Origin of the sequence: Streptomyces sp. NPDC058371 (assembly GCF_042723265.1) — a bacterium.
Classification (GTDB): domain Bacteria; phylum Actinomycetota; class Actinomycetes; order Streptomycetales; family Streptomycetaceae; genus Streptomyces.
Window position 1 is genome coordinate 37438 of sequence record NZ_JBHXJC010000015.1, and the last position, 57553, is coordinate 94990.

Annotated in this window: 49 protein-coding genes; 9 read left to right on the forward strand and 40 right to left on the reverse strand. The window is 67.9% G+C overall.

What is annotated here, in order from left to right; all coding sequences use genetic code 11:
- Positions 1-119: 119 nt before the first annotated feature.
- The 22 genes from ACFWM2_RS32755 to ACFWM2_RS32860 form a co-directional block, all read right to left on the reverse strand.
- Positions 120-902, reverse strand: a complete 783-nt coding sequence (locus ACFWM2_RS32755; RefSeq protein WP_383287498.1) for a DUF3085 domain-containing protein — start codon at positions 900-902, stop codon at positions 120-122.
- Positions 903-1070: 168 nt separating this feature from the next.
- Complete coding sequence (locus tag ACFWM2_RS32760; RefSeq protein WP_383287500.1) at positions 1071-1211, reverse strand: hypothetical protein; 141 nt, start codon at positions 1209-1211, stop codon at positions 1071-1073.
- 456 nt (positions 1212-1667) lie between these two features.
- Positions 1668-2330: a hypothetical protein gene (locus ACFWM2_RS32765; protein ID WP_383287502.1), complete on the reverse strand. Its 663-nt coding sequence runs from the start codon at positions 2328-2330 to the stop codon at positions 1668-1670.
- 211 nt (positions 2331-2541) lie between these two features.
- Positions 2542-3171 carry a GNAT family N-acetyltransferase gene (locus tag ACFWM2_RS32770; protein ID WP_383287504.1) on the reverse strand — a complete coding sequence of 210 codons (630 nt, stop codon included), beginning with the start codon at positions 3169-3171 and terminating at the stop codon, positions 2542-2544.
- Between the two features lie 309 nt (positions 3172-3480).
- On the reverse strand, positions 3481-3942 hold the full coding sequence (locus ACFWM2_RS32775) for a hypothetical protein (protein WP_383287506.1): 462 nt from the start codon (positions 3940-3942) through the stop codon (positions 3481-3483).
- Between the two features lie 818 nt (positions 3943-4760).
- A complete protein-coding gene (locus tag ACFWM2_RS32780; protein WP_383287508.1) occupies positions 4761-5597 on the reverse strand; it encodes a hypothetical protein in 837 nt (278 codons plus the stop codon).
- Between the two features lie 32 nt (positions 5598-5629).
- Positions 5630-6313: a hypothetical protein gene (locus ACFWM2_RS32785; RefSeq protein WP_383287510.1), complete on the reverse strand. Its 684-nt coding sequence runs from the start codon at positions 6311-6313 to the stop codon at positions 5630-5632.
- Between the two features lie 462 nt (positions 6314-6775).
- The gene (locus ACFWM2_RS32790) at positions 6776-7426 is read right to left on the reverse strand and encodes a hypothetical protein (RefSeq protein WP_383287512.1); all 651 of its coding nucleotides are present in this window, start codon (positions 7424-7426) and stop codon (positions 6776-6778) included.
- A 213-nt stretch (positions 7427-7639) separates the two neighbouring features.
- Positions 7640-8218, reverse strand: a complete 579-nt coding sequence (locus tag ACFWM2_RS32795; protein ID WP_383287514.1) for a hypothetical protein — start codon at positions 8216-8218, stop codon at positions 7640-7642.
- 133 nt (positions 8219-8351) lie between these two features.
- Positions 8352-8588 (reverse strand): hypothetical protein, encoded by a 237-nt coding sequence (locus ACFWM2_RS32800; protein WP_383287516.1) that lies wholly within the window; start codon positions 8586-8588, stop codon positions 8352-8354.
- Between the two features lie 85 nt (positions 8589-8673).
- Entirely contained in the window at positions 8674-9336 is a 663-nt protein-coding gene (locus ACFWM2_RS32805) for a hypothetical protein (RefSeq protein WP_383287518.1), read from the reverse strand.
- A gap of 384 nt (positions 9337-9720) precedes the next feature.
- Positions 9721-10269, reverse strand: coding sequence for a hypothetical protein (locus tag ACFWM2_RS32810; protein WP_383287520.1), 549 nt, complete (start codon positions 10267-10269; stop codon positions 9721-9723).
- A 334-nt stretch (positions 10270-10603) separates the two neighbouring features.
- Complete coding sequence (locus tag ACFWM2_RS32815; RefSeq protein ID WP_383287522.1) at positions 10604-10921, reverse strand: hypothetical protein; 318 nt, start codon at positions 10919-10921, stop codon at positions 10604-10606.
- Positions 10922-11274: 353 nt separating this feature from the next.
- Positions 11275-11589 carry a hypothetical protein gene (locus ACFWM2_RS32820; RefSeq protein WP_383287524.1) on the reverse strand — a complete coding sequence of 105 codons (315 nt, stop codon included), beginning with the start codon at positions 11587-11589 and terminating at the stop codon, positions 11275-11277.
- Positions 11590-11840: 251 nt separating this feature from the next.
- Positions 11841-12740: a hypothetical protein gene (locus ACFWM2_RS32825; protein ID WP_383287526.1), complete on the reverse strand. Its 900-nt coding sequence runs from the start codon at positions 12738-12740 to the stop codon at positions 11841-11843.
- An 802-nt stretch (positions 12741-13542) separates the two neighbouring features.
- Positions 13543-13941 (reverse strand): hypothetical protein, encoded by a 399-nt coding sequence (locus ACFWM2_RS32830; protein ID WP_383287528.1) that lies wholly within the window; start codon positions 13939-13941, stop codon positions 13543-13545.
- A gap of 239 nt (positions 13942-14180) precedes the next feature.
- Positions 14181-14807, reverse strand: coding sequence for a hypothetical protein (locus ACFWM2_RS32835; RefSeq protein ID WP_383287530.1), 627 nt, complete (start codon positions 14805-14807; stop codon positions 14181-14183).
- 197 nt (positions 14808-15004) lie between these two features.
- Complete coding sequence (locus ACFWM2_RS32840; RefSeq protein ID WP_383287532.1) at positions 15005-15244, reverse strand: hypothetical protein; 240 nt, start codon at positions 15242-15244, stop codon at positions 15005-15007.
- A gap of 523 nt (positions 15245-15767) precedes the next feature.
- Positions 15768-16958: a DNA cytosine methyltransferase gene (locus tag ACFWM2_RS32845; protein WP_383287533.1), complete on the reverse strand. Its 1191-nt coding sequence runs from the start codon at positions 16956-16958 to the stop codon at positions 15768-15770.
- A gap of 1205 nt (positions 16959-18163) precedes the next feature.
- The gene (locus ACFWM2_RS32850) at positions 18164-18949 is read right to left on the reverse strand and encodes a hypothetical protein (RefSeq protein ID WP_383287535.1); all 786 of its coding nucleotides are present in this window, start codon (positions 18947-18949) and stop codon (positions 18164-18166) included.
- Positions 18950-19623: 674 nt separating this feature from the next.
- Positions 19624-20634 carry a DUF3427 domain-containing protein gene (locus ACFWM2_RS32855; RefSeq protein WP_383287537.1) on the reverse strand — a complete coding sequence of 337 codons (1011 nt, stop codon included), beginning with the start codon at positions 20632-20634 and terminating at the stop codon, positions 19624-19626.
- A gap of 390 nt (positions 20635-21024) precedes the next feature.
- Positions 21025-21315 carry a hypothetical protein gene (locus tag ACFWM2_RS32860; protein ID WP_383287539.1) on the reverse strand — a complete coding sequence of 97 codons (291 nt, stop codon included), beginning with the start codon at positions 21313-21315 and terminating at the stop codon, positions 21025-21027.
- Positions 21316-21875: 560 nt separating this feature from the next.
- Here ACFWM2_RS32860 and ACFWM2_RS32865 point away from each other — a divergent pair.
- On the forward strand, positions 21876-23876 hold the full coding sequence (locus tag ACFWM2_RS32865; RefSeq protein ID WP_383287541.1) for an NB-ARC domain-containing protein: 2001 nt from the start codon (positions 21876-21878) through the stop codon (positions 23874-23876).
- A gap of 661 nt (positions 23877-24537) precedes the next feature.
- The gene (locus ACFWM2_RS32870) at positions 24538-26250 is read left to right on the forward strand and encodes a pentapeptide repeat-containing protein (protein WP_383287543.1); all 1713 of its coding nucleotides are present in this window, start codon (positions 24538-24540) and stop codon (positions 26248-26250) included.
- A 268-nt stretch (positions 26251-26518) separates the two neighbouring features.
- Here ACFWM2_RS32870 and ACFWM2_RS32875 read toward each other — a convergent pair whose 3' ends face one another.
- Both ACFWM2_RS32875 and ACFWM2_RS32880 read right to left on the reverse strand, forming a co-directional pair.
- The gene (locus ACFWM2_RS32875) at positions 26519-29509 is read right to left on the reverse strand and encodes a hypothetical protein (RefSeq protein WP_383287545.1); all 2991 of its coding nucleotides are present in this window, start codon (positions 29507-29509) and stop codon (positions 26519-26521) included.
- 142 nt (positions 29510-29651) lie between these two features.
- On the reverse strand, positions 29652-30239 hold the full coding sequence (locus ACFWM2_RS32880) for a hypothetical protein (protein ID WP_383287547.1): 588 nt from the start codon (positions 30237-30239) through the stop codon (positions 29652-29654).
- 270 nt (positions 30240-30509) lie between these two features.
- On the opposite strand from ACFWM2_RS32880, the gene ACFWM2_RS32885 reads away from it, so the two are divergent.
- Both ACFWM2_RS32885 and ACFWM2_RS32890 read left to right on the forward strand, forming a co-directional pair.
- Positions 30510-31790, forward strand: a complete 1281-nt coding sequence (locus ACFWM2_RS32885) for an endonuclease domain-containing protein (RefSeq protein WP_383287549.1) — start codon at positions 30510-30512, stop codon at positions 31788-31790.
- A gap of 255 nt (positions 31791-32045) precedes the next feature.
- Positions 32046-32900 carry a GNAT family N-acetyltransferase gene (locus ACFWM2_RS32890; protein WP_383287551.1) on the forward strand — a complete coding sequence of 285 codons (855 nt, stop codon included), beginning with the start codon at positions 32046-32048 and terminating at the stop codon, positions 32898-32900.
- Here the strand turns inward: ACFWM2_RS32890 and ACFWM2_RS32895 are convergent.
- From ACFWM2_RS32895 to ACFWM2_RS32905, 3 genes are all read right to left on the reverse strand, one after another.
- Positions 32897-34246, reverse strand: a complete 1350-nt coding sequence (locus tag ACFWM2_RS32895) for a deoxyguanosinetriphosphate triphosphohydrolase family protein (protein WP_383287553.1) — start codon at positions 34244-34246, stop codon at positions 32897-32899. The two genes, ACFWM2_RS32890 and ACFWM2_RS32895, sit on opposite strands and share 4 nt — an antisense overlap.
- A gap of 351 nt (positions 34247-34597) precedes the next feature.
- Positions 34598-34798 carry a hypothetical protein gene (locus ACFWM2_RS32900; RefSeq protein WP_383287555.1) on the reverse strand — a complete coding sequence of 67 codons (201 nt, stop codon included), beginning with the start codon at positions 34796-34798 and terminating at the stop codon, positions 34598-34600.
- 386 nt (positions 34799-35184) lie between these two features.
- Positions 35185-35901 (reverse strand): hypothetical protein, encoded by a 717-nt coding sequence (locus tag ACFWM2_RS32905; protein WP_383287556.1) that lies wholly within the window; start codon positions 35899-35901, stop codon positions 35185-35187.
- Between the two features lie 600 nt (positions 35902-36501).
- On the opposite strand from ACFWM2_RS32905, the gene ACFWM2_RS32910 reads away from it, so the two are divergent.
- The 3 genes from ACFWM2_RS32910 (at position 36502) to ACFWM2_RS32920 (ending at position 40256) form a co-directional block, all read left to right on the forward strand.
- Positions 36502-37497, forward strand: a complete 996-nt coding sequence (locus ACFWM2_RS32910) for an L-histidine N(alpha)-methyltransferase (RefSeq protein ID WP_383287558.1) — start codon at positions 36502-36504, stop codon at positions 37495-37497.
- A gap of 125 nt (positions 37498-37622) precedes the next feature.
- The gene (locus ACFWM2_RS32915) at positions 37623-38879 is read left to right on the forward strand and encodes a hypothetical protein (RefSeq protein ID WP_383287560.1); all 1257 of its coding nucleotides are present in this window, start codon (positions 37623-37625) and stop codon (positions 38877-38879) included.
- Positions 38880-39212: 333 nt separating this feature from the next.
- Positions 39213-40256, forward strand: coding sequence for a GNAT family N-acetyltransferase (locus tag ACFWM2_RS32920; RefSeq protein WP_383287562.1), 1044 nt, complete (start codon positions 39213-39215; stop codon positions 40254-40256).
- A gap of 680 nt (positions 40257-40936) precedes the next feature.
- On the opposite strand, the gene ACFWM2_RS32925 is transcribed toward ACFWM2_RS32920, so the two are convergent.
- The 4 genes from ACFWM2_RS32925 to ACFWM2_RS32940 form a co-directional block, all read right to left on the reverse strand.
- Positions 40937-41953 carry an alpha/beta fold hydrolase gene (locus ACFWM2_RS32925; protein ID WP_383287564.1) on the reverse strand — a complete coding sequence of 339 codons (1017 nt, stop codon included), beginning with the start codon at positions 41951-41953 and terminating at the stop codon, positions 40937-40939.
- A gap of 4 nt (positions 41954-41957) precedes the next feature.
- Positions 41958-42497: a GNAT family N-acetyltransferase gene (locus ACFWM2_RS32930; RefSeq protein ID WP_383287566.1), complete on the reverse strand. Its 540-nt coding sequence runs from the start codon at positions 42495-42497 to the stop codon at positions 41958-41960.
- A 364-nt stretch (positions 42498-42861) separates the two neighbouring features.
- Positions 42862-43356, reverse strand: coding sequence for a hypothetical protein (locus tag ACFWM2_RS32935; RefSeq protein ID WP_383287568.1), 495 nt, complete (start codon positions 43354-43356; stop codon positions 42862-42864).
- A gap of 699 nt (positions 43357-44055) precedes the next feature.
- Complete coding sequence (locus ACFWM2_RS32940; protein WP_383287570.1) at positions 44056-45294, reverse strand: hypothetical protein; 1239 nt, start codon at positions 45292-45294, stop codon at positions 44056-44058.
- 521 nt (positions 45295-45815) lie between these two features.
- Between ACFWM2_RS32940 and ACFWM2_RS32945 the strand changes: the two genes are divergently transcribed.
- Positions 45816-46607 carry a helix-turn-helix domain-containing protein gene (locus tag ACFWM2_RS32945; RefSeq protein ID WP_383287572.1) on the forward strand — a complete coding sequence of 264 codons (792 nt, stop codon included), beginning with the start codon at positions 45816-45818 and terminating at the stop codon, positions 46605-46607.
- A gap of 1184 nt (positions 46608-47791) precedes the next feature.
- On the opposite strand, the gene ACFWM2_RS32950 is transcribed toward ACFWM2_RS32945, so the two are convergent.
- The 5 genes from ACFWM2_RS32950 to ACFWM2_RS32970 all read right to left on the reverse strand — a co-directional run bounded on the left by ACFWM2_RS32950 (position 47792) and on the right by ACFWM2_RS32970 (position 53552).
- Complete coding sequence (locus tag ACFWM2_RS32950; RefSeq protein WP_383287574.1) at positions 47792-48709, reverse strand: helix-turn-helix domain-containing protein; 918 nt, start codon at positions 48707-48709, stop codon at positions 47792-47794.
- Positions 48710-49120: 411 nt separating this feature from the next.
- Positions 49121-49456 carry a hypothetical protein gene (locus ACFWM2_RS32955; RefSeq protein ID WP_383287576.1) on the reverse strand — a complete coding sequence of 112 codons (336 nt, stop codon included), beginning with the start codon at positions 49454-49456 and terminating at the stop codon, positions 49121-49123.
- Between the two features lie 422 nt (positions 49457-49878).
- Positions 49879-51753 (reverse strand): helix-turn-helix domain-containing protein, encoded by a 1875-nt coding sequence (locus tag ACFWM2_RS32960; RefSeq protein ID WP_383287578.1) that lies wholly within the window; start codon positions 51751-51753, stop codon positions 49879-49881.
- 278 nt (positions 51754-52031) lie between these two features.
- On the reverse strand, positions 52032-52595 hold the full coding sequence (locus ACFWM2_RS32965) for a hypothetical protein (RefSeq protein ID WP_383287580.1): 564 nt from the start codon (positions 52593-52595) through the stop codon (positions 52032-52034).
- 87 nt (positions 52596-52682) lie between these two features.
- The gene (locus ACFWM2_RS32970; RefSeq protein WP_383287582.1) at positions 52683-53552 is read right to left on the reverse strand and encodes a hypothetical protein; all 870 of its coding nucleotides are present in this window, start codon (positions 53550-53552) and stop codon (positions 52683-52685) included.
- 617 nt (positions 53553-54169) lie between these two features.
- Here ACFWM2_RS32970 and ACFWM2_RS32975 point away from each other — a divergent pair.
- Complete coding sequence (locus tag ACFWM2_RS32975) at positions 54170-55408, forward strand: acyl-CoA dehydrogenase family protein (protein WP_383287584.1); 1239 nt, start codon at positions 54170-54172, stop codon at positions 55406-55408.
- An 87-nt stretch (positions 55409-55495) separates the two neighbouring features.
- Here ACFWM2_RS32975 and ACFWM2_RS32980 read toward each other — a convergent pair whose 3' ends face one another.
- The 4 genes from ACFWM2_RS32980 to ACFWM2_RS32995 are packed head-to-tail and all read right to left on the reverse strand — an operon-like array spanning position 55496 to position 57508.
- Positions 55496-56080, reverse strand: coding sequence for a GAF domain-containing protein (locus ACFWM2_RS32980; protein ID WP_383287586.1), 585 nt, complete (start codon positions 56078-56080; stop codon positions 55496-55498).
- 30 nt (positions 56081-56110) lie between these two features.
- Positions 56111-56719 (reverse strand): ATP/GTP-binding protein, encoded by a 609-nt coding sequence (locus ACFWM2_RS32985; protein WP_383287587.1) that lies wholly within the window; start codon positions 56717-56719, stop codon positions 56111-56113.
- Positions 56697-57077, reverse strand: a complete 381-nt coding sequence (locus tag ACFWM2_RS32990; protein ID WP_383287589.1) for a DUF742 domain-containing protein — start codon at positions 57075-57077, stop codon at positions 56697-56699. Before ACFWM2_RS32990 ends, ACFWM2_RS32985 begins: the two co-directional genes overlap by 23 nt.
- Positions 57078-57079: 2 nt before the next feature.
- Positions 57080-57508: a roadblock/LC7 domain-containing protein gene (locus ACFWM2_RS32995; RefSeq protein WP_383287590.1), complete on the reverse strand. Its 429-nt coding sequence runs from the start codon at positions 57506-57508 to the stop codon at positions 57080-57082.
- Between the last annotated feature and the right edge of the window lie 45 nt (positions 57509-57553).

Sequence of the window (57553 nt, forward strand, 5' to 3'; positions counted from 1 at the left end):
GGGGGGGGGGGGGGGGGGGGGGGGGGGGGGGGGGGTGGCGTCCGTGGGGGGAGGAACAGAAGATCCCCCCCATGCGCTGCCGGCTCCCCCCCCCTGGGGCCGTGGGGGGAGCGGTGCTGTTACTCGGTGATGTAGGTCAGCTTCATTGACTGGTCGTCGAAGGTGGCTTCCAGCAGGAAGCGGGTGGCGCCGTGGGCGGCGGCGTCACGGAGCATGTCGAGCAGGGTGGTGCCGTCCTCGTCGATGGGGGTGGTCAGGCCGATGGATTCGCGGAAGTCGTCGCCGCCGAGGACGGAGCGGGCGTCGGTTCCCGGTCCCCAGCCGTCGGCGTGGACGACGGCTGGCAGGCGGTTGTTGTCCTCGCCGGTGTCGGTGGGGTCCTGGCCGTTGCTCATGAGGTAGGTGCCGTCGTCCTTGGCCCACCACAGGCGGGGCACGGCTTCGGTTTCTCCGTAGCCGAGCTTGTGCTCGGTGGCGGCGGCTGCGTGCTCGGCTGCGGCAAGGACCATGTCGAGGTGGAAGACGAGCGTGCAGTTCTTCTCGCCGTAGGCGGTGTTGGCGATGACGACGTCCAGCAGGGGGTTGGTGCTGGTGTCGGGGATCGGCGGGATGGTCATGGTGCCGAGGAACTCGTTGAGCCAGTCGGGGCGCTGATCGGCGGGAAGGGCGAGGAGCTGCCGGAGCTGTTCGGGGTGGTTCATGGCGGCCTCGGCGTTGTCGGCGACTGCGGTGGTATCGCCGGTGTCCTTGGTCATGTCGCGGATGACCTCGTTGAACCAGGCGGGGCGCTGGTCGGCGGGCAGGCTGAGGAGGTGCCTCACCCGCTCGGGGTGGCTCAGGGAAGCGAAAGTGGGGTCTGGTGTGCTCGGGGTGTCGCCGGTGGCGGGAGTGTGGTTGGTCATGTCGGCCTCTGGCATCTGTCGAGCTGGATGGGGATGCGCGCGGGGCCGCCGAGGGGCGGGCGCGGCAGGGCCGATGGTGAGTGGACGGGGAGTTAGTCGGGCAAGCCGCAGTGTGGGTACGTGGACCGGCCCCCCTGGTGTGCGGGGGCGGGGCCGGGGTGTGGGGCTTCAGGACGCGGTGTCGGTGGGGAGGGTGCCGAGGGATGCTGCGAGGGCGAGGAGCGTGAGGGCGAGGAGTCCGGCCAGGATGGCGGCGGTTTTGATGCGGGTGGCGCGGCGCTGGGAGGGCTGGCGTGCGTGGGACATCATCGTTGGGCTCCGTTGTGTGAGCGGCTGGTGCCGGGCCGGGTGGAGGGGTGACTGTGCGGGAGTGGCCGGGTCGCGCGGTGCGGGAGGGGGGAGTCCCGTGTCCGGTGCGGCCCGGCCGGGCCGGGCGCTGATGGCGCACGGAGAGGTCCGTGCAGGGCGTTCACCGGCCGAACTGACGGTGCTGCACGAGGCAGTTAGCTGCGCAATCCAGGAAGCCCGGGTGCTGTCTCGGACCGGGGGTGGGGGGGGTGGCCGTGGGCGGCTCGTAGCTTCGCGCGGCCCGAGCAGCCGACGGCCCAGGTGCGGGGCCGTCGGCTGCTCGGGGAGTAGGCGCTACTCGCTGACGGGGCGTGGCTGCGGCCGGTCAGGGCGATGAGCGGGGCAACGCGGGCGGTGGCGCGGACCTCAGAGTCGCAGCGGCGGGGGTACGAGGGTGCCGGGGCCGGGGTCGGGGGTTCAGCCGGCGGTGGGGCGCTCCTGATGCGTGGCGTCGTCGGCAGCCTTTTTCCAGCCCTCTTGGATGGCGTCGGCCTGACGGAAGTAGTCGGTGGTGGCGATGCGGGTCCTGGTGTCGGAGTAGCTGGGGAGGCCGAATTCCTGCGGAGAGCTGTAGGTCGGGATGCGGTCGATGGTGAGCATGGCGACGACGGTCCCGGCGGGCACAGTGCGCCGAGTGCCGTCGATGAAGACGCAGTGGAGGCCCTCCTCTTCGAAGAGGTACTCACCGAAGGTGAAGGCGGGCAGCAGCAGATCGGCGTGGTCGTCTCCGTAGGCGGCGCGCCGGGAGGAATCAGTGGCCAGGAGGGTGTGCCAGGAGCGCAGTCCTTCGACCGCGACGGTGGTGAACAGTTCGGCGGTGTCGATCAGGGGGGTCAGCGAGGGGCCGACGATGCCGCGGTTGATGAATTGGATGGCGCCGAGGGTCGCCTGAGTGGGGTGCGTGTGCTGCCACCACAGAGCGCCGATCGTTTCCACGTGGCGGATCATGTCCGGCAGGGTGCAGATGGTCCCGGCCCGGCCCATCTGGTGTTCTCGCAGGTAGGTGTTGAGGGGGCTGTCCCACATCTCCTGGTCGGTCTCGGAGGTCTTCGTACGGTCGCGGTAGAGGGTGGAGCCCACGGGGTTGCCTTTCCGTCGGACGGCGGGGGGTGCGGTGCCGGGGTCGGCTCCGGCAGGGAGACGGTGGACGAAGCCGGTGTTAGTGCCGCAACACCGGGGTCTGGGCTGCTCAGGGAAGGCGGGGGTGCGGCGGGCGGTGGTGCGGGGGCGGGCGTGCGGACGGCCCCGCCTGCGGGGTGCAGGGCGGGGCCGGGGCGCGGTGTGGGTCGGGTCAGACGGGCAGGAATCCCGTGGCCGCGTGAAGGCCCTGCACCGTGGTGAAGGAGACGTCATCGGTGAGGGGCTTGACTGCGTGCCTCCAGCCCGGATTGGCCTGAGTGACCAGGCCGACGGGCGGCAGGATCATCGTCAGCCGGGAGGCGGTGGTGTAGCCGTGGCGGGTGAAGAAGTGCCTCTTGTCGTGCTCGTGGCGCAGCGTCAGTGCGACGAAACCCGCGTTGCGGAAGTCTTCCTCTGCACGGTGCAGGAGACGGCTTGCGATACCGCGGCCGCGGTAGTCAGGGTGGACGGCGATTGTGTCGATGCAGCTGACGCGCTCGATGAGCTGTGCCCGCATGTGGGGGTAGATGGCGGAGTTGTGGAAGATCCACAGAGGAGGGCCGCAGTGGATCGAGGCAACGGGTGTGCCGTCGGAGCTCTCGGCGAACAGGTAGTGGTGCAGGCCGTGGGAGAGCGGGCCGCCCTCGTGGCGGAGTGACGCGCGGAGGGCAGCGAAGAGGCCGGGCAGTTCCTCGGCAGGCGTGTGGAGGTCGACGAGCTGGGTCAGTTCGATGTGTGTGTCGGCCTCGCTTGCCCGGACCGGTCGGATGGTTATGTCGCGGGACGGCAGTGCGGTGTTCACGTTCGGATGCCTCTCAGCTGAGGTGCACCGACCCCCGGCAGGGGGTGGAGGGGGCGGGTGTGGGTGGGCTGTTGCCGGGCGCGCTGTCCCCGCTACGGAGCGGCGGGTGCGGGAGGCGGCGGGCCACACAGTCGCGGGGGCGGGGGTTACACCCGCAAGCGGCGGGCGGAGAGGCGGTGAGCGGTTGGAACCTGTCCCGGCGCGATCGCGCCGGACGGGGCGGGCGCCGAGTGGTGCGGGGTGGGCGTGCGGACCTGCGGACGGCCCCGCCTGCGGGGTGCAGGACGGGGCCGGGGCGCGGGGCCGGGGTCAGCGGCGGCGGGTGGCGCGGGTACCGGCGAGGTCGACCAGGGCGGTGGGCTCCGGAACGGCAGAGAAGCCGGAGGGGATGCCGGAGGGGTCGACGCTGAGGTAGACGATCCAGTGGTCGGGGCCGGTGACCTTGATGACGTCGCCGACGGAGACGGAGCGGACATCGGCGGGCCAGGTCTGCCCGTCGTCGTCGGCGCGCTGGTGGTTGCTGACGTCGAAGACGGCCCCGGCGGCGGCCTCGTGGCTGTGGATGCGGTCGCTGGCCTGGAAGACCAGGCGCAGGGGGCTGCCGTTGGGGCGGGTGGCGGCGGCGAGCGGGTGGTGGGGCTCGTAGCCGTCGAAGTTGTCGCGGTGGGTGTTCATGTAGACGGTGGCGGTGTACACGCCGGGGGCGGGGCCGCTGTGGAGGGTGTCGATGCAGGCGGTGACGGTGAGGGGGCGGGTCACGGCGGTCGTCACGGTTGAACTCCCATCGGGGGTGCGGCTGGTTGATGGGGTGAGGGTGTGACGGCGGCCGGTTAGGCGGGCAAGAGCGCGGCTGGCGCGGCAGGGAGCGGGCAGGGGCGGGTGTGCGGGCGGCCCCGCATCCCGGGACGGGTGTCCGGGGGTGCGGGGCCGTGGCGGGGGGGTCGGCGGGGTCAGGCGTAGCAGGGGCCTGCGAGTGTGGGGCCGTAGCTGTCACCGGGCTGTCCCGCTGCCTGGAGGCTGCCGCCGGGTGTCCGAGGACGATCCACTACCCCTTGAACCTATCCAGGTTGTGGTTCTCGCGGCACGCACATGTCTCCCGGCCCCACCCCGTCCGGTCGCACAGGTGAAGCCAGCGGTTCATGGACCGGCAGGTCGGGCACATCGCCTCCCCACTCTGCTGCGGGGGGTCCCAGCTGCGCACGGGGTAGTAGCCGGTGCAGTTGGGGCGGCACGGCTCTTCCTCGTGGCCGAGGAAGTTGCCGCCGCACGCACAAGATTCAGACCACTCGGCCACGACCATGGGTGGAGCAGGCGGCTTCATCTCGGTGAGGTTGTGCAGCATGCTCTGCCGGGTCTGGGAGTAGCTCACAGCTACGGGCTCCTTCTGCATGAGGGTTTGAGGCGGCCCGAGGAGGCGGGTGGTCGTGGTCACCGCCTGCCCGGGCCGATGCTTCGTACCTTGACCGGATGCGGGGCAACGGCCGCAACCGGACGGCACGCCGGACAGGTCGATGGCCCCCCGGAACTTCGGCACAGGAGACGAGCGTTCCGGGAGCCGAGGCCCGGCGACGCGGCGCGGGACGGGCGGATCACAGAGAGGCGGTGAACCGGTCGGTTACCTTGCGGCGGGTCCGGGCGGTCAGCGGGAACGTGCGGAAGTCCTCGGACGAACCGGAGCGGCGTACGTCCACGCGGCCGTTCGGGAAGGCTTCGATCCATCCCGCTTCGAACAGCCTGAAGTCGTAGCGGGTGGCGCCGATGAGCCGGGACCATTCGACGGCGCCGCCGTTCATCCGGCCGATCCGGGGGCCGATGGGAAACATGCCGTACTCCCGTGCAACAAGCTCGGCGAACTGTGCGGCCGTGGCTACCGCCGCGTGTGCGACGGCGGCCTTCATCCAACGTGCGAACTCCTCGGCGGTGCGCAGCATCAGGGCATCGGCTGGCCGTGGGTCGGTGCGCCGCAGGATGATGCCGACGAGACGTGTTCCCGCTTCGGCCGCCCGGGACCAGGGGTTGAGCGGATGTTCCTCCATGTCGGTCTGGTGCTCGTGACACACGGCCAGCAGCCGCATCACGTTCGCCATGGCCTCCGCTGCGTACGGGGGCATCCAGCTCGGCATCAACCGTGTCAGGTCGACCACCGTGGACATCATGAGGTCGATGCGGGGGAAGAGCGGCGACTCCTCGGCGAGTTCCAGCAGCCGGAGCACTGGCATGCGCCTCTCATCGATGAGGGAGCTGGGCTGACCCTCGGAGAGCGGCAGGACGGCCCGGCGCAGTGCACCGAGGGTTGACGGGGTCGGGGAGTGCCGGGCGCGGCGTACGGCGGCGCGGAAGGCCAGCAGGGATGTGCGTGGGTCGGCGGCCTGGCGGGGGGTGAGTTCCTCACCGTCGGGCAGGCTGTTGCGCTCGCAGATGTGCATGAGTGATTCCCTCGGTGGCGTCGGTGGTGGGGTCAGTTGGTGGTGAGGCCGGCGAGGTGGGGGGCCACCCGGGCGGCGGCCTGGTCGGCGCGGGCGTGGAGCTCGGCGTCGGCGAGGCGGCGTACCAGGAGCTGGGTGTGATGGTCGGTGACCTCGTAGCGGGGGTGGTCCAAGTTCAGGACGGTCTGCATGACGCTGTGGTCGCGGTCGCGCTGGTAGCGGTCGGGCCCCAGGGCGGTGAGTTCGACGACCGGCCCGAGCTCGGGGTGCTCGGTCTCGCGTGCAGTGAAGCCGTGGCGGGGCGTGTCGGTCCGGGTGCCGTAGCGCAGGCGGGTGAGGGCGTACGGCTTGAAGTAGCTGGCGATGGTGTCCGCCCGGGCGGGGCGCAGCTCCTTCGAGGTGCGGACCGGCTTGCCGAGGGCCTTCTCGACGTCGGCGTAGGTGTACGGGGCGGTGAGTGGGACGGCGGTGTAGCGGGTGGCGTAGGGGGCGAGGTGGGCTTCGGCCCAGGCGCGGGCGCCGTCGGGGTCGGCGAACGGGCCGTAGGAGCCGAGGTGGGCGGTGGGGTCGTCGTATCCGTCGTCGCTTTCGTCGTCGGCGGTGGCGATGATCAGCCAGGTGTGCGGGAGGTCGGTGCTGGTGACGAACTGGGCGTTGACGGTGGCTATCGGCTCGCCGTCGAGGTCGCGGACGGTGGTCAGGCGCAGGAAGGACATGGCGGGACTGCCTCTCGTGCTTGGGGGAAATGGTGGTTGTCGCGCGGGCCGTTGAGGGCGTGCCGGGCTGCGGCTGGTGGTGGCACTGTCGGGGCGCGGCCAGTTAGGACGGCAACCCGGGCCGAGATATGGAGCGTTGACGTCGCGCCTGGGCCGCGCTGACGGCCTGGATCCCGCGGCGAACAAGGCCGTCCCATCAATCAAGGCAGGGGGTGCGAACGCGGAACGGCCCGCCCCCGGCTGATTGCAGGGGCGGGACCGGACGGTGATGCGGGAAGGGACGGGCCCGGCAAGGCGCGCGGGGCGGGCGCGGGTCATCCGAGGAGACCGGCTCTCAGGCTTCCACCGGCGGGGTAGAAGTCGTGCCAGGTGTCTCCGGACCAGGCCTCGCGTCGGCCAGGACTGACCGGATCGTCATCGTCATCGTCATCGTTCTGGTGCACGGCGTCAGGGCGCCCGCGTTCAGCTCACGTGACCGGCTTCGGCGGGGGCGGTGGACTTGGGCATCAGGGCGGGGGCGCCGGTGGCCAGCAGGTGGAAGAAGCCGACGGCGAGCAGCCAGGCGGCGGGGCACGCGGCTCGGCTGTCGGGGACCACCGTGAGCATGGCGTTGACGTCGCCGATGCTGTCGGGGAGTTCGGTGAGCGTCGTGGCGTGTACGTGGTCGGCCGGTTGGAGGTGGCCCCGGAAGCTGCGGTCCTTCACCTGTGGGTGCAGCAACCAGGAGGGGGTGGCGAGGCTGGCGGACGCGGTGGTGCGTGCACCGGGACGGAGCGCGCGGGGGTCAAGGGTGCCGAGGTGCTGGAGGGCGGCGAGCCACCGGTGGCCGGGGATCGTGTAGGCGCGGATGGTGAGGTGGCCGTCGGGGGTGATGACGACGGTGCCCCTGGTGCGGGCCTGGCCGGTGTGGGGGGTGTCTTCGGTGAAGCGCAGGCCGCACACCGGCTCACTGCCCTGGTTGTGGTGGGGCTGGCTGGTCAGGCTGGGGGTAGAGGCGTGCACGGCAGTGTGCAGGGCCTTCCAGGTGCCGGTGGCGGTCAGTTCGTGGTCGAGAGCGGGGCGGGTGGTGAACAGGGCCGGGGCCGGGGCGGTGAGTGTGGCGGTGTGAGGCACGGGTGGTTCTCCCAGCAGTGGTCGGTTCGTGGTGCGGTGACCGTGCTGGGTACAGCAGCTACCCCCGCAACACCCCCCGGCGCCGGCGAGCGGCGCAGGCGGGCGCGCCGGGCGAACGGGCGGGCGAACGGCACCGAAGGCCCGCACCCCCCGGGCGGCGGGCGCAGGCCTCCACGTATCCGGCAAGACAGCGGATACAACGTGTGGGAAGTGTCAGCCCGGGAGGAGTTCGATTGCTGGCACCTCGTCCTCGCGGTAGGCCGGCCATTGACCGGTGAGCGGGTGGACGCGCACCGTGCCGTCGGAGAAGGGCCAGCTCTTGACCTCCACAGGCTTGGGCGGCGCGCCCTCCCGAATCCACACGGCGTGGGAGCCCACGGGCAGGCGGACGGCGAACGGCGGAGCGGTCAGCGGCATCCCGACCAGCTTCCGGCCTCGTTCGGTGATGTACGGGCGGGCGTTGGTCATCCAGTAGTCAGTGGGTCCCGTGATGCGGCTGTCACGGCTTTGGAAGATCACCAACCCGTCGCGGTGCAGCCCCTGGCCGTCGCGGTGGTTAAGCCCGTAGACCGCGCCTGTCTCCGGGTTCGCGCGCCGCAACTGCCGGAAGCGGTCGAGCGGGATGAGCGCGGCACGCCCCTTGGGGGTGAGGAACCGGCTGCCGGTCTCCTCGTCGGTTCGCGCCCATGCCTCCGGAATCGACTCCAGAACACGCGCGGGCACTACGGCATCCGGCAGCCGCCCGCCGGCTTCGACCGCGGCAAGCAGTGCGCTTCGCTGGCCGGACGTCATTCTCGTGATGGTGAAGCTGTAGAGCCGGTACGTTTCGGACATGGTTGCTTCCCCCTGAAGGGCAGACGCGGGACCGTCGCCACGATGGCCGGTGGTCTGGGCGCGGCGGACGCGGGGTGCGGGGCGGGCTGGATCAGAAGGGGAAATTTCCTACGTCCCAGCTGCCCGCAGTCGTGGGCGTGACCGTGCGGGCGGGCGCGGTGGTGGAGTCGTCGGGGTGGTGGCGTACGCCATCCTCGGCGTCCGGCTCCCATTCGCTGCGGCTGTAGACAACCCCGCCGACGACGAGCTCGTCTCCGACTTCCTGCAGGGTCAGTGCCTGGTACTCCGCCGGCGACACCACGGGGGCGGCGTGTTCAAAGTGGGGCACGGGAGCGCCTTTCGAGGCAGGGAGACAAGAAGACCGGGGCCCGGGAGGAACGAAGCGAAGGGGCCGCCCCCCGGGCTAGTGATCCCTACGGTGACGCGCGCGGAGCAAGGCACGCAAGCCCGCCCCGGGGGGCCGGTTGTAGGCGGGATCGGGTTGCGGGGTGGGCCGTTGGTCGCTGACGACGCTCCAGGCAGACGGTGAACTGGTCTCTGGCTTCCTGCTCTGCCCACTCGTACGTGATCAGGCCCCAGCACGAGCCGTCGGTGACTTCCTCCCATGTGGTGCGCTCACCGACGATCACATCCTCGTGCTCATCGATGACAGGCTTCCAGGCCACTGCCTTTTCGATGATGTAGCCGTAGACCTCGCCCCTCGCCCATGCCCGGTACTCCGCGATCTCGCTGCGGATGTACTCCGTCGGGTCGGTGACCTCGGCGATGCCCTCCGGCATCAGGTACCAAATGGTGCCGGGGCCGTCATGGGTTTGGTCCTCGATGGCCACGACACCATGGACGATGCGCGCCCATCGGATGAAGATCTCGACTGCGTTGTCCCGGTGCTTGATCTGGTTCCACCCCTCCTCAAGGGGACCGCCGCCGTCCTTGTCGACGTCGGCGTAGTAGTTGTCCGGCAGGGTGATCACGTGGGTGAGGTGATCGTAATTGGTGCGCGGGTTGTGGGCGTCAGTGTCCGGCTTCAACCGCAGCCGGTAGCGTCCGTCGTTGCTGGTCTCGATGATTTCGGTCACGGTCAGTCCCTCTCGGCGGGCGGGATGAGGTTGTGCTGGCGGGGCAGGGCGGGCAGTTCTTCGGCCCAAGTACCGCAGCGGGGAGTCGGTTTCCGGGCGCTGCGTGGTGGCTGCCCCCGGAAGACGGGGGCGCCGGTGGTGTGGGAGTCAGGCGAGGCGGGTGACGGTGATGTCGCCCGCGCGGCCGGGGTCTTTGATTCGGTGTCGGGGCCGCCGCCGCACGGACAAGAGGGGGCGTCTGTGCGGGGCGAGGATCGGATGGTGCGGCTGCCTGAGGCGGCGGGCGGGCGGGGAGCCTGAGGTGGTCCGGCCCTGGCCTGGCTCGGGCCCCGGGCGCGGCGCTTGGTCGCTGCGCCCGGGGACCGGTTGCTGGGCGGGGATGTCTCAGTCCTGGTTGCCCCCGTGGGCGCCGTGGTCTTCCTCGGCTCCAGGGTCGTCGCTGAACCAGGTGATGGACGCGTACGGCAGCTGGTCGCCGATGCGGCAGTCGACCGGGTCGGCGGGGACGGAGAGTGCGACAGGGATGACGAACTGGTCCGGCTGGCGGGCGTTCCAGGCGGCGACGCAGCCGCCGCAGGTGACCCGGCGCGGGTCGGCGACGGTGATGCCGGGTGTGCGGCAGAGGGTGTTGTCGTGTTCCTCGGCCGAGTCGGTACCCGTGCCGGGGGCGATCCAGGCCCAGGGGTTGAGTTCGTCGGGGAGGTGACGCTGCGGCTCGGCGAGGAGCACTGCGGCGGTGCGGGCGATGGCGGCGGCTTGTTCGAGGCGGTCGGCGAGGTCCTGCGGCGGACCGGACAAGGCGATGCCGTTGGAGCCGGTCCAGAAGGCGATGGCAAGCTCGCCGGCGGCGACGGTGGCGCCGTTGATGTCGTCCCCGGGGAAGAGGAGTTGGGCGCCGCTGGTGGTGTCGGCCCATTCGAGTCTGTCGGACATGCAGGGGTGCTCCTTCGGTGACGGTGCCCGGGTGGGCTGGAGCACCGTCACCGCTAGGCCGGTAAGCGCGGCAACCTGGCGGGCGATCGTTCCCGTGGATACCGGGGCGAGCCGCGCGCGGTACGGCGGGCGCTGTGCGGCTGGGCTGCCGGGCGGGACACCGTACGGCACAGCCCTCCGGCGGTGCGGGCGGCGGCCGGAGGGCACGCCAACGCCCCCCGACCACCGCGCAGTCAGCGGGAACTCGGGGGCGGACACGGGGATGACGAACACGAAGGCGCGCACCGTCGGGGTGTGCCTTGTACGAGCAGCAAAGGCCCGGTCAGTTGGCCGTTTAGCTGTTGTTCGTGCGGCGATCGCCCCGGTAGATGTCTCCCTCGATGTAGGTGATCATCGATCCGTCGGGGGCGCGCATCGTGTAGCAGATCGAGGACTCCGCCCAGCTCGTTGTCCAGCCGGCGATGCGCAGGGCGGCGTTGACGGTCTTGTCGCCTCCGGAACCTGCAAAGAAGGCGTCACCCACGGCGCCGTCCCAGTCCGGGCCGTACGGGTTGCGGTCGTGGCTGAGGATGCGGATGACGTCGTCGGCGGTGCGGGCCGACTGAAGCTCCTTGTGCTGTTCGGCGATCACCGTCCAGAAGGGGTCGCTCATGTCACATCTCCGTTTCCATGTGGTGGTCTCCGGGCCGATGCGCCCGTTCGCTCCAGCCCGGAAGGAAGGGGCCTGGGGGTAGGTGGCGGCCGCGGTGGTCCGGCCAGGCTGGGGGTGTGCTGTTGCGGCTGGATTGACGATGGCTGGCGGGCGGGCAAGCCGCGCAACCCTCTTTCTGGCGTGCCAGAGGCCGGTGAGGGCGGCGCCAACGATCGCGGCAACACGCGAACGCGGGCCCGACCAGGGGTCGGACCATCGCCCCCGCGCGGTGCGAGCGGGGGCGGGGGCGCACGGATCGGCCCCCGTGCCGCTGGGTGGCGGGACGGGGGCCGGGAGGGGATGGCTTGGGGTGGTCAGCGGTTCTTGTACTCGTGGTGGAGCTGGAGGTTCAGGGGGGTGCTGAGGCCGAGCCAGTCGGCGGCGGCCCGGGCAACGTTGTCGAGGGTGCCGGAGATGTGGAATCGCTCGTCTCCGTAGTCGTTGAAGGCGGTCACCTGCTCGGTGCGGGTGGAGCCGGTGATGTGGAATTGGGGTTCCTTGCCCTGGGCGGAGAGCCTGGAGTCGTGGGCCGGGGCCAGGGTGAACATGAGGATGCCGGTAAGGCGGGTGCGCTGGCGGTCGGTCCAGTCGGCGTGGACGGGAATGGAGTCGGGGGCGGTCGTGGTCATGGCTGGTCCCTGGTCTCGGTGGTGAGTGCCGGGCGGCGGGTTCACCGTCGCGGACCAGTGGGTTAGGGCTGCAAGGCGCGGTGGGTGCGGCCCCCGAGCCGGGGCGGGTCGGCGCGCAGGCGAGGCCAGGCGGGCAAGTCAGGGGGTGGTGACCTCGCCGACGGGCATGACGAGAAGTCGTTGAGAGATCCTGCGCCGTTCAATCGAAAGCCTTGACGATGGTCTCGGTGATGGCGTGCAGGCCGCTCCAGTCACAGGTGCCGCGGTCCTGCTGCCTTCGCGCTGTCTTGATCTTCTCCTCGAACGCCTTGTGCCGGACGGGGCCTGTTGCGATACCAGGCAACGAAGTGCACCGGCGCCGTGCCGCGCAGGTTCGCCTCCACACTGCGTCGGGTCTCATCCATCGTGATCGTGAGATCCGGCATCTGATGGTCTCCGAGCCACGCCTCCAGGAGGCGGAGCAACTGCCACGAGTCCTTGGGGTCGGCGGTGCTCAGGAACAGCTCGATCCCGCAATCGTCACCGTTGACGGTCCACTGCCCTAGGGGTCCTTCGGCACTGCCGGAGAAGGCTGCTTCGAGCGAACCGAAGGCGTGATCGTAGGTGTCGCTGTTTGCCTGGGCGCGACGGCTTCGAGCCCAGGAGGACTGTACGGCGCGCTCGGCAGCTTCGCAGAGGAAGGAGGGTGCCGAGGCAAGCGGCCACTCGTGGGCCGTGTCGTTCCAGGTGTCGGGGAGATTGACGAACGTGCTGGCCAGCTCCCGCGCGTTTTCCGCATGCACAGTGACGTGGCGGCAATTGCCGCCCTCGGCTGCAACCTTCACCGTAAGTGATGCCGTGGGCAGGTCCTCGGAGGCGGCAGGCCTTCCAGGGGAGAGTAGGAGGTGGGCGCAGTCGTCGAAGAGCCGACGGAGTCCATCCAGGAGCTGACGGTCGTGTACCTGGGTGTGCAGTTTGTTGAGCAGTCCGCGGTGGCCGCGGGGCAACTGCGTGTGCGGGTTGTGGTCCAGGATCCGGACGGCATGCGCCCATCCCTTGTGATCGTTACGGAGAACGGCGACCACACGGCCCAGGAGATACGGGTTGGTCTCCAAGGCGAGGGTCAGACCGCCGCCGGCGTCGAACGTGCAGTGCGCGGTGAAGGACGGCATGAGGGCCTCTCAAGTCGTTGGAGCAGGAGGGGGTCAGGCGCAAGATGGGGGGGTCCCCTGCGGCCTGTGGCCAGCGACGTCCTTGCGCTGCCCGATGCCTGCTGCGGGGAAGATGGCCCGAGGCAGGGTTAGCCGCACAAGGCTGGGCAGGAAGCGGGGGACGGCCGCACGGATCGGCGGACACGGCTCGGCTGGACGTCCGGGCGCGGTGCGGCGGGCAGAGGTTGCACGACCACAGCCCCCAACCCACGCGAAACGCGAGCTGGGGGCTGTGGAGTAACTCGGCCTTGGATGCCCAGGTGCTGGGATCGGTGCTCCGCCCGTCACCGATCAACGGCGGTGGCAGCGATGGGGACGATGGTGATTGCGGACGTCATGGGCTTCCTCGGGTGTCAGGAGGAGGGAGGTGTGGGCGAGCCGGGGAAGTGCGGTGCTCAGGCCTCCGGGGCCGGTGGTTCGCACCGTAGCCGGGACGTAGAGCAATGGCCGCAACCGTGCGCCGCGGCTGGCACGCGGTGGCCCAGGCCCCACACGGACGGCGGGGCTCGGGGCCGGGGCGGCGGGAGGGTTGGTCAGGCGGAGGGGCGGGGGGCGACGCGCCAGGTCTCCCCGTTGGTGGGGCGCACCCAGTCGTTGAGTTCGACGAGCGCGTCAGCGACGGCAGTCCCCGTGAAGTCGACACCGGGGATCACCGGCAGTGGAGATCATGGCTGGTGGTTCTCCTTTCGGGGCGGCGAGGGGCTCGCCGACTCTCCGGGGGTGCACCGGGGAGCCGGGGGCCAAAGGGATGGGGCGTAGCGCGTTAGATGTCGATCTCGCCGCGCTCCTGCCTGACGTCGAACAGGGCGTCCATCCTCAGCCCGTCGTCCTCGGTGTGGAAGGCGTGCAAACTCTCCTCTTCCCGCTGGCCGGGCGTGAGGGTTTCGGCGCGGGCGCGGGCTTTCGCGTACACGATGTCGGCGGCCGTACGGCCGACAAAGCCCGGGCTGGTGTACGCGAGGCGGGCGTGGACCAGGTTGAGGTGACGCTGGGCAACACGCAGCGCGGAGGCAGTCCCGGTGGTGGTGTAGATGATGACTTGGGTGGGGTTCTGCGCGTCGTCGACGGCGGCGGGCTGATAGTCGCCGACGGCGACGAGCCCGGAGGTGAGGTTCGCGGCCAGGGCGGTGAACGCTTGGACGCGAAGCGTGTACTTGAGCATGAAAAGACGGGCCCTTTCCGGGACTTGAGAGTCTGAGGGTGCGGCAATCAACCGCTACGCGGGCATCGTGGCGGCGTGCCGGGTTAGCCAGGCAACCGCAGAAGCGTGGGGCCTCAACGGGGCCCGCGTAACGCTGGGTTGGCTGGCTGCGAGCGGCGCACGGGGTGGCAGGGAGGCAGAACGCAACCGCCCCGGCCGTCCGTTCGGAGCGGACGGCCGGGGCGGGATGGGGCTAGGGGTCAGACGGGGTCCGCGATCGGGTCGGGGTAGGGCCAGAAGGGCATGTCTCTGGCTCCCTCGCAGGTCAGGACGTGGATGGTCTCGCCGTCCTCCAGGCGGCCGCCGCGGAACCCGGTGGGGCCCAGGGTGCCCTGCCACCAGGAGCGGGCCAGGGCGTACGCGGCCTCCTGGGAGGGGGCGCGGACCAGGAACCGATAGGTGCGCTCATCGCTGGTCTGCATCCACAGCCGGTAGACCCGGCGTGGGCCCGGCACACCCCGGTCTCCCCCGGCAGTGAACGCTGTCTTGATGGCATGGCGGCAATGGTTGGTGTGCAGGGAGGTGACGTCGTCGACGGTCCGGCGGTGGACGAGTCGCAACTCGTCCAAGTCGCCGACCGCGATCGTGCGGTGGGTGCGCTGCTCAACGCGAACGGGGCGAACCACGCCCGCGCGGTCCTCCCTCTGGTCTGGGACAACTAGCGCAGTGCAGTTGTGCGGGTCGTATCCGTGGACGGTGTAGCGGGTGGTCAGTCCGGTCCGGGGCTGGACGGTCGCGGCTGTGCCGATGCCGAACCGCGTGGTGGCGGTGACGGGCTGCTCGGCCCAGGAGCAACCGGGGTACATGTCCGGCGGAGGGGTCAGCACGTGGGCGGATTCCTTCCTTGAGGCGCAGCCGGCCTGGATGCCGGACGCGGGATCATGGTCAGGGGCTGGCAGGCAAGCCGGGCAACACCCGGAGGTGATCGCAGCACAGGGGCGCCAGGGCGATGTGAGGCACAGGAGGCGTATGGCGGCCCCGACACCGCATGCCTGAGGTGGGTGCCGGGGCCGAGAGGTCACGGTCAGTTGCTGATCTTGATGACCTCGCTCGCGTTTGTGCGGTTGTCGGTCACGGGGCGCCACTCTTCCCCGACTTCCAATGAGTTGTCGAGGTCGCTGGCGCACTGGCGGCACAGGCTGATCGTTTCGGCCTCGGCCTTCTCGACGGCCAGGGCGGCGATCTTGTTCGGATCTGTGTCGTCAGTGGTGACCGTGATGGTGATGTTCGCGATGCCGGTCAGCGGCACGTTGTATGTCGGCATGAACACTTCCTTCGGCTGGGGTCGTGGGGTGTCTGACGGGCCCGCTCGTTAGGCCCGCGGGCGGTAGAGCACCGGGCCCGGCGCCGCTGGGGTTTGGGGCCAGATGGGGCGCGGAGGTGGCGGTTCAGAAATCGTCGGCGCGGAAGGCGGTGACGGATGGGGCGCTGGCCGTCGAAGACTTGCCGTGGTGGAGCGCCGCATCTGAGTTGGGGGATGAACATCGCGGTCCCAGCCGGTCAGCTAGTCCGAGACATCGTGGTCGGCGGGTTGCTGCTTTCAGGGCAGGGCCGTCCGGGCGACGACGCAGTCGGCGTATTCGGCTTCGGCAGGGAGGGAATCGTGTGGGCGTTCCGGCTGACTACAGGCTGCGGTCGGGCAGGGTTAGGTCCGCCACCCCGGGCGGGGGGTCGCTGGGAGCCAGCCGGGGGGCGACGTTCCGCCCGGGGCGGCGGATGCGATGCCGCCGCCCCGGGCCGGTGGGCGGGGGCGCCGGGGGTTTGGTGGTCTGCCGCGGCGGGCCAGGTCAGTGGGGCAGGACGGCCATCACACGCTGGGCAAGCCAGAACGCAACGTTGACGGGGACGGCGTTGCCGACCTGGAGTCGTTGGTCGGGCTCCTTTCCGGCGAACTCGTGGTCGTCGGGGAAGCCCTGGCAGCGGGCCTTCTCCAGGATGGTCAGAGGCCGGTACTCGCACTCATCGACGCTGAGGTCTGCGGTGGGGCTTGCCAGGTAGTGGTGGCCGCCGCCCTGTGCGGACAATGTGCCGATCGGGTCGTCCAGGGAGCTGGCATCGCAGTGGTTGCGCAGGGTGACGATGAACGGCTTGCCACGGTACCGCTCCAGCCCGATGGCGACGCGGTCCCGGGTGGCCTGCTCGTAGGGGGTGCGCGTCACGCGCTGTTTGCCCTTGAAGTAGCCGTCACCGAACCGGTCCCCGCGCACCATGGGGTCGATTACGTCGCCGATCCCCCGGGTGATGGGCTCAAGGGGAGCTCCACAGCGCCGGTTCGGGCAAACGTAGTAGTACTGGCGGCTCCGGCGGCCGTACTCGCCTACCGGGAAGCCGGGGTTCTTCTTCCAGTGCTGGACGCCCTCGACGGGGCCGCAGGTCGGGCAGATCGCGTCGCAGGTCGGACGGAGGTCGGGAAGGCCGTTCGCGGCGCCGATGTCCTGTCGCAGGAAACACCACACCAGCCGGTCGCGTGATTGCGGCAGGGGCCGCATGCCCTCGACTTTGAGGTGTGCGGCGTTGACCGAGGCGAGGGTGGGGATGTAACCGAGGGCGTCCCACACGTGCAACCACGCCTTAAACAGTGGGGAGTTGCCGAAGGCCGGGACATTCTCGCCGACATAGGCCATCGGCCGGTGGACTTCGGCATAGCGGACCGGCTCCCACATGGTGATGCGGGTCTGGGGCCAGTCCGGCCCCGGCTTGGGACGTCCGTTCTCGTCGAGCTCAACGGGATTGCGCGGCGCCGTCCTTCCGCTGTTCGGCGAGGCCTCGGTGCAGATCGGGGAGGCAACTAGGACCTGCGCGGGCGGCACCGAGCGCATGTCGACGCTCTGAAGGTCGGCTTCCTTCACGAACAGACCGGGGAAGTTCCCCCTGGCCGTCGCTGCTGAAGCTGAATGGTGGTTGGCGGCGTACAGGGACAGAAACCCTGCCTTGGTGAAGGCCAGCATGTCGCCGCAGCCGCCAGTGAAGAAGTGCACCGAAGTTGGGCAGTCAATAAGGGGCGTCATCGCAGCATTCCCGTTCCAGAAGCAGGGAGTTGATGTGCGCGGCCAACGGAGGTGGCCGGGCGGTTACGGCAGACTCGGGCCTGGCACGGCAAGCCCCACAACCCCCCGAGCCGGTCGGCTGCCGGGAGCGCAACGCCAATCCGGGTGCGGCTAGACGCGACAGATCCCCTCGGGCCAAGCGGACCCGGCTCGCGGCGGCTGAGGCGCGCAGAATGCGGAAGACCCGCCCGGCCGAGTCCGGCGGGGCGGGTCTAGGAGTGCCTCGAAGCGGGGCCGGTCAGCGGACCCTCGGAGCGGCTGGCACCTTGGGCGCGGCCGGAGCCTTGGGGGCTGGGCCTGCGGGCTGACGTGTGCCCGGAGTGACTTGGCGGCCGGGCGTAGCCGGGATGATGTGCGGGGTGCAGGGGCGGGTGCTCGCGGTCTGCTTCGCAGTGGAGCCGCGCTTCGTGGGGCAGTGGGTCGGGGTGGAGTGGCCGGTGCCGGGGGCATCGCAAGGAGCAGCAGGACCGCGAGGAACAGCACGGTTGCGGCAAGAGTATGAACGGTCAGGAACGGGGCAGTGCGCGTGTGCATGGACGCGGGATTCCTTTCACAGGAGATCGGTGGAGTGCCTGGCCGCGCTGAAGGGTGTGGTTCTGCCTGGTAGCGCCCGGCGGTTGCGACAGTCACCCGGAGGTGGGTTAGCGATGCAATTCCTCTCCTCGCCGCGATCCCCCGGGCTCACAGCTGCGTCATTGCTCGTGGCTCCGGGTGTCGAAATGCCAGGGGCGGCCCTCTGCCGACCGGGCACGCCGCGGCACGGTGCGAGGGTGGGTGCCGACGCGAACTGGCCCGTCGGGCCGGCGAGGGCAGGGTCCAGGCAGTCCAAGTCCTCGTAGCCGGTCCAGCGCCCGATACGGATCGTGTCGTCGGCGTACGGCGCCCACGTACAGCAGGTCGGTCCGGTCGGCGCGTTCGGTGCCGATGGTTGCGGCCTCTCCGTCGGGATGTCGGGTACTTCGATGGCGCTCAGGATTCGATGGGGTGTCATCAGTGATCAGGACCGCACGGCTGACGCTGGTCGCGGCTAAGGCTCTCCGGGCAACTGGCTTCGCGCCGGGTCGGGCTGGGGAAACGACGCGGCCCGCCCCGGCCGTGGTGACGGCGCAGGGCGGACCTGGTGCGATGGCGGTAGCTCAGCGGGAGGTGCGGGCCTTCGATTGCTGGCGCTCGCGTCGGGCGGCGTCCTCCGCATTCCGTTGCCGCTGAAGTTCCCCGAATGACGCAGTCAGGTCCTTGCGGGGACGGTTGACGGTCATGCCGACGCGGGGCGGGCCATGTACGGCCAGGAGGTCGGAGGCGGCCTGGGACGAGTATCCGGCTGCCTCTAGGTCGTCCTGCGTGGGGAACACGTCCGCGTCTCGGTCCCGGGTCGGGTCGATCAGGACGTCCTCCTTGCCGCCCCGGGAAAAGACGTACTTAAAGTTGGCGGGCGGGTTCGGCTCAACAAGGCGGCGAAATCGGGAGACCTCCTTGGTGTACGCGTAGAAAGTCAGACCCTTGGGGGCGCCGCGCATGATCTGGAGCCACATCAAGGTGTAGGCGTCATCGAAGAAATCTCCAGCGTCATGAATCCTAATGTGCCCCAACTTGCCCTTTTCGGCGTCAGGTTGGTAGCGAGGGTGGCGCAGCTCGGCGGCCATTCGCTCGTGCCACAGGAGCGGGGTGTCCAGCACCATCCGCAGGTTGCGCAGGTGGCGGGCGCGAGCAGCCGGGAAGCGGATGTATCCGGAGTCGGCCCCGAGTGCGTAGCAGTGCTTCAAGCAGACCGAGGCGGAGGGACAGACGTTGACCGGTCGCACGGTGGTGGTTCCGTCCGGTGCTTCGTCTTCGAGGCGTACGGCTCCGGCGGGCAGAGTCCAGTTGAAGATGCCTTGCTTCTTCATTCGTTCGTTCTGTGAGAGAAGCCAGTCGGTGGCCATGATGAGGCACTCCACGAGTCCAGAGATTTCGGATGGGGTGGTGTGCGGTGCAGGAGGCAGTCGGTGAGACAGCCCGGCCGCGGGCCGCGGCGCTGTCTCGGTGCCATGCCAGCGCCCGACCCTTCGCGGACGCCGAACTGCGGGAGCAATGACCCGGCGTCGGCGGTGAAAAGGCGGTGGGGTGGGCTGCGCAACGATCCGGACCGGTCCCTGCTGAGTTGAGAGGGGTGTGCCACGCGGCGCAGTGGCCGGTCCAGCGCGCCCACACTGACCCGCCCGCCGGCTAGCCCTGCAAGTCCCGTGCGGATAAGAAGGGCACGGGATCCAGAGGCGGTCTGCGCTGCGCTGCTGCGGACATGCGTCAGGGCCGCCTGCGTCTGGCTTCTCAGCGCGGGCGGGCCCTGATGTGGACGCGGGATTCCACGTCTTTCGGCGTACTCGGGCTGAGCTCGCCCTTCCGGCTGGGGCTCCGAGGGCGAAGAGGGGTCGGTAGGGCGCCCAAACCGCGGCCGGGCCCGGGCTGAGTGCCTTGAGCCCGCGCGTCGGTGGGGCGCGAGGTTCGGCGGCCAGCGCCGGGGCGCGAGCTGGGCGCTTGCGGGTGGCCCGGTGCTCTGCCTGAAGGGCATTGCACCGGGCCACTGTCCGTCAGCGTGTAGGAGGCCGAGCTCGGCCTCCTACACGGAGGGCTTCGGGGAAGTCCACATCTCGTCGCGGAGTGGGTAGTGCAGGCGCCATGTGATGGCCATGGGTTTGCTGCCAGTGTGCTGTTCGTAGGTCGCGGGGCCCAGCAGGGTCCACGGCTGTGCCTTGCCGCTGAGGGTGTCCTTGTTGTCCCGCATGAAGAGCAGAACATGGCTGCCCTGCTTCGCGTGCTGCTGGTATCGCTGGCCGGTGGGTGAGGCGCTCGCTGTGGAGTTCTGTGACTCCCAGTGGAAGTGCGTCGAGCTCAGGGCGTAGTCCTTGTACCGGACGGTCGGTGAGAAGTCCCGCTCGCTCTTGTTCAGTGTGATCAGCAATGCGTCCGTCTTGTTCGCCGCGTCCCACAGGACACCTTGGGCAAAAAAGCCGGGCATCTGGCCGCCGAGTCGGGCCACGCCCATGGCGGCAAGGATCTCGGAGCGGTTGTACGCGTGGTGGACGCTTAGGGGAATGTGGGCGTGCGGGCCTGTCAGCGGTGTAGCCGTTCGTTCCGCGCTGCTCTGCATCACGTAGGTGAGGAGTTGGCGGAGTTCGCTGCGCACGGCGTGCTGCTGGCTGAGCGTCTCGAGGCCCTTGTCGTATGTGGTGAAGCCTCCAGCCTTGTCCCAGAGGGTGAAGAACAGCATCCGGGCAAAGGTCTTGTCCCGCTCGCCGAGGTTCCCGTAGGGGCAGGCGTCGTCCTGCACCAGTCGCGTGTACGCCTCGGATCGTTCGGCGTCGTCGGCGTGCAGGAAGCAGTGCATGCGCTTGAGCAGGTCCGGCTCCCCTTGCATGGGCGTCGTGGGGACAGGGACTAGCTCCGCGCGACGCAGGATGGCGGTCCAGGAGCTGCTCCCTCGGTAGAGGTCGGTGATGTTGCGGCCGGTCCGTTCGAGGAATTCGGCGAGCTGGGTGGTGCCGTGGGCCTTGGCTTCCTGAGCGAGGTGGTTCACGGTCGCCCTTGCCGGGGTGGCACCGACGGTTTTGTGGGCATCGGAGTGGGACATGGTTCGGTTCCCTTTCGCGGAGGAGGGGGTGAGTGCGCGCCACGGGAAGTCGGGTGCCGGTCGGCACGCCCTCGGCGCGTGGGATGCACACTGACCGGCCTGCGCCCAAGCCCCGCAAGCCAGTTCGTCCCCGCCCCCCAGCTCAGGTCTCACGTTCTCGCGCCGGCGGCTGTGGTGGCCTGGGGCCGGACGCCTGGCCCAGGCGGCACCGGAATTGGCCCCGACGCCTTCGGTCGGGTGACCGGGGCGCCGGGGCCGGGGTCGGGTGGTTCTAGGCGGGGTCAAGGAGGTAGTCCAGACCGTTGGACTCGGCTCGCGCGTATACCTGTTCAGCGCTCTGCCGCGCGCCACAGCGTCGGGCCCAGGCCAGCACATTGGGCCACGACTGGATCAGCCGCTGAAGGACGGTGCTCCGTCGGGGAACATCGTCCGGTATGCCAGGCGCACCTGGTGTTCTTCGGTGATCTCGGCATCACTCGGTCCGACGCCGACTACTGCGGCGGCCTCGCGAGCGACGGCGAACCGGCCTTGCAGGACGGCCAGAGGGGTGTGGGGTGGCCAGGTCGCCGATGGCCAGGCGGGCGCCCAGGTCTCGCCGTGTTCGGTAAGAGCTGCGGCGTAGGCGTTGAACTCCCGGAACAACAGTTCCCCCAGAGTGTCGCGCTCAGTCTGGTTGGACATGGTCACACCCCCGCGCGGGCGTCGGCCCACGTAGGCGCCATGGGGCGTCGGGCAGAGAGTAGGGATGGGGCAGTGTTGGACACGAAAGACCTCCAGGACAAGTCGGCGTTCAGGGAGTCACTGGGTCCGCTCCTCGGCGCCTGGCCGCTATCGCTTCAGGGCGATCCGCAGGCGCGGGCCCTGTGCGCAGACACGGTGCCTGTGAAGGTGCCAAGCGGCGCAAGCGTTCGGCGGTGGAACGCGTTCGGCCCGCCCGCGGGGCGTGGGCCTAGAGTGCGCGGCTGCGGAGTGGACTACCCGATCGGATAACGGGGCTGGGGCATGTGCCGCCGCATCTTCCGGCTGCCGCAGCGCAGTTGCCCGATCGCCTGGTGGCAGGCCTCACGCAGTTAGGAGAACCAACGAAATGCCAGGAACAGGGTGACGAATACAGCAGCGCGGTGTCTATGCGCTCTTGTGGCGTTCTGCTGGTGGTGGGTAGGTCAGGTCGCTAGTGTCACGCGCAGGAAGTCGCTGCCGGGGGTGGGCGCGTGCGGGTGCGTTTGTGGGTGGCGGGAATCGTGGCGCTCGCCAGCCTGGGTATTGCGCTGGCGATCCTGCTGGCGCTGGCGGGGAACGCCGCCACGGCTACCTCGAGCTGGCCCGGGCTGCTGGATGAGCTCCGGCAGCACCCGTGGGGGTCACTGTACGTCGTTGGGCCAATTGCCATCGTGGCAGCCGGTTACATGGCGTGGCTGCAGTTGCGGCCACCAGCGGGCTTGAACGATCCCCCGCCACCCCCGCCGGTGGCCGTCCCGGACTGGTTCGTGGACCGGACCCAGACCAGCGCCACCGCGGCGGAGGTGTGCCGTGGCGGACGCGCCGTGGGCATCACCACCTCCCTGTGGGGGGCAGGAGGATTTGGCAAGACCACGGTGGCCACCGCCGTATGTGCCCGTCGGCGCGTGCGGTGGCGGTTCAGTACCCGCATGTTCCCTCTCCCTCTTCAGTCCCGGGTCTATCCCGTCACCATCGGCCGGGACGTCCGCGGACGCGCGGCCGTGGCAGCCAAGGTCGCCGAAGTCACCCGATTCATCACCGGCGACACCACCGAGTTCGACGACCCCGATCTGGCGGGCGCCCATCTGGGCCGGCTCCTCGACAAGCGCCCCCGCACCCTGCTCGTCCTCGACGACGTGTGGGAAACCCAGCAACTCGACCCCTTTCTGAGAGGAGGCCGCAATTGCGTACGGCTGGTCACCACCCGCAACCCGGAGTTGCTGCCCGCCGACGCGCAGACCATCCAGGTCGACCAGATGTCCCGCGACCAGGCCAGAGCCGTGCTGACCTGGAACCTGCCACCGCTGCCTGGCGCCTTGGTGGACGCCCTGCTGAAGGCCACTGGGCGATGGGTCTTGCTGCTGCGCTTGACGAACCGCCTGATCGCCGACCAGTGCGCCGCCGGTGCCGATCCCCCGACCACCGCCGAGCGGATCCTTCATCGGCTGCTAGCCAACGGGCCCGCAGCCGTGGACGATCCCGCAGCCACCTGGGACCTGGACGATCCCCGCCTGCGCAACCAGGCTGTCAAGGCCTCGATCGAGGCCGCCACCACCCTGCTGCCGCCCGGAGGCCCGGATCGCTTCACTGAACTCGGCATCTTCGCCGAGGACGAATCCATCCCCGTCCCTGTGATCGCCCTGCTGTGGGGAGCGAGCGGCGGGCTGATCGAGGACCAGACGCGCACCCTGTGTCGGAACCTCGAGCGCCTGTCCCTGATCTCTCTCAATCAGGTGAACGGCGGCACCATCAGCCTCCACGACGTCATCCGCGAGTATCTCCGCGGCGATCTCGCCACGGCCGGCCTGGCCCGTATCAATGGCCTCCTAGTCGACGCGGTCGCCGCTACCCTGCCCACGGCCCAGCCCTTCGCCCCCACTCATCCCAGCCCAGAACACGCCTGGTGGCAACTCACCGACGGCTACCTCCTCGACCATCTCATCGGCCACCTCCTCGCCGCCGCGCGTATCTCCCTGGCCGAGGCCGTGGCGGGCGACCTGCGTTGGGTGGAAGTCCGCCTCACTCAGCGTGGACCCACCGCCCCCTGGAGCGACCTCACTCGCATCGATACCGCTCACACCCGTCCCCTGGCCCGCAGCCTCGCCCGGACCGCCCACCTGCTCACTCCCACCGAACCACCTCACGCCCTCACCGGCGTCTTGCACACCCGCCTCGACACACACCCCCACTGGCACCCACAGATCACAGCCCTCCACCACGCCCCCACCCGGCGCCCGTGCCTCGAAACCCGGTGGCCCCTGCCTGACGCCTCCTCTCCTGCACTCCAGCGGACTCTTACCGGCCACACCGGCCGGGTGGGGTCGGTGGCGATCGCACCAAACGGAACCTGGCTCGCCACCACCGATCATGAAGGGGCAGTGCGAATCTGGAATGCCGGAGAACGATGTATTGCGGCCATTGCACGATCTGAAGGGGCGCTGTACTCGTGCGCCTGGAGTGTCGCTCAGGAGCTTGCAGTTGGGGGTGAGCGAGGGCTGTATCTCTTCAAACTGCTCCCCTGACACGGGGCGAGACCTCAAACGTTGTCCCGTGGGACCACCACTGTCATAAGTACCGCATTCCGGCAGGTCTGTGAGTTTCGTCGGTTCCACACAGAGGGCTACCGAGCAAATGCGGCTCGCTACGTGACGGAATGTCGGTCGGAGTCGGTGGTCCGGGTCGGTGACGCCGGAGGACGGAGGTTCACCAGGAAGCTCCACACTCCAGCACAGGACTTCGCATGGTCTGGGCCGCGTTTCAGGAGGTCAGTGAATTCCGTCGGTTCCTCAGTTTCGCCGTGATCCGGTAGGCGGTCAGCTGCTCTACGTGTGTCCTGCGTCATCGAACCTTGAGCGCATGTCATCGAAGGGTGATGAAACGCGAGTTCATGCCAAAAAACCTTGAGCGACAGAGCGAGGTCGCTCGATCGGTAGAGCCCGAGAGGAACAACCTCTTCGGGAACCGCGTGTTTCCCTCTATCCGTCTGCTGCTGTAGCCCATGGGTAGGAGCCCGCCCTCTACTCTCCTCTACTCTCACGAGCAACATCGGAGTTCCAGGTTATGAGCATCCCGCCAACCTCAGCACCCTCTTGGCCGTACTGCGCACACGGCGCGAACCCTGCCACCGACCCCGTCGGCTGTCGCGGTATCCACATCCCCGGCCACACCGCGTGCCTCGCTCACGTGGCCGACCCCGACCGCACCGCCTACCTGACGGGCCTGTCCCCCGGCGCCGACATCGACCATCGCGGTACCTCCTTCACCGAACCGCTTCTCAACGCCCTTCTTGCCGCCCTGCGGGACCCCACCACCGGAAAACCCCATCTTGGCCCCGCCAAGTTCGGCGGGGCGCACTTCTCTGGCCCCGCCAAGTTCGGCGGGGCGCACTTCTCCGGCCCCGCCAAGTTCGGCAGGGCGCACTTCTCCGGCCCCGCCGAGTTCGACGGGGCGCACTTCTCCGGCACCACCGTGTTCGCCGGGGCTCACTTCTCGGGCGCCGCCCTGTTCGCCGGGGCGCACTTCTCCCGCGTTGCCAGATTCGACGGGGCGGAGTTCTCCTACGCCGCCTGGTTCGCCGGCGCGCAGTTCTCCGGCAACGCCTTGTTCGTCATGGTGCAGTTCTCCGGCCCCGCCAAGTTCAGCGTGGCGCGGTTCTCCGCCAACGCCGGATTCGTCAAGGCGCGGTTCTCCGCCAACGCGGTATTCGACAAGGCGCAGTTCTCCGGCGACGCCACGTTCTTCGGGGCGCAGTTCGGTGGCGCGTCATCGTTTGGGCCGGTGGTGTGTGCGGGGACCGTCGTTCTGGCGGGGGCGGTGTTCGCGCTGCCGGTGACGATGGAGATAGCAGCGCGGGAGGTGGCCTGTGAACGAACCCAGTGGGACTCAACAGCGACTATCCGCCTGCGCTATGCGGCACTGGATTTCAGTCACACAGTCCTGAACGCCCCCGTAGTGGTCACCGCCCACCCAACCCCCTTCAGCACCAGCAGCGGCGCGCCAGTCGACGAAAGCCTGCTAACAGGACCAGCAGAGGTACGAGTGGCCTCGGTGCAGGGTGTCGACGCCGCCCACCTGGTCCTGAAGGACACCGACCTGTCTGAGTGTCTGTTCTCCGGAACGTTCCACCTCGACCAACTCCGCCTCGAAGGACGCACCACCCTCACCCGTCCCCCCTCCGGCTGGCACCACCGTGGCATATGGCCGGTTCGCTGGAGCCGCCGGCGCACCCTTGCCGAGGAACATCACTGGCGTGCCCAGACCACTCGCCAGCCCATCCTCCCCGCAGGCGCCGTACCGGGGCCCCGGCAGTGGCGTCTGGGCCCACATCACCCCGACCCCGCTCTTACCCCCGACCCCGAGGATGTCGCCGCGCTCTACCGGCAGCTCCGCAAAGCCTTCGAGGACGGCAAGAACGAACCCGGCGCAGCCGACTTCTATTACGGCGAGTGCGAGATGCGCCGCCACGACCGCACCGGCACTCCGAAGGGCGAACGCCTCCTGCTGTGGGCGTACTGGTTGCTATCCGGCTACGGCCTGCGCGCCTTCCGCGCCACCGGCTGGCTACTCGCCGCCATGACCATAACCGTGCTGCTCCTGATGGGCTTTGGCCTGCCCACCCACGACCCCGACCCCGCCACGACCGGTACCCTTCACGGTCAAAGGATCAGCCTCGCTACCAGCACTCCTGATCCTGCCCTTCGCGGCGGATGGCCCCAGCGCATGACCTGGGCGCGCGCGGACAAGGCCACCCGTGTCGCTGTGAACTCGGTGGTCTTCCGATCATCCGAACAGAACCTCACAACTCGCGGGATCTATATCGAGATGGCCTCCCGCCTCCTCGAACCCACCCTTCTCGTCCTCGCCGCCCTCGCTGTACGCGGACGCATCAAACGCTGAACACTGCTCCGCACTTCAGGGCTTTCGCTCAAGGCTCGATGACATTCACTCAAGATTCGATGTCACAGGACACCGTGCATTTGTGGCCGCCCGCCGGCGTCCATCTGTTGCTCGAATACCCGGGCTGCCTCAATCGGTTGCCTAGCAGCGTGGGGCGCTTGCCCGCGCTCGTAGTTGCGGGACCGGCCGGTAACTGCCGCTCTGAGCTGGCGAGGTTGACTTGCACGTCGGCCGGTTCGTATGGAGACCTCAATGAACTCGGGCTGTCTCACTCGGAGAAGCGCAGCCGCTGCCGGAACCACCCGAGAGCCCGAAGGTCGTCGGCGAGCCAGTTGTAGGCGATGTTGGTCGCCGGCCGCGGGTCTCCGGTCGGCAGGGAGATCATGTGGTCGGAGGTGCGGTGGAAGACGGTTTGTGCGTTGCCTCCTTCCATCAGCCCGGTCTCGTCGCGCAGAGGCTGCGGTGCCTCCGCGAGGGTGAGGCTGACCTGGGGCACGGCATCGAGCGGGCTGTCGAGGTCGGGGGTAAGGGTGTAGTACAGGCAGCTGCCCTCGGGCCCATCCTCCCTCGTGATCACCTGCCCCTCGACCCGCACGGGCAGCACGCTGCGCAGGCCCAGTGCGGACCCAAAGCGGGGGAAGTTCTCGCTGACCAGGTCGCGGTAGCCGACGACTGCGTCCCTGAGTACCTCGGTGAGGATACTGACGGTCAGATCCGGAGAGTAGTCCTGCCATCGCTGGCGGTTGGCCGAACTGCGCCGGTCGGGCAAAAGGCGTTGCGGACCGAGGTGCTCGCCGTGCAGGCCAGTGAGGCGGTCGTCGATCCAGCGGATGTCGTGCGAGTCGACCTCGGCCCTGCCGGACGCCTGGCGGAACATCTGGGATGCGTTGACCCTGCTCATCATTTGAGCGACGGCTGCCCGCAGGTCAGCCAGCGGGATGACTGGTTCGGCCCACTGTTGGTGCCTGAACTTCATGATCTGCTGGGCCAGGGACCATATTCTCTCTCCCTCCAGCGGGGAACCTGGAGGCAGAGGAAGTCGTCGTTGGTGCAGCAGCCGAGCCAGCGGTTCAGACAGCCGGTCGCGCGCCCATCGCCACCGCTCCAGATGTCCGGATGGCAGTTCGAACGCCGTTCCTGACTGCCACCCTGCGGCCCGCGCGCCGTCCAGCGGAATGTCAGGCAGGGGGACCAGTTCCGGCTGCGTGGCTTCCCGGGCCTCGCACAGGATCATCCCCCCGTGGCCGCGTAGCCGCACACCCCACTGCACAAGCCGCCCGTGGTGATGGTGCGCCAGTTGGGGACCGCAGGCATCAAAGCCAGTCAGGAACGCCTGGACGGCCTCGCGTAGCTGTGCGCCGGCCTTCAGCGACGACTCGGTGCCCTCTTCCGGAGTGTCGCGGTACACGAAGGGACGGCGGGGCCGGGTGATCTCGTCCAGGATCCATGAAGCGGCGGCCGGGTTGGCCCGGGCCAGGCGCAGCATCCACTCCTCACCGGTCTCCTCCGGCACGGTGGAGACGGCAAAGGCGAGTGCGTATCTCCAGCTGGGGAAGGCGTGGGCGCCGGCGGCTTCCTCCAGGGCAACCATGTCGGAGCGTAGGGCCTGGGCGGCGAAGTATTGCTCGAAGAGGGGCAGCGTAAACCGGAGACCGGCCTCGTCGTCTACGACCAGGTCAGTGTCGGTCAGGGCCCACACCTGCGGATCGGTGGCGAACAACGCAGCTGGTACCGGCTCAAGGGAGGTAAGGATGCGGGTGGCCAACTGGGCAAGCCGGTCCCAGGTCTGATCGTTGGTCTGGGGCCGCCGCTCACGATCGATGATGTCCCGGGCGAGGCCGGAGAGCAGCTGCAGGGGCGAGGTGTCGATCTGTTTGCCGCCGGTGATGCGGGCAGCCATGGCGATGACGAGGAGCGGACTGGTCATCAGCTTGCGGGCTTCCGGCGTGCACGCCGCCGGCGGCACCTCCGCGCCCAGGACGCACCGCAACAGGTCGGCGCCGCGCTCCCGCGGCCACGCATCGGCGGTGAGGCATTCTTCCCGCGCCACTCTGACGCCCTCGCGGCTGGTCGCCAGCACCTGCACCCTCGGCCAGACCAGCACCAAGTGCCGAGCCTCGTCCAGGAGCTGGTCGGCCTGCCCAGGTGCGAGGCTGGAGAGATCGTCGATGACTACCCGGCACGGCCGGATCGGGGCACCCCCGATCGCCTCCGTCACCGTGGCCGACAAGGAACCGGTGACCTTGCGGGCCTCCAGCCACACGGGGATCTCGACCTCGTCGTCGAGCTCCGCAGCCTCAAGTCCCTCCTCCAGCCAGCGCCCGGCCCGCTCGCTCTTGCCTGCGCCCATGGGCCCCACCAGCACCCGCACTTCGCCCTCCGGCACCACCGCAGGCTCGGGGTGCTCGGCCATCCACTCCAACACGGCGTCCCGCCGGTCCGCCGGGACGGGGCTCAGTCGGACACGGCGACTGGCCTGCGCCTGCCGCCGGACAAGGTCGAGTCGCTGCTGGCGGAGCGCCGAATCTACGGCGCCGGTCGGTTTCAGTACGTGAAGGACTGCGATGGCGGCCACGGCAGCGTTGTGGGCGGCCAGCGGCTGGGAGCCCTCCGTGTCCCGCTTGCTCTTATCCGGGTCGGCCTTATCGCTGATCCCCCGGATGATCAGCGTTTGTAGGGTGCCGATGAGGTGGGCAGCCTGGGCGACGCCAGCCCCTTCCATTTCAATGGCGGCGGCGTCGTTGAAATTCTTGTGGATGTAGCGGGCGATCGGGGAGTCGGCGTCGGCGAGGACGACGTCCCCGACGGCGATCGGCTTGAAGTGGGTCCGGGAATCGGTGCGACCCAGGGCCTGACGGGCGGCCTGCTCCAGACGGTGGGAGGCGCGCCAGGCCTCGGGGCGTGCAAGGAGGCCCTCCGGCGTCTGCTTGCCTCCGTGAATGCCATACACCTTGGTTGCCACCACGACGTCACCAATGTTGATGTCGTCCTTCAGGCCGCCCGCCACACCCACGAAGAACAGGGCCTGCGGGGCGAGCCAAGAGTTAACGCGCTCGGTGAGGCTGGCTGCCGTGAGGGTGCCCTCACCGATCTCAGCGAGGGCGACGTACCAGGAGGTCCCGGGGAGTCGGCCGCATTCCATACGGGTGCCGGAAGGGTGTACGAGCCACTCTGTGTTGGTGAGGTGGGCCCGCACGGCCTCAGACTCCACAGGGAGGGCCGTGAGGATGACCACGGTGGGGCGAGAGGTGTCTGCCACGTGACCAGCCTCGACCGTTCTTCTCTTGCATGGGTGGAGAGTTCACCGTAAGGCAAACCGACTGCCGGAACGAGCAATTCCGCGAGGACTGTGGGTACTTGCCGGGACTGGTCCATTGGGTAGGGGGGAGGGTGATATGCCGCTATCGCCTGCCCGTACCGAGCGTTCCTGCGTACAGGAGGATCTGGACGGCGAGCCCGATGATCGCCAGTGCCTCGATCACGGACAGGGCCCTCAGCAGTGCCCCGCTACCCCCATGCACCCAGTACACGACGAGGGCGGCCAGCGGTACGGCGCAGAACGCCCCCTGATCGACCGCGAACTGGATGATTTTGCGAGAGCGGCGCCTCGCGTCGGAGCGGTGGGCGGTCTCCCACCTGAAGGCGGCCTCGGCCGTGTCGGAGCTTCCGATCACCACCGCGAGACGCGGTCCCAGCTCGGTTCGCACATAGTCGCCAATCGCTGAGATCTTCTCGTCGTTGACGAGGTAGGTCCACCCCAGCACCACGCAGACCGGCGGCAGCGCGAGCAGCATCTGCGGCTGCTTGGCCTGCGCGGCAGCCGCGATGACGGCTGCGACCGCCGCCAGCGTCACGTAAAGCAGGTTGTCGCGGAAGCCGATCCGGGCCTTCTGCTCGTCCTTGAGCGTCTGATACTCCGTGAGCAACAGCTGCCCGACCGTGATCTCCGGCCCTCTCCCACTCCCCTGCTCCTGCTGTCCCGATGACATGCTTCCCCCAGCCCTTCATCTTCGCCTGCTCTTGAGCATCCCAGAGTGGGACAGCAGGGGGGCGGACGAAGTGGACAGTGCCTACGGCACGGTGTGAGTGAAGGCGAGGTCCAGGGAACGAAGTTGGTGCCGTCACGGTGCAGTCGTCGCACCTGATTGTCTGGCGAAGAAGCCACGCCCAGGGCAGGGCTTCGAACAGTCGTACGGCAAGTCGTGCGGGAGTGCGGTTGCGCGTGGGGCATTGTCAGACCCCGCTGTCACCATCCCGCAATGGCCCAGATCAGCCCCAGACTCGCCCACGCCTACTTCAATGAGATCTCCGCGGGTTCCGCCGTTCCGCTGGACTTGGACGGCCTCCTGCACATGGTGGACCTGCGCCGTCGCAGCTATGTCGTCATCGGTGACATCGCGCTGCGGTGCTTCAAGAACAAGTCGAAGTGGACGTACGACGAACGCGATATTCGCCGTGGCGCCCAGGAGTACGCAGACTTCCGCCTGGACATCGACGACAGGGTGGAGGTGCAGCTCCCTGCCTATCGTGACCACAATGAGCATGCCCCGGAGGGCCGGGCCGACTGGCGGCGGGAGATCGCGTCCTGGCTGTTCTGGCAGGCCCGTCAGAAGCACCAGGAGGGGCGGCCCTATGAAGAGTGGGACGATAGCTGGAAGCGCATCGGCGTCGGCGGGCTGCCCGGCGAGCTGACCTGGGACGAATTCGTCGCGGCGCGCAGCGGTACCCGGCTGCGAAAGAGCATCGCCAATACCCGGCCGCTGGAGTTGATGACCTTTTCCGGAGGCAGCCTATCTCTGCCGAGGGGCTATGCCGAACTCCTGGACCGTTGGGAGCAGGTGGAGGAGGATCTAGTCGCCCGGGCCCGGACCTGCGAGGGCTGTGCCGCTCAAGGTCCGCGCTGGGGTAGCTGGCGTACGCAGAGCCGGTTCGGTTACGTGACCCTGTGCCCTCCGTGCTCGGGAGCCGCGTTCCAGCGGTACACCGGTCATCTGGGCGGCGTGTTGTACGACTCGCCCCGCGTGCGTGGAACCCGAGCTGACGATTACCTGTGCCGTTTGTGCGCTGAGATTCGAGCGGCGGCCTGGGATCATTGCCACGACCACGGGTTTCTTCGCGGGCCTCTATGCGGCAGCTGCAACACCTTCGAGGGCAAGAGCCATCCGCGGAATTTCCTCGAGGACAGGGAGGGCGCCGCGCTGCACCTGCTGGAGTGCCGCGGCTGCCTGGATCGCCGTACCCTGCCCCGCCGGTACCACGTGGCCATCGTCCAGAAGTATCTGGAGGGGACCGAGCACCACCGCCATCGCGGCCGCCGATGCAAGCGTCGGCCGTCGGTCCGGCACGTGGAACTCGCCCACGGGGCGCAGCGCTTTGAGCTGGAGTGCTGGAGGCACGGGGCGAGGTGGCCGAAGGACGTCACGGTGCCCGAGACCGCGTCGCTCGTACAGGACTTCGTCGATCAGGCGCTCGCCATCGCGCAGCCGGACGCCGTGGTGCCAGCTGCGCGTGCCGGTTCGGAAACGACGACTCCTGCGTGAACAGGCACGTCGCGGATTCGGCGCGGCCGGGTGAACACTTACGCTCCCCCTGGCCAGAGCAACTCCATGGCCTTGTTGCGGCGCGGGGCCGGCTGCCGCTTGGATCCCCAAGTTGCTTGCCAGAACGTGGTGTTGAGGTAGGCACAGGTGGGGGAGATTTGTGATGACAAGGGGAGGAACGCTGTGGGGAAGCGGAATGGTGCGCGCAAGGGCGCCCGTCGGTCGGGGAATCCGGCGCGGCGGGAGACAGAGGGAATGTACTCGGGCAATGTGCTGGGGGAGCGCATGTATGCCGCCGCTGGGCGGGCCGGGATACAACCGGGCATTGTCATCCCGGTCACTGCCGCGGAGTTGCCGAACGGCTTCGTGATCCGGAACGCGACACAAGCTGATGCCGCTCCGCTGGAGCCAGTGATCAGGATGGCCGACCCGGACAACCCTGAGGGCTCCTGGCGGCAGCTGCCTTCCGCGATCGGCCAGAGCCTCGATCCCGAGAAGCTCACGCACGTGCGGGTGGTGGAGGAGAGTTCGTCCGGCGCGCTGGTCGGCGGCATGATGGCACTGCCGGCTGTGTGGGCCTTCACCCACCCCATGCTTATAGGCTCGCCCAACGCGCACATTATCAGCGGCTTGGTCGCCAGCCTGGACTCCCTCGCGGTGGTCGACGCGTGGCGCGGGAAGGGCGTCGCGCGTGCCCTGGTCGCCGAAGCGGAGAGGCTTGTGGGCTCGCATTCGGCGGGGAAGCTGGGCGCAGCCGTCCTGTGCGCCACGCACGACCCGGAGCTGACCGACTTCTACGCCGGGCTCGGCTTCACCGCCTCCCCCGATGGCATCGGCATCCCCACGCCGGCTGGCTTCATCTGCCACGGCCCGATCAAGGGCTACCGCTTCTCGGTGAAGCCCCCTGCGCACCAGCGTCCGGATGGAGCCCCTGCCCACTCCCTACGGGAGGCAGCTGGTCATCCGTGGAGTCCTGCCCGTCCCCGCGCACTGAGCGGGTGGCCGGGGCCGCTCGCCTTGGTTGGGCACGGAATCGCGTGCAAGCGCAACGACCCGCCTCCGGCCCGGCCGCGCCGGCCTATAGCCGCGACTCCCGAGCAGGCACACTAATTGAACCAAACGTCGAAGATAGAGGCCTTCGAGACTTTGAGACCTGTCAGCCGCTCATAAAGGTCGACAGCCTGATCTTCAGTTAGTGCGCACAAGTAGTCACATATCGCGCGAGAGCGGCGCTCAATATTACTCGCATGAGGAGCCGCACCTCGGGACTCTGCATCGGAGATAGCATTCTCAATCTCTGTCAGTAGAACTGGCTTAGCCGCCTTCTCGTCTTGCAGGCATTCGAAGATACCCGCAATTATCCTTCTTTGTCCCGACTGGGCCACCTTGAGCGGCGACTTTTCGATCACATGGAGAAAGGTGAGATTCTTTAGGATCTCCACTTCATACTGGGCGGCAATGTCAACTTCCACATACGGTGGATGGCCATTCGCCGTGGGTCGGACGGCATTGGCTGCTTCGTCGATGAGATTCGACATCAGGGCGTAGAGTATTTTCCGATCTTCAATCGTATCCCCCCATGGCTCAATCGGAAATTCTCGAGAACAAAGGCGACTATATGCCGAATCGAGCTGATCTCGGTCATAATCCTTTCCCCGCCCCACCATGAAGTCGAGAAGGGCATTTCTGCTCGGCTCACTTTTGAATGCGTGCAGCGGAATCAAGTTAGCCCTGAAATAATCGGAGATATCGTGGGTTGCGTAGGACACATCGTCAGCCCAGTCCATCACGATCGCCGCTGAGCTCCTGATGTCCCCTTCAAAGCCACCACGAGCAAACTGGAAGACGTCACGCTCCCTTTCGTACACGCCCCACTTGGTTCCCCGGCTGCGGTCGTGCCAGGAGATGGCCCATTGTGACGGGAAATCCTCAAGGAATACTGGGTATTTTAGAATAGAGTTTAGGCTTGCGCGAGTGAGGTTGAGGCCTAGGCTTCCGCTCCGGACTGCGATTTTACTTACTATTCTAAAGGATTGAGCATTTCCTTCGAAGCCGCCATTTCCCGGACCCACTAGCCCGTCCAAGACGCCCTCAGCGATATGGCCGAATGGAGGATGGCCAAGGTCGTGCGCAAGTCCCGCCACTTCCACGATTTCCGGGAAATCCTTTGCGCTCACTTCGCAATTGAAGCCAGGAAGGCCCACGAGGCGTTCCGCCATGCGGCGGCCCAATTGGCCGACCTTCAGACTGTGAGTCAAGCGATTATGCAGGAGTTGCCGCTCTCGCACTGCGGCAACTTGCGTGATTCCATCGAGTCTGCGAAATGCAGACGAGTAAAGAAGTCGATCCCGGTCGCGCTGATATGGAGACCTATATTCAGCATGTTGCGACGTTTTATTCTCGGACTCGTCCGCGCGCTCGCCGGGAGGAAATTCGTCGTTGATCGACGCCTTCACGATGACCACCTGACATACAAGTTCTTCGTGACCGTCCTTACTCAATCGTGCCTCGTTTCGATCCACCCCGCATCTCAGCTTGCACGGGTGAGATGGCTCCCTATCCCAGCTCAACGGGAGGACCGCTTGTGTCTGCCTGATTGGACCTCAGGGGGCTCTGCGACCCCAGGGAGGCCTAGCTAGTTCGGAGAAGGCATGTGAGGCAGTGCCTGTTCTCCGTCCATGGCGGGTCCGGGCCGCCGCAACAAGAGGCTGGCGGTGGGTGTTCACTGCCCACACGCAGGTGCCCCCTGGGTGTGCATCCGTGTCGGTGCACAGCCAGGGGGCACGGGCCGGCGAGGCCTGCTGGCCTTAGGCGAGGTAGGTCTCGCGTCGGACCTCCTCCAAGTGCTCGTGATAGCGGTCTATTTGCGCAGTCTTTGTTTCCGGATTGAGTTCGAGGAGGCCTCCGCAAGTGCAGGCGAGGGCGCTTTCCGGCCCCTCGGGGGGTTCGAGGATGGGGCCGTGGCCGGGATGGAACTCGGTCTCCCGCCCGGTCAGGGTTGCGATCATGGAAGTGGGCATCAGAGGTGCTCGTTTCGTGAATAGGCGGTGGGTGTCGCCAGACGCGAGGGGGGTTTCCAGCGGGTGAGGGTTGGAGGTATCGGTCGGTGGCGGCCGGCCGAGTTCGATTTTGCATGACCAGCTGTGCGGGCATCCTGCTGCCTTGGCCGCGGCCAATCGAATCCTTGTCGGCCTGCCTTCCGCCACTGCGACCACCACGCCCTGAGTTCAGGCAGCAGCGCATATTTGCAGGCCACTAGGCAAGCGATGCAACTGGTGGTTCTAACCGGGCTGTTGCAACCCGAGGCGCTGCCATAAATCGTGAGCGCCAGCCACGGGATCCCGTACGCGAGCCCCGAATCATAGGGTCTCGCGTAGGGGTTGACAGTTACGGATCAAACGTCACCCTGTGCCTCCGGGTGGACGGGGCACGGCCCGAATCCTGCGCTCTGGCTGGCCGGGGGAACGTGCCGACGGCCGGAGAGAGTGCACGCTGTCTTCGGGGCCGCGTCGCAAATCTCCACGCAGGTGCAGTCCTGGATCTCATCCCAGGAGCCGCCGCTGTCGGTGACCTGCGGTGAGCACCGGTGGCGGTCGGCCATGAGGTCGAGGCGGGCCAGCGTCCATCCCCGCCCCTCGCGTCCCGCCTGGGTAGTGATGGTGGCGCACTTCGTGCAGCGCATCTCTTCGGCTACCTGCCAGTTGCCGCCGAGCGCGGAGTTGACGACCTCGAAGTGGTCCCGCGGGAGTGACTTGGGCTCGCCCACAGCGGCGGTCTCGGCGCCCCCGGTGAGGAACTCCAGGAGTTCCAGCGGCAGGGCAACCTCGAACCCTCGCTGGTGAACGCTGCGGATAGCAGCGCCCACGCCGTCGGTGACAGCCGAGCGGAGGTGTCCGTCCTCAGCCGTGGAATCACGCTCCTCGCGTTCCGGTTCCCTGGACCCGTCCCAGGGAGTCGGCAGGCATTCGATACCGCCGGCAGTAAGGCTCTCGTCCAAGCGCTCCCAGAGCATGCGCACCGGATGCTCCTCGGGTAGCGCGCAGATGGCCTCGGCCATCAACGCATGCAGCTCATCCGTGCCCAACTCGTCAAGGGCGGGCTCCGTGGTCACGTCATTCCTCCTGGGCGTATGCGTCTGTTGGCTTGGGGGTCGTGGGTGCTAGTCGGTGATGCGGTAGGGGTGGCCCACCTGCGGCTCGTCCCCGTCGGCGGTGACGTTTGTGCGGCCACCGGCACGCGACGGTTTCGATGTGGACTCCGGGATGCTCCTCGCAGCGAACCTGGTTGTTCGGACGGTCTCGATTCCTGACGGCAGATCAGGGATTGCGCTGGTTCGGCCTACCAGCGCCTACCGCCGCAACTTCGCGGTGCGTTCAGGGTGGCCCGCTTTGATGTGCCGCATTGCGGGTGTGGGAGGCGATGCGGAACAGGCGCAGACGGTAGAGCAGGTCGTCGATCTCCAATGCCCTCTGGGAACCTGCCCGCCATCCACTGCGGCTGCCGATTTTCAGCCGGGCACACGGGCGGCGCGGGGAGTTCGACTGCACCATCTCCCGCGACGCGGGAGCCCTGTTCAACACGCTGTAGCCGAGGGCGGGACGCGCCGCCGTGCCGCTGGGGCGCGTGCCTTGGATCCGCCATGGTCGAGCGTAATTGAGCACTCGGCGCGAGGGGCACCTGGCGCCCCACCCCGGCCTCGAGGGAGGCTCTCGTGAGCACCATCCGTCTCACCGGCGCGCAACCTGCCGGCATCGCCGCGGCGCGCTGCGACGTCCTCCTAGGCCTGCGCTCTACACCGAAGACGCTGCCTCCGCGGTGGTTGTACGACGCCCTGGGTAGCGACCCTTTTGAGCAGGTCACCGGCCCGCCTCAGTACCACCCCGCTCACATCGAGCGAGAGATCCTGCGCTCGCGTGCCGCCGATATCGCCGTTTCCACCGACGCGCGCACCCTCGTCGAACTGGGGCCTGGAGCACCCGAGAAGAGGCGGTACCTGCTCGATGCGCTACCGGGCCTGCACACCTACGTTGGGGCCAACATCGACGCCACGGCCCGCAGGCAAGCCGGGCCGGCGCGGACCCTTGAGCGTCCGGACCTCAGCGTCCACGCGCTGGTCGCCGGTCGCGCCAGTCCCCGCGCGCTATTCAGCGCCCCCGGCCGCCGCCTTGTGACGGTTCTGGGGGGCGTGTTCGGCGCCCTGTTGCCCGCCGAGCAGGCCACGTTCCTCGACTCCGTCCGCAACCTGCTCGCGGACGGCGACATGCTGCTGCTCGGTGTCGACCTGCTCACCGACCCAGCGGCGCACCTCGCAGGGTACGACGACCCCCACGGGACGACCGCCGCGCTCAACAAGCGAGTGGTCCACGCGTTGAATCGTGAGCTGGGCGCGGACTTCGACCCCGACACCTTCGAACACGCCGCCCTATGGAATGCCGCTCATGAGCGGGTCGAGATGCGGTTGCGCTCGTGCATCGAGCAGACGGTGAAGCTTCCTGCTCTTGACCTGGCTTTGATCCTCGCGACCGGCGAGGAGCTGCACACCGAGGTCGCTGCGAAATTCAGGCAGCCTGACCTGCTACGTCAACTGAGCCACAGCGGCCTGGAGTTGCAGAGGTGGTTCGCCACCCCAGCCCAGCGCTGCGGCCTCGCGCTCGTCGCCCCTCGGGTCCGTCCCTCCGCCGGTCACGTCACGACCTGTGTCCGCTGACGCACCGGTTCAACCCCGTATCCGTCAGTTTCCAACCGGTTTGGAGTGCACCCCGCATGGCCTTTCCTTCTGTGACTGTCGGTGACGCCGGCATCAGTAGAACCGCCTCGTCTGTCCTGCCTGGAGTGGCCGCGGTGGTCGCCCCGTACGGCTCGGGCAGGCACTACGCGCCGGAGTTCGCCAGCCGGGGATGGACGTGCATCGCGGTGACTCCTGCAGACGATGCGCTGCCTCCCCTGTATCGCGGCAGCCTTGACCCAGCCGGGTATCAGCAGGTCGTGGTCCACGGCGACAGCGTCGAAGAGACCGCGCGGGCCCTGCGGGGGCTGCGGGTGACGGCCGTTGTTGCCGGCACGGAGATCGGTGTGCCGCTCGCGGAGCAGTTGGCCCACCGTCTGGGGCTGGCTGGCAACGACCCCGCGACATCGCATCATCGTCGTGACAAGGGTGCCATGGCACGCGCGCTGGAGGTGGCCGGGCTCGCCGGACCGCGGAGCCTGAGCACCGACCGTCTCCCAGAGGCGCTGCTCTGGGCGAACTCGCTCGATGGCATCACCGATTTCGTGGTCAAGCCGGCCGACAGCGCCGGATCCGACGGGGTGTTCTTTTGCTCCAGCCCCGCGGAGATCCGGGCGGCCTGGGAACGCCTCCATCTGGTCCCGAACGCGATGGGCGGGAGCAACTCACACCTCGTCGTCCAAGAACGCCTCCACGGCTCCCAATACGTCGTCAACAGCGTCTCGGCGGCCGGAGCCGAGGGCAGGCCCCGGCACACGGTCACCGAGTTCTGGGCCGACCTCCGGACCGGCACGCATCTGTACGACCGCCTCGACCTGTTGCGTCCCCACGCCCTCGTGCCACGCCGTCTCGCCAACTACACGGTGCGGGTCCTTGATGCCCTGGGGATTTCAACAGGGCCAGCGCACACAGAGCTGATGTTCGTACCCGGACGCGGCCCCATCCTGATTGAGAGCGGCGCCCGCCCGGAGGGCTCCTACGACCCTGCGGCCATGCGCGAGGCCACCGGCAGCGACCACATTCGCGACGCCGTCCACGCGGCGGTCACGGGGACGCCCAGCCGCCTTGCAGCACGTCGATCCCAGGCCCACGTTTCCAAGGTTTCGCTCATCGCACCCCACGACGGCGTCCTCGATGAGGACCTGGTGCACTGCCTCCTAACGCTGCCGACGGTCCGGGGCTACGTCGGCGCACTTGTCCCGGGCATGGCCGTCCGCCGCACCGTCGACCTGCTGACCTCTCCCGGTCGCCTGGTCCTCGCCGCCGAGGACCCGTGCGCGATTGACGAGGACTACACCGCGATCCGCGCCATGGAAGCCTCTGGGCTATACGGCAAGGCAGCACGGTGTACCCGCACAGCCTGACCGACACCAAAAGCGGCGGGCACTGTCACTCCGCGAGCTATGCAGACGGCGACTCCGGCTACCTGCCTGAGATGCACTGGTCTGGTTCACGGACTACAACGGAGGCTGCGCGAACGACGGTTGCAAGGCCTGCAAGATCCCCAACGATTCCTGAGCGGGCCAGCTGTGGTGGCGTCGTCGAGCAGGTCGACCAACCCGGCCGGGGCCACCCACACGAAGCTCGTCAGCCGCTGGGCCTTCCGTCGCCACAGCCTGTAGCCAGCGGTCTCGAACCGCTTGCCCGCCGCCCTCGCGGCACCGATCCGGCATGAGCCCAGGAGACAGACGACCACGATGCTCCACACCACATGCGTACTCGACGGCCCTGCGGCCATGGACTTCCTCGACACCCAATGGCGGGAGCTGTATCAGCACGATCCTCTGGCAACGCCGTATCAATCGCCTAACTGGCTCGCGGCCTGGGCAGGGCACCTTCCGCACACCATCACGCCCGTGATCCTCGCTGTGCAGGCGCCCACGGGCCGGGCCCTGGCCGCTCTCGCGCTGGCGCGCGAGGACAACGGCCCGGGCCGCACGCGGTACTTCCCGCTCTCCGCTCCGCACGCCGAGTACGTGCGCCCGATCGGCCCCCATGCAGAGGACCCATCAGTCGTAGCGGCCCTCGCGTTCTGCCTTCTTCTGTTCGCCGAGGACGGCGGACAGGTCGAGATGACGGACGTGCCCATCGGCAGCGGTCTGGGTCAGTGCCTGACGCAGGCCACTGCCGATGGGGACTGGCAGCACCGCATCAACCCGTGTGCGGAGATCAGGCTCCCCCTCGATTTCGACGCGATGTCCCGCACGACCAGACGCAACCACGTCCGGCGAAAGCGCATCTGGAAGAGCCTTGACGTCGACCACCATGTCACCTACCAACAGACCCGGTGTGTGGACGAACTCCTGTCCGCGTACGACGTCCTGGTGCAACTCCACCAGAGCCGTTGGGAGGGGCACGCGCAGCTGCCCGGGGCTCTCATTGCGTCCGACGCCGACCAGTGGCGATCTGTACTGAGGCACTGCGGCGAGGCCGGCGCCACGATCGCCACCCTCGTGCTCGATGGAGAAACGATCGCGTCTCAGCTCTGCCTGACACGGGGGACCACGTGCTTCTCCGTCCTATCGGCCATGGACCCCCGCCAACAGCACCTAGCGCCTGGCCATGCCCTTCTCCGGTTCCTCGCCACGGCTCTGCCCGCGGAGGGCATCCGCACCCTCGACCTGGGCCGAACCGCTCCGGGCCAGCGGGCCTACAAGTCCCAGTACCAGCCACACTGGAGCAACACGGTATCCACGGTCACCACACCCCATGTTGTCGGGACGCACCGAAGATTTCAGTAGCGCACGAAAGATTGCAGTGAGGCGAACCTAAGTTGCCGTCAGGGCTGGTCAGGGGCCTGTCGGTTGGGTCGGACCGTCGGCTACTGAAATCTCTCGTGCGGCGACTATGACCCAGGCCACCGCACGAAAGATTTCAGTCCCCAGGTCAGGGGCCTGCCACCTGAAATCTTCGGTGCGTCCCGACACCATGTTGAACGGCACCGAACGGTTCAGTTGCGCCCGAAACAGCTCGGTCGACGGTTCGCCGGCGCGTTCGACTCAGGACCGCGGCCACGACGGACCAGGCCTCGGTGTCCCGGCATCGTGGTGCTGCGAAGTCGTGACCAGCAGAGACCATGGACCTGGAGCATCGGGGGCAACGGTGCTCCGTGACGCCGGGATGCTGCTTGAACGCAACGCAGCATGCCACGCATGCGTAGTGCAGTTGGGGGGACTTTCCGGCGTAGCGGCACACGGTACGGCCTACCTTGCGGCCGTCATTGGGTGGGGCACGGCATGGCGCCGAACAGTTCACGCGGCTAACAGGCGCAACAAGGGGCGGTCGCCCGGCAGTTCCTCGCCGAGTGTGGCATCCGGTCGTAGGTGAAGCTGGCCTCCGCCTTCGGAGCGAACGCGCGTGTCCCGGGATTGGAGATGCGCATCGGGTGGCTCAACCCCCTCCCCCACTGGGGAGCATGACACTAGTGGCTTGTTTCGATCAGTGTCTCCTGCCGCACGCGTGTCGGTGATCCCGAGCATCGGGTGGGCCACGTGTCGATCCACGGGAGCCGACCGCCGCGCCTGAGCGTGCTGCGCCTGGGGAACAGCAGGTGGGCGGCGGCCTTCAGGAGGCCGTCGGCGTCACGTGTCGGAGTCGAACGGTGATCGCGGGCTCGCTCGACCAGGTTCATCAGGAGAGAAGCAAGAAGGGCGGGTCGCTCAGCGAGGATCCGGTGGCTAGCTCCCTCGGCCACGTGGACACGGGCGTGGGCGAGTTCAGCGGCGAGTCGGCAGGTGTGCACGGGAGGGATGACGCGGTCCTGCGCGCCCGTCACCAGATGGACGGGCGTTGCTTGCAGTGCGGCGAGGCGGCCCGCGACGTCGAAGTCCAAGATCGCCCGGTACCAGGCTGCGGCTACATCGGTGGCTGGCCGCGGGATTGTCGAGGGGGCCAGAAGATCTCGTAGGTACTGGGTTGAGCGCGGAGCGCGGGTGCAGGCGTGGGCGATGGCCGTGCGCGCGCTGCCAACAGCACGGGTGAGTGGCGGGTGTCCCCCCAGGCGTAGATCGATCTGGCCGTTACTGGCGCTCACCAACAGCAGGCCCGCGATCCGCACGGGCGTGGTGCGCGCTCCCCTGGCCCCGTACTCCAAGGCGCCCAGTGCCCCCATGGAGTTCGCGGCCACGATGGCCGGGGTGTCAGTGCTGAAGGCGCTCAACACGGCCTCAAGGTCGTCGGCCAAGGCCCCGATTCCGGCTGGCGTGCGGCCCTGCGTCGAGGCGCCGTGGCCGCGTTGGTCGAAGGTGAGGATCCGCACCCGGTCGTCTGCCGGTAGGTGTCGGATCACGTCGTCCCAGACGGCGGAGGAAGCCGACCAGCCGTGCGCCAGGACCAGCGTCACATCGGGTGTGGCGTTCGGCTCCCGCCGGTAGACGGCAAGGCGCGTGCCGTCCGGCCGGTTGAGGTGGAGTGGACTTTTGGCCGAGTTGAAGTCCATCGGGCTACCTGACGGAGATCGTGAGGTCGACAGTCGAGCTGTGAGTGGCTTGGCGGGAGGAGCCGAGCGTCCTCAGGATCTTTAACATCCGCACGTTGTCCGAGCCGGTCATGACGACGATCGAGGAGCAGTCGAAGCCTCGGGCCTGTGCGCGGGCGTACTGCACCAGAGAGGTGCCCAGGCCTCGGCTCTGCCACGGGTCTTCGATCATGATGCCGAGCTCGACTGCACCGGTCTCGGTCGTACGGACTAGGTTCATGGTCGCGATGATCTTGTGTGGATCTTCCTCGGGATGGGTGACCCAGGTGAGGCTGCGGTCGGGGCGTGTCAAATGATCAAATTCGGAGAGCCGAAGCGATCGTCGAGCGGCCTGGTAGCGGGCGAAGCGCGTCTGGAGAGAACAGCGCTCGTGGAGCCCATTCACCGCGTCGAAGTCGTCGAGGGTTGCGGAGCGAGTGACTGTGCGGGTGGCAGCGTGAGCGTGGCTGGTCGTCGTGACGCCAGTTCGCGACGGCGCGATGGTGATCAGGGCAGGAGTGGGCACGGTAGTCCTAGCCTTGTAGGGGCAGCAGGGGCTCAAGACACGGTGCTGGAGTGCCGCGGCTGTAGGAGCCCGGGCGGGACCTACTGACCGGGGTCCGGCACCATCACTTGATGCGCCGTACCCCATGGCGGGATCCCGGCGAGTGGCACGGGCGGGCTGTCCGCCGCGGGATGTCGCGGGAGGTCGGTCGCCTCCGTGGGGAAGCGGCGGGCCGCGGCCTCACGCCTGCGGTTGAGCCCGCGGTCTCCTGGCCTGGCAGGGGCGGCACCGCCAGGCCGTGTTCACCGCGCTGCCCGACGCAGCCTATGCCGGACCGGCAGTACGGCCCGCGCCCCCGGTGCCTTCCTCCGCCTGGTACCTCGGCTCACCGCCACTCCCGGGACGGCTCTCCAGGAACAAGTGCCTGGGCCGCGGTGGCGAGATGGGAGTGCAGGAGGGCGGCGCCGTGCTCGGCCTCGGTGCGCGCCGCGTTCATGCCGCTGAGTACGAGCCCAGGGGCGCTGATCCTGTTCCACAGAACGACGAAGGCCGTGGGTTCCGGGGGCGGCACAGCGGGCAGTACTCCCCGTACCTTGCGGTGCGGGCCGATGGCTGCGGTGAGCTCGGCAACGCTCAGCGCGAGGAACCCGTTGCCCTCGGCGGTGACACGGTGCTCGAGGAGTTCTTTCCCCGTGCCGCCGGTCGGCGAGGCTTCCTGCTGGTGGCGCAGCGTGGGGGCTGCGGTCAGGGCTTTGACGGTGCGGGCTTCGTGCGCGGTCCGCTCGGCATCCTCCCGGCTTCCGGATTCCAGGAATTTTGCCGCGGCCTCGAGCAGGAACCCGAAGGTGCCTTGCAGCGGGTAGGTGAGGACATGGCGCACCGACTGTGTAGGGATGCTTCGCGGGACGACCGACCGGCCAGCGGATTCCAAGCGTTCAAGGGCGTGGGCCCAGGACGCATGGGTGAGGCTCGTATCACGGCAGCCCAGTAGGTGCCGGCTGGCTCGACACGGATGTCTGAGAGTGCCTCGGTCACGGCGTTCTGCATGGTGAGCCCTTCTGGGATGTGCGTTGGCCCCCTCCATCTTCTCCCCCAGGGGCCTCTCGCGGTGCCGTGGGGACAGGTTCCCGCCGTCGGGTTGCCGTGGGGAGATGCTTGGGGAAGCGCGAGGCCGATCCGGCCCTGGAGGCTGAATGCTGCCACTCCCTGGGCGGACCAGGCGAGGGGCCGACTAGGGCGGGGCTGCCGGCGCGGGCGGGGTCGGTCATTGCACAGCGGAGCTGCCGTCTCGCAGGCGCAGGCAGGGACTCGAAGAGATCGGCGGTGAAGCATGAGCGCGAACACATGGGCGGAGTTCCCTGTGCGGTGAGTTACGCGGATGCGACCGAGACCTATAGATGGCGGATCATGCTCACTCCGGCGCAGGTCAGAGACGTGCAGAGAAGGCTAGTTGGCGGACTTTGAGGGTGATAGTTGGCAGATCACGTCTTCACCGGATCCCAAGATGACTACATCGCCGCAGGGGGTGCAGTGGCCGTCCTTCGGGCCTTAAGATTTGCCGACTACCGCGCCTCGTCCGTCATCTATAGCTCTCGGTCGCAGCGGAAAGGCGCGCGGATTGCAGAGTTTCGGCTGCGCTGCGCAGACGGGCGATGCATTGGGGATAGTCGGTGCCAGAGGCCAATAGGTGACCGCTTCTACTCAGCGGTCCGACACGGCGCTCGGCCGAGTACTGATGAAGAGTTGCGTACGGGGTGACCTGGGGCTGAGCTGCCACTTTCGGCGGGAGCGGCCGGGTGGCACCGGGCCCTTGGAGGAAGCGCACCGCGGTCGCGCCGAGACGGCTCTCCTTGGTGCAAGACATCTGCCCGCGGGCGTGGCAGCCGGCCTGCGAGATGAGGTCGATCCCGGTCACTTGCTCAATCAGCATGCCGAGCAGGGGGTCCGTCAGGTGGGTCGTGACGCTGATAACCCGAGGCCCGGTCGAGGTGATCCGCATGCGGATCTGCGCGGGCCCTGAGCGGTGCCCCAAGGCCGTGAGCGCCCGGCTCGCTGTGTCCTCTATGGCAGGCGTGCAGACGTCGTCAGCGTCGACGACCACTTCCACCGGTAGCAGAGCAGGTTCGGCCTGCGGGTCGAAGGTGGAGTGGGAAACCGCTACAACTCGAGGGCCGGATGATGAGTCGGTGGTGTAGGCGGTGGCCTCGATCCCGTCCAGCAGCGGCTCGATAGCCGCTCCCGTGCCGGTCCAACTGGCGGCAGCTGCCGCCGAAAAGGCTTCCGCGAGCTCGGGTATGCCGGCTACCCGGCGCGCGCAGTACCGCGTGTGGGGAGAGGCGGGCTTGCACACCAGTGGGAAGCCGACCTGGTGCGCTGCTTCCAGGGCCTGGTCGTAGGAGTCCGCGTGGAGGGTCCCGCAGTTGTCCACGCCGGCCCCGGTGAGGAGTTGGGCGGTGAGGTGGCGCAAAATGCTCGCTTCGAAGGTCGCGATAGACGGCCCGGGCAATACGAGTTCCTGGCGGAGAAGCGCGGCCGCGCGGGCATGAGCGGGATGAAAGTTGAGGACGCCAGCGATGGGTCGGGTGACGGCGAGCTTTCGTGCCTCGTCGAGGACTTGGAGCGGGTCGAGGAGGTTCGCGGTCCAAGCTCCGGCCAGATGGGGGCGCTGCCAGGTCGGCGACTCCTGGTCGATGAGGAGCAGTGGTCCGCCCGCGGCGAGCCGTTGCATGGCGTACTCCCACTCCGCCTGCGGTCCGCTACCCAAGACGACAAGGTGCCCGGCGGGGCCGTCTTCCCGGTGGGACGCGTGGGTGTTCACGGGCGGTGCTCCAGAATGTAGTAAGTGGTGTACTCGCGCTCCGGCAATGCCACGGATTGATCACTCTCGCCCGGCGGCCGGGGCGGTGCAATGGCTCCTCGCTCAGGTTCCCCGACTGCGGGCGAAATGACGTTCGTTGTGTCGCCTAGCGGGACGTGAACTGAATTTCCGATTGCTGCGGGCGGGACGCGGTCCACACGATGGGAGAGGACGGCATTACTGCTGGTCACATGGGGGGTTCGCAAAACGAAGGTTCACGGGGTGAGACCCGCGGCCACGAACCGATGCCCAGGTCCCCCGCCAGCCGCCGAGTTATGCCACCTCGGTCGAATAGCCTCTGACCTTACGTTTTGCCGCTCGGCTGCGGTCAACTTCGGGCGTGCCAAGTGTGCTTGGGGTGCACCGGCAGGACCTCTTCCTGGAAGAGGTGGTTCCTCCACAAAATTCGGTCCTCACGGTAGAGATGTGCTTGGCGGAACCCGTGAGGCGGGATCAAGCCCCGCAAGCGCCTACCAGGAGGTATGTCAGTGATCGACACCGAGCTTGTCGAAGCCGCCGGCACGGTGGACGACGGCATGACCGCCCACGCCCGGGTCTATCTCGTACTTCAGACCCTGAACAGCATGGGCCCCGGGTTGCACCCGCTGCGGCGCATCATCGACGAGTCCGGTGTCACCAAGTCGACCGTCCACCGCATTCTGCGCGCGGGGGTGGAGGCCAAGCACCTGATCTACCGCGCACCCGGCCGCTACGGCGTCTCCACCGACGTGGCCAACCACCGCCCCGACGCGAGTGTTCACCTCAATCTGCCCCACGACAGTGCCCTGGACCGCGAGACCACGGTGTTGCAGCGGCAGACCGCCCAGGTGGCAATGGCGTTCAGCGCTGTGCTGATCGACGACACTCCGGGCCGTCTGATGCTCGATCACACCTACGGCCGCCGCAGCGACTTCCAGGCGGCGTTCAACCACGCGGATGTCGACACCAAGGTGGCCCTGCGCTATGCACCCCTCACTGCGGACGCCGCCGGCCTGGCCATTCTCTCCCACCTCGACGGCGCTCCCCAGAGCCACCTCATGCGGGAGATCCGTTCGGAGGGTTACGTGCTCACCCAGTCGCCGCTGCAGGACTGGCGGATGCTCGGTGTCCCACTGTGGAGGGGCTCGACCGTGTACGGCTCACTCGTGGTGATGGGGCTGCGCCCGCAGATGGAACGCAACCGTCGTGAGTATGCCGCGGCCGCCCTTGCCTGTGCTGCACGGCTGAGCGCCCGCTGTGAGTTGGGGAGCGGGGCCATGCGGATGGCGAGCTAACCAGTTCGCCAAGTCATCCGCAGTGCGACCGAGACCTATTGATGGCGGATTATGCTCACTCCGGCGCAGGTCACAGACCTGCAGAGAAGATGTTGGCGGACCACGTCTCTACCGGACCCCGAACATGAGTACACGCCGCAATAGGGTGCGGTGGCCGGGCTTCGGGCCTCAAGGTTCGCCAACTACCGCGCCCCGTCCCCGGGCCGTACTCGCCCTGGAGCTATGGGAGAGACACGCCCACCTGCACTGGGCATGCGCCTTGTCCTTCGCTGTGGGTCTGGATGATCGGGCGTGGCTGGAGCTGACGCGGCGCCCAGTGGAAGGCTCCACTCGTCGCAGCGCCGGACCATGGTGCTCGGCGGGCCGCCCAGCACCCACCGTCCACGGGTGCGCGGGCTATCTTGACGAGCCTTCTTCCGCTTTGTGAAGGCGCTGGGCCTCAGGCTTGCTCCGCATCGCATCGCCGAGATCGCACGGAACGCGTATTCCGCGTGGTAGGCCAGTACTCGCGGCAGCGTTGGGCGGAAGGGATGGGCGAGGCTCTCGTCCGCCATGCCGGCATCGTCAACGCCGCTTTTGACGAGTGGGACGGAGCAAGTCTCTGCGACGAAGCCTGGGCGTTGCGTCCGGGGTGACTCTCTTCGGGGGGCGGAAGTACTTGCTCGCGCATCAGGGTCCCCGGACATCAATGCCTCGAAGGCTGTCTCGTCTCCTGTGTCACCGACCGGGGCAGACGCTGGCCAGGCGCTCGGGCGATCCTCATCCTCCGGATTGAGAGAGACGGGCTGCGCTCGGACTCGGTCATCAAGGATGACTGGGCGGCCAACAGCCTGAGAGCCCGGAAAAATCGACGCCAGAGGCGTTTGTGCTTGCATCGTGCCGGACACGGCAAGGTGACCTGCCGGGACACCGGCGCGACCCAGTGCCTCCACAGCGGCTCCAGCCGCCCGCGGCGCTGCTGGGTGATGGCAGAGCAGCTTGCCACGGACCAACCGGCCGTCGTGGGCGCGGTTTCCGGATGCCGCCAGCAATGTTCCAGCACATGGCCTTCGGCGCTCGCACGGAGCAGACGTCGCGGGCTCGTGCGACATCGCGCAGTGTGGACCCCTCGCTCCTGCGGAGGGACTGCCGGCACAGGCGGGCGGGGGCCGCCGTGCTCCTGCAGCGCGCTTCAAAGCATGGGGTCAGGCCGCGTGCTGGTCGTGTGACCGGCACGGTTCGGGCATCGACGTTTCATCGGGGTCCACGAGCACCAGCGTGAGACGCGTGAGTCCGAGGGCTTTCAGGGACCGCAGGGTTTCCTCGACCAGCCTGCAGCCTTGGAGGCCAATATGCGTATCAGGGTGACGAAGTTCGCGAACCGCGCCTTCGTGGTGGACCAGGTCAGCGCCGGAGCCCAGAACCCAGTTGGGCATGTCGGTCAGGAAGGCGTCGCGCAGGGTGGGGTGCAGGTAGACGTCGCGGCGGATGGCCTGGAGCCCCGTGTCGTCGCCGTGGCGCTCAAGGCTGGAGGCCAGCTGCGCGAGCATGGCCAACTGCCACTTCAGGTGGTCCACGAACACGGCCGGGGCGTCCGGGTGAAACAGGCCGAAACGCAGAAAGTTGGTGGAGGGCATTGCGGTGGGATGGTCTCTCACATCGCGGAACAGATCGCGGTAGGCCTTGTTGGACATCTTTACGTCCCACCGTTGGTCGATGACGAAGGTGGGGAGCGAGAGCGCGTCCATCATGACGCCGTAGTCACCGAGGAAAGCCGAGGTGGCCGGGTCTTCGGCTTCGGTGCGGCGGAACATGGCGCGCACGTCCGGCTGCGGGGCCCGACTGACGGCGTACAGGAACAGCCGGGTGGTCTGGAATTGGGACATCTCCAGGGCTTCGGCGAGGAGGTACAGCTTCTCATCGGTCCACTCCTTGAGCGTGCCCCGCTCCCAGTTCCCGTAGGTGCGAGCATTGATGTCGAGCCGTTCGGCAACGTCTTCCTGGCTCAGTTGAAGGTAGTCGCGCCGCCCCTTGACGAATAGCTGCAGGCGCTTGGAGCGTATCTCTGCAGCCAAGGCTTCCCCGGTGTCCAGGTCGGCCCCTGTATACAATCTCGTGTCCACTGCGGTCCCCCTTTGGCCTTGCGGCGCGATACGCGGCCGCCCTTGCAGCCGCAGTTGGGGCGTATGCCGTGCCGTGCGGCTGTGAACAGCCCCCGCCCATCGCGCGCGTGGGCGCTGCCCCGACGCCTGATCCACCATTGCAAATCAACCCTTCGCAGTACTTGGTCAGCCTCTACGCTGCTCTGGCGAGGCTCGGCCGAGACGGCTTTGCCCGTCACCCTTGAGGTCCAGCACGTCATACTCTCGACGGGGTTGTAGCTGCCAGGCGCGTCTCAGCCTTCCGGTTCGCGGTGCGGACGATGCGCATTTGATCTCTGGGTGCGAGTCGTTTTCGGGTGCCGCCCCTTGGCAGGGGCGGCGGTGGTGATGTCTGTGGGTTCCGGTGGCCGCGGTTCGATCACAGCCACCGGGTTACTCCAGCGGCGTTGATCGCCACAGGAGGACTTGCGCCCCCTCCGGGCCGGACCGCGGGTGGTGAACGTGCCCACCGGGGCGCAGCCAGAGGGCACCCGGGCCGTGTTTCGTTCCGTCTTCATCGGTGATCAGGCCGGCGAGGACGACGGCATATTCCTCCTCGGAGCTTTGATGCAGGCACTCCTGGGACGTCTTCGGTGGCCAGACGGCCAGGATGACCTTGCCCCGCGCTCCCTCCAGTAGGGGGAACACGCTTAGGACATTCGGGTCCACGCTCTTCATCGCCTTGGCGATGTTGGCGAACGAAATGTCCGCGGGCTGTTGCAGGGTCAAGGCATTCCTCCGTGAGTCAATCTGACGGGATGGCATACGCGTGCAGCTGGCTGACGTGCCGAGACGCCGCGCCAACGGACCCAATCCGGACGCTTGTTCCTTTCCGGGCTGGGTGAGCCTCACGGTAGAGGGAATGGCCGGTTCGGACCATTGCAAAAGTGCACTGTCAGCAGGGCGCAACTTCCCAAAGTGCACTGCCGGTTGGCGCTTTGTCCCCTGCAGTGCACTTCGGCATTGCGGCGACTTACACATGTGCACAGTCCAACGCCGCGGTGCACCCCCAGAGGGGCGGTAGCGAGACCGCAGGCTCCAGAGAACGGCGTTGCTCCCGGCTGCTGTATGCCGGCGGACATACGAAGACCGGCCCGCGCGGATGGTCACCGCGGGGGCCGGTCTGTTGTGGTGCTGTGCCGCACAGGGGCTTACGGAGCGGCGGCCACGTGCTTCAGCTCCGGGCTGCCGGTGAGCAGGTACGACGCGATGTAGATGTCGGCGATGCTGACCACGTCGGTGTCCTTGACACTGATCGTCTTCGTGGTGGGATCCATGCCGAGCAGGACTTCAGCCGCGCTCTTGTGGCTGCGCACCGTTGCGGTCGACAGTCCAAGAGCCTGTGCGGTCTCCCCGATAGAGAGGTTCTTCTCCAGCCACACACGCACGGTCCCCAGTAGGTCCCGTGGATCGGATTCCAGGGCCCGCAGACGCTGCTCGGCCCATTCCTTGACCTCGACGGACCTGGCTGCGATGAGGTCAGCCAGCTCGGGAGCCTGGACATCCGTGAAGCCGCCCTGCGGTGCGGGCAGAGCCAGAATGTTCAGGGCCAGCAGGACCAGGACGCGATCGTTGAGTCTGGTCAGGTCGAGGGCGAGCAGGTTGGCCGCCCTATCCAGCCTGTGGTGGAGGGTATTGCGGTGGATCCCCAGCCCCCTGGCCGCCTCAGCCCCCTTGAAGGACAGCCCGGTAGGCAGGGAATGCAGGACCTGCTCATGTTCGGGTGCTGCAAGAAGCGGCGCGAGCAACGCCTGCGCCCAGGCCCGCGCTTCGTTTCGGGGCAGGAGCGGAGCGAATTTCGGTTCGGTGCCAACGCTGATCCGCTCGGGAGAGCGCGCCGCATTGCGGACGGCCTCCGCGGCTTCCGCGTATCCGGCGCCGCTGTCGGCGAGTGCGTACGGCGTGCTCTCGCCCATCAACAGCCCCTTGTGGCTGCTGATCATCTGACGGAGGTCAGGTTCGACCCTCTCGTCCTCCCGGGTCGGCGTCATGATGATGATCTGCTTCTCCTTGCCCGGGCACGGCGACACCAGCGACTTCCCCTGAAGGGTCCGCTCGCACCGGCGCAGGAACTGCTCGCGGTCCTGGGTTCCGGTGTCGACGATCCGCACGATCAGCCGGGGAGTGTCCATCAGCTGCGGGGCGACCGTGTTGGCCACCACCTGCCCAACGACGACCTGCCCGGTGAGCAGAAGCTGGGTGGCCGCCTGCCTGGCGGACCGGGGTGCCAGGACGGCAGCCTGATGGTCCTGGCGAGCCTGCTCGCAGCCGCCCAGCAGCTTTACGGCGTGCCGGATCATCGACACCGCAGCGTCGTCGAACGGCCGGTGGGAGCCGACGACCAGCACCGCCTCATCGTCCGTGCCGTGGATCTGCACGCGCCGTGAGTGCTCGACCATGTCGGCATCTGGAGTCGCAAAGATCACGGCACGCGCAAGGTTGGCCCTGCTGTCGGGAGCGGCGGCGATGATTCCGCGCTCGACGGAGTGGACGACCACGTCGGCGTCGAGGGCTTCGGCCAGCCAGTCCGCGATGCTGCCGATCGCCTTGGGGTTGGCGAACTGCGAGGGCAGCGAGCTCAGTAGCCCGTCGAGCCGCTCGACCTGCCGCTCAGCGAACCGGGCACGCTGTTGCTGCAGGTAGCCGTTGACCTCCGCCCACTCGGTGCCGGCAGCCGTGCTCAGGAGGGGCAGCTCCAGCTGTCCAGCCAGCACGCGAACGGTTTCGGGGATATGCGGCAGGCGGCCGGATGATTGGAAGACGAGGCCCGCCGCCCGGCGCTGCTTGAGGTATCGCACGAGCTGAGCCAGAACGGTGGCGCCGTGGGTGTCCAGCTCACTGACCAGTGTGACCAGGGCCAGCGATCCCGCTGCTGGGGAGACGCTTGGGTTGACTGCGGCCTGCGCCAGTGGGACAACGGAGACTTCCATCACCCGGGTACCACCGTGCGTACGGGCATGTGCGGGGTCCAGGAACCGCAGCCGGAGCTCCGGTCGTTCGGTGATCAAATCTTCGAGGGTAGGCATCTCCCCCTCCGTTCTTTTGGTCCGTCAAGCACAGCTCGTGCGACCCGTCTGTGCTAGGTCGCTGTCGGCGCGGGGACCGCAGATTTCCCCCCAGCTTCACCCTGAGTTACCCCCGCCTCACCCGGATCCTGTGTCACGACGGTGGGGGTGTCAACGAAAGTCGGCCAGCGCACAGCGTTTCTGGCTGGAAGGCGCGCATGGAGACAGCGCTTGGGGGCGGCGTGTGCGGCCGACAGGCTCGGCCTGCTCCGGGCTTCTTGGGCTGGTCGCAGGCCCTGTTACTCCTCGCGCCAGGCCTTGTATTCCTGGCGCACGTACGCCCTCACGGCCTCTTTGTAGTCCCAGCCCGGTTGGGCGGGCGGCACATAGGGTGCATGGACCTCACCCTCCACATCCATGTACTCCAGGTCGCGCTTCAGCAGCTCGAATGCCGCCCGGGCTGCTTCCTCTTTCGCCTGGTCGACATCCTGGTCGAGGCTCCCTCCCAGGAAGCCGCTCAACGCGAGTTCGTGGGCCTTGCGGTCCAAGTAGGCGGCCGTCCGCAAGAGGTGTATCCGGTGCTCGCTGCGGCGACCGAGGCGGCTGGCATCGGGTTTCGCCGGCCCGTCGGGCAGGGCCATGAGCGCGAGTTCCTCGTCGAGCAGCTCGGGGGCGCCGGTGTAGGCAGTGCGGTAGTCCGGCGCCGACGGGAAGCGCAGGGACTCGTACGCCTTCCATGTCATCCCGCAGGCGCGGCAGGTGAAGGCATCGATGTCCTGCCCGCCGCTGCTGTTTTCGATCAGGGAGGCGTCGAGGTCGGTGCTTTGGCAGTCAGGGCAGAGGATTGAGGGGTAGCTGAGCATCAGTTCCTCCCGCTGGCCCGCGCAGCGGGCTGTCGCTTGCGTCCCGCCCGGACAGGCGGCGCATCCGGTTGCAGTGCGGCGATCAGGTCAGTAGGGGGGTTCCTCGGTGGTCCCAGGGGACCGGCGGTTGGCGCCCTCGGTGACCCAACTGGGGACGGTTTTGCGGCTCACGCCGGACAGGGCAGACAGACGAACCGGGCCCGACTGCTGCGTGTCGGCGGCCTCGTGCATGAGGCGGCGCAGGATCCTCTCGGTGGCAGCGAGCCCGGCCAGTTGCAGGTGGCGATGTGCGCCGACGAGTGAGACGCGCTGCTCCGCACTCAGGTCGGCCCAGGGTGCGGCCTCCCTCTCACCGATGGCGAGCAGACGAGCAGTGATGGTGGGCCAGTCGTAGATGTGCGGACTCTGATCAGTCCAGACGGCCACGCGGCGCAGGTGGGCGCGACGCTCCTGATCGGGAGCGGCCAATCCCCTCTCAGCAGCCTCCGCCTGACTGGCCGGCAGGTCCTGGTCCGGCAGCGGCTCGGCGTCGGCTCGCTCCACTCGCACTGCGGCCGGCACCTCCTCGGCGCGCAGGGTGACCGGTTCGGTCACGTCCCACCACTTCAGGTGCAGCTGCTGTCCGATCGGGGCGAGGCTCTCGTGGCAGCCCGGGCAGTACCGCCACAACGCCGCAGCCTCCTCCGGCGTCGCGGGCAGCTTCAGCGGCGGCTTGGCATGGCACAAAGCCGGGATGGCCCAGGTGACGTTGTAGGCGGGGTGCTTGCCCTCGAACCCGCAGGCGTCCAGGTCCGGGTGCGGCACCACCCGCAGGATGGCGGCTCGGCGCTCGACGGCCAGGGCGGCGCCCACAGAAGTCTTTCGTGCCACCACGGCGCCCTGGCGACCGAGCTCCTGCGAGAGGAGCAGGGTCGGGGCAGCGTTCTCGCTCTCGTGCACCATCACGGCGAGGTCCACCGGTATCTCCTCCTGACAGCCGGATAGATGGGAAGTACTTCCCACCCGGATTGGGAAGTACTTCCCACAGGCGTTAGGGAGAGTATTCCGGTACAGCGCGCAGCAGGGAAGTCGTCGGCGTCAACGCCTGCTCCGTGCACGGAACTTCACTCGCACTCGCAGACGGCCCATGAATGGTGCCCAGCGCGCTACCGGCGTACCCGTGCCCCGGGGACGATGGCTGAACTGCGCTTGTGGGGGTCATCACCTTCCGGCGCATGGTTTTTATCCGGCCAGCGGCCAGGCGGCCAGCGGCAGTGCCTTCGCGCTAGTCGCCCGCCGGGCGACTGCCTGGTGGGCGACCGTGCATGGGTACCGGTGGCAACGAGTCTCCGCTCGCGCCTCACTCACCCCGGCACTCGCTTGGTTCGGTCAAGTGTTCTACCACATCGCACAGTTGAGCGCCGATCACAAGACGCAGAGTTTGAGTCAAAGAAGGCGTGCGATCTTGGCTGGGATGGATCGATAAGACGACAATCACGCAGACGGTCTGCTTGAAGGCGGAGAACGCCACTGCCCGAAGAACGTCTCCTCCGCATCTGAATGCAGGGAGGTGGAGGCAGCAGCGAGGAGGGGTTGTGCAGCGGTACTTCACCACGAGATGGCACGAGGATCTGAGACAGCGCGTCCGCGAGTTCGCCGAGCGCGAAGTGCGGCCCCGAATACCGGAGATGGAGGCCTCCCGGACGGTCGCGCACGAGATTTCCCGGCTCATCGCCCGGCAGGGCTGGATCGGCGCCACCATCGACTGGGACGCGTACGGCGGCATGGGCGCCGGACATCTGGCCAAGACGATCATCATTGAGGAGCTGTCGCGGGTCTGCGCCGCCATGGGCGCCATGGTGCAAGCGTCCCAGCTCGGTACAGCCAAGATCATCCACTATGGCAACGATGTCCAGAAGGATCACTGGCTGCCGCGTATCGCTGCCGGCGACTGCCTGCCGACGATCGCGACCACGGAGGAGGAGTCAGGCGGGCATGTCCTCGGCATGGCCAGTGTCGCCGTGCGTGACGGCGACGACTACATCCTCAACGGCCACAAAGTCTTCGTGGGCAACAGTCACGTCGGCGACCTGCATGGCGTGATCGTCCGCACTGGGAAGGGATCCAAGGGACTGTCCGCGTTCCTCGTCGAGGCCGACCGCCCCGGCCTGTCGCTCGTCGAGCAGCAGCCGGCCATGGGTCTGCATGGGTTCAGCTTCGGCAAGCTGGTCTTCAACAACTGCCGGGTGCCGGCGGAGAATCGGCTCGGCGCGGAGGGTGAAGGGCTCGATGTCGCCTACTCGTCCAGCGTCCTCTACGGCCGCCCCAACCTGACCGCGGTGTCCCTAGGCATCCACCAGGCCGTCGTCGAGGAGACGGCCGCCCTGTGCATCGAGCGTGAGCGGTACGGGCGGCCGCTTGGCGATCTGAACAGCGTCAAGATCAAGCTGGGCCGGATGCAGCACCGTTTGATGACTGCCCGGCTCGCCGCCTACCACGCCGTGCATCTCCTGGACCAGGGCGAGCCGTGCGATGCGGAGCTCATGAACGCCAAGTACTTCAACGTTGAGTCGGCGATCGAGTCAGCCCGCGACAGCATGGAAACCCACGCTGCCTCAGGCCTGTTCACGGATCGCCCGGTGGAGCGGTATCTGCGCGATGCCCATCACATCTACGCCCCCGCGGGCACCTCAGACATCCAGCTCCTGCGTCTGGGCGAGGTGGCGCTCGGCACCAGCAAGGGTGAATGGTCCGAGCGGCTGGCCGACCTAGTGCGGCTCGGTTCCACTGACCACCTGGAAGAAGGTGGCCGAGTGAAGGTCGCCGTGGCGTGAGACGCAGGGAGCCACGGACACAGCGTCGTGCCCGCGGCTCCCGCCTTGGATCGCTCCCGCCGAGAACGGCGGATGCCCGCAAACGTCTCAGATCCCGCCCTGGCGCTCTATTTCGTGCAGCCGGGCGACCATCTCCTGCGCCTGCGCCTTGATGATCTCCAGGCCCTGGCGGCCCCACGGGCGAGTGTCTGTGTCGATCACACAGATCGTGCCCAGCGCCATTCCGGAGTTCCAGTCGATCAGCGGCGCACCCAGGTAGGAGCGGATGCTCATCTCGTCCACCACGGGGTTACCTGCGAACCTCGGGTAGTCACAGACGTCTTCCAGCACCAGCGCCTTCTTGCGCACCACGACGTGCGGGCACCAGCCGTGGTCCTTGGACATGATCCGGCTGCTGCTGGCTTCCTGGGGTGGCAGTTCCACGCCCGGCTGTCCGGTGGCGTAGAGGCCGGCGAAGTACTGGCGGCTCTCGTCGATGAAGTTGACCATCGCGTAGGGCGTTTCGAGGATGCGGGCCAGGTTGCGGGCGAACGCATCGAATTCGGGGAGGGGGAGGCTCCCCACACCGAGTGAACGCAGTCGGGCCGCGCGGGCCGGGGCATCCGGGTCCTCGGGCGTCACCAGCATCTGGCTGGTCGGGTCGTAGTGCTGGTAGGGCACAGGCGCGGACATGCAGTCTCCATTCGACGGCGCGGGCGTGCGTCAGTGCAGCGGGGTGGGCTCGGCGGGCGACAAGCCGGGAGCGGGGGAAAGCAGGTGCTCCACCAGCGCAACCAGCACCTTGGTACTCGCATTGCACTGTCGGGCGTCACACATCACGACCGGGACTTCGGGCTTGAGGCAGATGGCGGCACGTATTTCGTCAGGCTCGTAGCGATAGGCGCCGTCGAACTCGTTCACCGCGACGATGAAGCCGATGCCGCGCCGTTCGAAGAAGTCGACCGCCGAGAAGCACTGGTCGAGCCTGCGGGTGTCGGCCAGCACCACAGCGCCCAGCGCCCCGTTGGACAGCTCGTCCCACATGAACCAGAACCGTTCCTGCCCGGGGGTGCCGAACAGATAGAGAACGTGGTCCTTGCTGAGCGTGATCCGGCCGAAGTCCATCGCGACGGTGGTCGTCGTCTTGTCCTCGATGCCCACCAGGCTGTCGGTGCCGGCGCCGACCTGGGTCAGCAGTTCCTCGGTGCTCAGCGGAGCAATTTCGCTGACAGCTCCGACGAACGTCGTCTTGCCCACCCCGAAGCCTCCGGCGATGAGGATCTTCAAGGCAGTCGGAAAGGGGTCAAGGTCAGAGCCGCTTGCGGAGTCCATGCAGCACCGCCTCCAGGAGGTTTCGGTTGGTCGGGGAGGCCGCCTCGATCGGGCGGGGAGCGCGGGTAGTGAGCGCCTTGTGGTCGACGAGGTCGGAGAGCAGGACTTTGGTGATGACCGCCGGCAACCGCAGATGGGCTGCGACTTCGGCCACCGAAATGGGGCGGCCCCCGCACAGAGCGAGAACCTGGTCGTAGTCGGGACCGAGATACGTCGTCGGCCGCGTACCGGTTGCCATCACCAAGGTGAGGAGATCGAAGTGTGCTGTGGGACGCGTACGGCCGTTGCTGACGGCGTAGGGCCGGACCAATCGCCCGGCCTCATCGTCGAGCCACGCTCCGTCCTGCGCCTCCGACATCCTCACTGCCCCGCATGGGGCGGGACGGGCTCGTGATTCCTGGGAGCCGTGGAGAAGACCCCGATCGCGCGGACCTGCTTGACCAGCCTGGCCATCTCGTAGCCGAGCACGGCCGCCTCGGCCTCGTGGGAGGCGAGGACAGCCAGGCAGGTCCCGGAGCCCGCGGCGGACACGAAGAGGAGGGCGGTGTCCAGCTCCACGACCACCTGGCGAACGTCAGCCCCGTCGGCGAAGCTGGCGCCAGCACTGCGGGCGAGTGAATACAGGCCGGACGCCAGGGCGGCCAAGTGGTCGGCTTGCTCTGGTTTTAGGCCCTCAACGGACTTGGGCAGACCGTCGGACGAAAGCAGAAGGGCGCTCTGGGTATGCGGAACCTTCTCCACGAGCCCTTTCAGGAGCCAGTCAATGTGCTGGGGCGTAGGCGTGCCCATGGTGGCGTCTCTCTCCTCGTGGTGGATGGCAGGATCTCCGGCAGC

Excerpts from the sequence above, each read along its gene's own strand:
- ACFWM2_RS32755 (WP_383287498.1), bottom strand. The coding sequence starts at position 902 with ATGACCAACCACACTCCCGCCACCGGCGACACCCCGAGCACACCAGAC.
- ACFWM2_RS32760 (WP_383287500.1), bottom strand. The coding sequence starts at position 1,211 with ATGATGTCCCACGCACGCCAGCCCTCCCAGCGCCGCGCCACCCGCATC.
- ACFWM2_RS32780 (WP_383287508.1), bottom strand. The coding sequence starts at position 5,597 with ATGCACATCTGCGAGCGCAACAGCCTGCCCGACGGTGAGGAACTCACC.
- ACFWM2_RS32785 (WP_383287510.1), bottom strand. The coding sequence starts at position 6,313 with ATGTCCTTCCTGCGCCTGACCACCGTCCGCGACCTCGACGGCGAGCCG.
- ACFWM2_RS32795 (WP_383287514.1), bottom strand. The coding sequence starts at position 8,218 with ATGACGTCCGGCCAGCGAAGCGCACTGCTTGCCGCGGTCGAAGCCGGC.
- ACFWM2_RS32810 (WP_383287520.1), bottom strand. The coding sequence starts at position 10,269 with ATGTCCGACAGACTCGAATGGGCCGACACCACCAGCGGCGCCCAACTC.
- ACFWM2_RS32815 (WP_383287522.1), bottom strand. The coding sequence starts at position 10,921 with ATGAGCGACCCCTTCTGGACGGTGATCGCCGAACAGCACAAGGAGCTT.
- ACFWM2_RS32820 (WP_383287524.1), bottom strand. The coding sequence starts at position 11,589 with ATGACCACGACCGCCCCCGACTCCATTCCCGTCCACGCCGACTGGACC.
- ACFWM2_RS32825 (WP_383287526.1), bottom strand. The coding sequence starts at position 12,740 with ATGCCGTCCTTCACCGCGCACTGCACGTTCGACGCCGGCGGCGGTCTG.
- ACFWM2_RS32830 (WP_383287528.1), bottom strand. The coding sequence starts at position 13,941 with ATGCTCAAGTACACGCTTCGCGTCCAAGCGTTCACCGCCCTGGCCGCG.
- ACFWM2_RS32840 (WP_383287532.1), bottom strand. The coding sequence starts at position 15,244 with ATGCCGACATACAACGTGCCGCTGACCGGCATCGCGAACATCACCATC.
- ACFWM2_RS32850 (WP_383287535.1), bottom strand. The coding sequence starts at position 18,949 with ATGGCCACCGACTGGCTTCTCTCACAGAACGAACGAATGAAGAAGCAA.
- ACFWM2_RS32855 (WP_383287537.1), bottom strand. The coding sequence starts at position 20,634 with ATGTCCCACTCCGATGCCCACAAAACCGTCGGTGCCACCCCGGCAAGG.
- ACFWM2_RS32860 (WP_383287539.1), bottom strand. The coding sequence starts at position 21,315 with ATGTCCAACCAGACTGAGCGCGACACTCTGGGGGAACTGTTGTTCCGG.
- ACFWM2_RS32880 (WP_383287547.1), bottom strand. The coding sequence starts at position 30,239 with ATGTCATCGGGACAGCAGGAGCAGGGGAGTGGGAGAGGGCCGGAGATC.
- ACFWM2_RS32885 (WP_383287549.1), top strand. The coding sequence starts at position 30,510 with ATGGCCCAGATCAGCCCCAGACTCGCCCACGCCTACTTCAATGAGATC.
- ACFWM2_RS32890 (WP_383287551.1), top strand. The coding sequence starts at position 32,046 with ATGTACTCGGGCAATGTGCTGGGGGAGCGCATGTATGCCGCCGCTGGG.
- ACFWM2_RS32900 (WP_383287555.1), bottom strand. The coding sequence starts at position 34,798 with ATGATCGCAACCCTGACCGGGCGGGAGACCGAGTTCCATCCCGGCCAC.
- ACFWM2_RS32920 (WP_383287562.1), top strand. The coding sequence starts at position 39,213 with ATGCTCCACACCACATGCGTACTCGACGGCCCTGCGGCCATGGACTTC.
- ACFWM2_RS32925 (WP_383287564.1), bottom strand. The coding sequence starts at position 41,953 with ATGGACTTCAACTCGGCCAAAAGTCCACTCCACCTCAACCGGCCGGAC.
- ACFWM2_RS32945 (WP_383287572.1), top strand. The coding sequence starts at position 45,816 with ATGTCAGTGATCGACACCGAGCTTGTCGAAGCCGCCGGCACGGTGGAC.
- ACFWM2_RS32960 (WP_383287578.1), bottom strand. The coding sequence starts at position 51,753 with ATGCCTACCCTCGAAGATTTGATCACCGAACGACCGGAGCTCCGGCTG.
- ACFWM2_RS32965 (WP_383287580.1), bottom strand. The coding sequence starts at position 52,595 with ATGCTCAGCTACCCCTCAATCCTCTGCCCTGACTGCCAAAGCACCGAC.
- ACFWM2_RS32980 (WP_383287586.1), bottom strand. The coding sequence starts at position 56,080 with ATGTCCGCGCCTGTGCCCTACCAGCACTACGACCCGACCAGCCAGATG.
- ACFWM2_RS32985 (WP_383287587.1), bottom strand. The coding sequence starts at position 56,719 with ATGGACTCCGCAAGCGGCTCTGACCTTGACCCCTTTCCGACTGCCTTG.
- ACFWM2_RS32990 (WP_383287589.1), bottom strand. The coding sequence starts at position 57,077 with ATGTCGGAGGCGCAGGACGGAGCGTGGCTCGACGATGAGGCCGGGCGA.
- ACFWM2_RS32995 (WP_383287590.1), bottom strand. The coding sequence starts at position 57,508 with ATGGGCACGCCTACGCCCCAGCACATTGACTGGCTCCTGAAAGGGCTC.